The organism is Aquisalinus luteolus, from assembly GCF_009712425.2.
Lineage (GTDB): Bacteria > Pseudomonadota > Alphaproteobacteria > Caulobacterales > Parvularculaceae > Aquisalinus > Aquisalinus luteolus.
This window is the reverse complement of record NZ_VCJR02000004.1, coordinates 115,344-165,143: the sequence shown is the minus strand read 5'-3', so window position 1 is coordinate 165,143 and position 49,800 is coordinate 115,344. Positions and strand designations below refer to the sequence as shown.

Sequence of the window (49,800 nt, the reverse complement as noted above, 5' to 3'; positions counted from 1 at the left end):
CATAAGGGTGCCTCCTGTTGCGTTGACCTTGCGCTCACATCGTCGCGCGATGTGCGGAGGCCATCCACCCCATCAGGGTTGGCCTATGTTTCCAAAGAGCACGGGCAGGCTCTTTGGTCGTGATCAATCGGCGATACGATTGTATGGTGGGAAGTGGGGCTCAATGCCCCTGCCCCGCCAAGGCCGGGAGGGTCCACGGGAGGCGCGCAGCGGGCCTCTCTGGCAAGATAGCCTGTACTACAGGCTACATCTTGCGATCCCTGCAACGTCCAACGTCTGCTTCTGTACTACAAAGCCGTTGCGGGGTGAGAACGAATTCAGCTTCGCTGAATACATGCTTGCGATCAACGAAAACCCGAGTTCTGAGATTAATCGTGTAGTTCGGTTTGCGATAGAGCAGATGCAGGCTGTCCGAAAATGGTTGAAGCGTCAGTATGCTTTGGCGGAAGAGATATGATCGCTAATCAAGGTCGATGGCGCCAAACTCTGCAAGTTTCGCATCACCTCTCGCAGTTCCAAGTCAGTGTGGTGATGCCGCCGATCCATCTCGCTAGGTTATGTTGTCGAAATCAGCGATGGAACAAAAGAGCCCAAGGATTTTCCTTGGGCTCTCTATTCGATACGGTAAGAAAACTAATCGTCATTATCGCCAAGGATATAGACGTTTTCGTCTGGTTCTTTATAGCCCTCATCCGCAATGCGATCACCCCACTTTTGAAGAAAGCTAGGTAGGTCTTTTGTCTCTCCCTTGGCATATGCAACCATGGGAATAATGATAACCGTGCAATTTTTGGTATCGATGAGCATAATTTCACCTCGCTGAAATTGTTGATGGTCTGCAACAATGTCGAGGTGACTGAACCCTAGTACTCCTTGACAGCTTCAGCAATTGGCCTTACTCACGCAACCTGCTGTTTCTTATAAGATTCAGTGCACCCGAAGCTCTTCTGCTCACTGGAAATTTGTAGAAGATGCTTCACCACGACGACGCCACCTTAGCAAACTTTGCTGGTGGCGTCACTTATTTTTAGGATAAAGCTCCACAATAGGATTTTTCCTAACATCTTTAAGCTTAAATCATGCAGTTATTAGATTCCCTTCGCGGTGAGTTGGGGGGCAGCCTGTCAATCCGGATCCAGATTGAAATGCTCTGCCAACACCTCATTGACATATCGATTGATACTCTTGTTTGATTTTTCCGAAGCGTTATCAATGGCTTCCTTTATGTCCGCCCTAAGTCTCACCTGAAGTTTCTTCAAGGTGAATTTTTTATCCCCCTCGTAAAATGCTGTAGAGTTACAGCTACTAGACATCATTTTTCGATTTTTGGGCTCCAACAAATATTCCTAATTATAAGTAGATCAAATAATTTTATAGCTGAGTATGCCACAAGTGTGAGTGCAATACAGCCACATTAGGAATTGCCTACACTTTATCCACAGATTTTCCCCAGCTGGCCGAGTTCCACAGTCGCGGGAGACACCTCGCCTTAAGAAATTCCTAACCCGCATTGGCTAAAAGCTTACCTGTGTGATACTGCTTTTTAATGGTCGGCTATGGCTTCAAATAAATTATCTGAAGACCAAATTTTAGCGCTCAGAACCCTTCTTGAGTTCGCGCGGGCACGCTTTGCATTGAAAAAGAAAGATATTATCAAGCGACTGAGCTTAGGAGAGAAGGATATTTCAAATTTTTATGCGGGCACTGCCGCGCCCCAAATTCACGATAAAATATTTTATTTTGTCGAGGAGTTTTTTATTCAAAAAGAAAGCGAATTACCAAGCTGGATATACTCAAATCTAAAATTCTTGTATCCATATACATTTTCTCAAAATAAAAATATTGAATATAGTGATCTTACATTAGGAGGAATAATATCAAATCGCTTAGGGCTTCCCGAAAAAGAAATACAGGAGTTTTGCATAAAATATGCTGGAAAATACCAGTTTGTCAGATATGCGGCGCAACCTAAGAGTTACGATACAGCAAAAGATAGAGCCTATGGTATCCTTAGAGGACATTTTGAAATTGATGATTATAATATAAACAATCAATATAGGCTCCCGACATATTCATCCTTTTTTCGTAGAAGAGATCAAGATTTCAACACTCCGCCTGTCAAGGAAACAGGCTTTATAGTGCCTATTGGAGACTATTTTGTCTGCATTGGATTTGAAGAACATAATCAGTATCCTAATTTTCTGTATGCAAAGAATCAACCTTTCAAGATTCATGAATACTTCTCTGCGATAACTGTTAGACGCCATGTCTCAGGCGAAGTTTTTTCTTCACGAATTCTTTTTATTCGTCAAGAACAAGAAAACGAAGCATTAGAGAAAATTTCCGGTGTTTCATATTTCGATCCGAAGCAGCTGGAAATCCACTATCCCGATATACTACATATAAACTCATTACTTACGAATGACGTCGCACAAGAAGGCAGAAGTGTTTTATTTTTAAAGAGTCCTCACGATAGTGATTTTGAGTAACGGTTCTACATATTGAGGCGGTGATATCGCGCTGCATTTTCCGAAAGGTACCGATACAAAGTGGATTTGCCGACTCCGATCTGCGTCGCTGTTGCCGGGACCGATAGCCCACGATTGATGAGGAACAGCGCTTCGCGGAATGTCTCGCCGTCCATCGCGGGCGGCCTGCCGATCTGAACGCCACGAGCCTTGGCGGCTGCCATGCCTGCGCGGGTGCGCTCGATAATCAATGCCCGTTCAAAATGGGCCATGGCGCTGAGTATATGCAGCATGAAATCCCCGACTGGAGTGCCAAGGTCGAAATACTCACACAGCGAACGGAAGCCGATGCCGCGATTATGAAGTGTCGTTACGGTATCGGTCAGTTCGAGCATGGAGCGGGCGAGGCGGTCCAGCCGCCAAACGACCAGCGTATCGCCTTCTTTTAATGCCTGCATGGCTTTGCCATAGCCCGGCCTGTCAAACCGCATCCCGCTGATGCCGTGGTCCTGATAAATCCTGTCGCAGCCTGCCTCTTTCAGGGCTTTGAGCTGTAAATCCAGCGATTGGTCGGCTGTCGAAACCCGCGCATAGCCTATTTTCATGTGGCTCCTCCGTTTTAACTTGCCTGCCTCAAAACGGTTCGGTTGCAGGACATAGAAATTCTCCAAAACCCGCCCGCAGAAACCGTGGCTTTGCGGAGGCTGTTAAAGGTTAAATCACTCATTCCTGATACGGAACGTTTTTGGGAATCTTATCCACAGCATTGTTGCTGACAGGCGTGGCCGGAATTGCCCTGGCTTCAACCTCGTCCGCGCAACACCCGGTCATTGGCGACAAACCAGCACGAGAATTGCTGAACTCCGACCTGCTGGCATTGCCTGACCGGGAACGGCAATCGTGGGTCAATGGAGCCGTAAACATGGCGGCTCAAGTCGTCGCCAAGGATAGGCCGGAAACGGCGGGTTGCCTTCTCAATTGGTTTATCAAAGGCGGAGACGGGCAAATCAAGCTGGCTGAGATAATGGAGCAGTACCCATCAAAACAAGCAACCTCAACGGTTTATGCTGTTGCAACGATGGCTTGTGACGATCTTTAGGGTGCTGGTGGAAAGGCCATAGGCGACGATGGTTTTAGGTTATCATCCATCTGTAAACCGCGTTCGCTATCGAGGTCCGGGTTTTCAATGATCGCTATAGCGTCATCGATCTGCGCCTCAATTTCCTTGATATCCTTCAAGGTCGCTTCGCCGCTCTCCAGTTTTTCACGCCCTGAGTTGATGACCTCATCCTGAATGCGGGCGAGCTGTTCGGCGCGGCGGAGGTACGCCTCGTATTCTGCGAGTGTCAGCGCATCTTTCGGGATGTCATCCGGCAAGTGGTCAGCGGGAATAACGCGCTTGTCTGCCGTGCAGAAGCGCCCGTCTTCCATACGATAGATTGCTGTGCCGTCTTCTGAATGGGCTTGTCTGGCTTCGATCTCGACCCGCCATTCTTCCAGTTCATCAAAAGCCACATCAAGCCGTGTTTGAAGGTCATCCAGCTTGACCATGCAAGCGGCGATTTCTTCCGGCGTGGCAAGGCGGCTTAGCAGCATCATGGTTTGCTGAAAGGCGCGGTCTTTCTCTCGCTTTTCCTGTTCCTGCCTGTCTTTCTCATGCTGGGCTGCAGACCCGATGGCCGGGCCTCCGGCTTCCGCAACGGCTTTTCGGGCAAGTTCCACGCGGTCTTTCTCGGTGCCTTTGGCATCATCGGTGAAGATATCGCTCATGCGCCCTCACCAAAACCGTGCCGGGCTACACCCCGGCTGCCAGTTACGCCATCAGCGTAACTGGCACTCATTCCAGCACGCCCCTTTGTAACCCGCCTGACCCGTAAAAGACCTACACTACAAAATTGCAATATTAAATTCATAACAATCATTATACGGATTGATTGTTAAGGGATTATTAACCAGGGCGGCGTCATCGATCTATCCGTACTACCGGATCGCTATCCCAGCTTGGCGGATACATCTTTTCGAATAGTGCCTTTTGGATATCTCTCAGCCCCTGAGCTCTCGCATGGTCAATCGCTAAACGTAGATTGCAATCGCGAATCCAAGGATCGAATTCATACTGTACTGCAGCTTTGAGAAATGTATCACTACGGTGAATGCACGCAATGTGCATCGGTGTAAGCCCTGACTTTACATCCTCTATGTCATTGAGCGATTGCCCGTCCTGAATTGCCGCCGCTAGCTCTTTGATATCATTGTTGCGAGCCGCCTGGAACAAATCAGGTGGCTGTATTTTGTCACCTTTATCTGTATGCACATTGATTTTTACCATAGCAAATACTCATCGTGCAAATTATTTAAATATTCAATTTGCTCTTTGTTTATCGAATATTCAATATATCTCTTATGATTGAACGCCTCACCTGGAAAAATAGTTGCTGACGTAAATATAAGCTGCTTTCTTTTGCCCCCTTTCCCCCATGGTCGCGTAACGCAAGGGATTATATGGAGTACTTATTCCAGATATGAGTATCGAGGTATCCTGCTCACTCAAAAAACCGTGAGCAGCGCTGTGAAAGAAAGCAGGTTTGGTATTGAATTGACTTCTATCGAATAGATTTAATACCCCATAACTCCAAGTCTTTTTGCCATCATGATCATGCAGTGACAAAGGTAGAAAGTAGCCGAAATATTTATATCCGTGGCGCACGCTTGTATCAAAAGAAAACAGATGTGAGTTTCTATAATATATAAATACCACAGAAAAGCATGCATATTCTTGTGGTTTCAAATATATTGCGCTTCCCAGTTTCTCATCTTCATCTGGAGGGCTTTCCAAGATGAAAAGACGTTCGGAAAAATGACTTACATATTGAGAAACGTTTTTGTCTACATGGCGGCGATCCCCCAAATAGAGAACATGAAAACACTCCTGCTGGAGTTTCTCGCGATAGGCGATCACCCGTTCCGCAGCGATGGAAAAATCGCTGGTCGGATCTAGCAGGTTTTCATGGGTGAAGTGATCGAGGAATTTGAACTTGTCGTCGTTCAGCATCTTCCCATGCCTGACGAACGATTCAAGGTTCTGCCGACTGAGGAGCGTGCTTTCTTCAACAATGCGTGTGCCTTCATACACATCGTATTTGCGCATGATCTGGTTGCGGATTCGGGTCCAACTGTACTCGCCGCCCTCCGTCTCGCTCTTGTAGCGCCGGTATTCCTTGAAAATATCGCGGCAGCACTCCTTCCATTCCACCGGATAGCGTGTCCGTTTTCGGTCGTCGGGATCGCAAACAAGATTTGCGCCAATGCCAACGACGTTTGCGGTACGCGGCGTTTCTTTCGGGTCATGGTCCATGGCGGGAGTTTCACCCTCGAAGCTCCGTGATGGCAAGCCGAAAGGAAGAGACCATGCCAAACAAGACCAAATCCGTCGTTACCTATCTGAACACGAAAGGTACATCCCGCCGCCCCGCGAAGCGGACCACCGATAGCCGCATCCGTACGCCTGCCCTCGATGAAAACTTCATCGGCAAGCATCGCAACAATCCGAAGGGAGAAGAAGCTGTACGGGGGTACGGGCAAGGCCAGTGGAACGAGCTGAACGCCGATCTGCTGCGCCAGGCCGAGATGGACTGCGCCGATATCGACAAGCGCGTCGCCCATTCGGAGAAATGCCTCTCCCAAGCCGAGCGGAAGCTGTCCGAGACCAGCCGCTTTATCAAGCGTGTCGCCAATAGCGGCACCGCTTTGTCGAACGGCAATCTCTTCACCGGCACCAAGCTGCGCGACTGGCAGATGCAGGACAAGGTGACGGCAGGCATCTGCGCCGCCATGGCCGTCATCCTGATGATCATGGGCATGGTCAATGCGACCTCGCTGATGCTCAACTCGGCGGTCACCGTCTTCCTCGATCATCCCTGGATGGCCATGGTCATGTCCTTTTTGGTGCCTGCCTCCAGCCTCGCGGTGAAGTTCGTCTATGACTTCTTCGATACCGACCGACTGCGCAAGCTCTATGCCTGGGGCGTTTACGGCATTGCTTTCGCCATGCTGCTCGGCTGGATCATCCTGTTTTCCGGCACTTATGGCGGGCTGACCGGCGATATCGACTGGGGCTCGCTCGGCGAAACCGGCAGAGGTTCCAAAGGTAGCCTGCTGACAGCTGTCCAGCTCTTCGCCGAAGTCATGGCCGGGGCCGCCCTGTTCCTCGTAGTCTCGACCGTGGCGTCGAAATATTCAGCTGATTCCTATTACGCCAATCCGGAATGGGATGATGCCCGCAAAGCCAAGGTCGATTGCGAAGAGACCCACAAGGCGCTGATCGAAGAACAGAAGAAGGCTCACGGTTTCCGGGACGAGCTTCACGCCGCCCGTTTCGTCTTCATCGAACGCTCCGCAGCTGACTGGTTCAGCCTGCAGGGCCGCGAGCACTGATCCGCAATCCCTAATCTCATGGAGATCATCATGACACAGACCAAAACTATCCGCCGCCTTGCTGCTACGCTGCTACTATCCTCGGCCCTTGTCACGGGGCCTGCCGCAGCCAAGAGCTTTCTGATCGCCCTGCCGGAAGGCATGAGCCACGAGCATGCCGCAGAGATCGTGCCGCCGCTGATGCGCTTCGCCATTGAGGAGACCGAGCCGGGCGAGACCTCGGTGTTCCTGAACGGCCAAGACGGCACGCGTCTCTGCGACATCACCGTGCCGGATCGCGAGTCCTACCGCCACATCAAGGCAAAGATCCAGGCCAATGCCGCCTGTCTCAAGCTTCTGACGGACTATGCCGAGGCACAAAACGCGGGGTCCGGGACAGGCGGGATCATCAATCCGCCACTGATCCTGCGCACCATCGCCCGCAATTACGAGGCTGCTGCCTATGACGGCCTCATCCTGGTCGGCCCGCCAGTCTATAGGGATGAAAAGGAACCGGCATTCACCATGGAGTTCGGCCATGTGCCGTCCGACGCCCATATCCATGTCGCCGAACAACTCAGCCCCTATTCCATGGAACTGGGCGGTGCGTCTCTTGCCGATCTGCCCGTCCATATGCTGTTCCCCGGTGCGGGCTGGCAGAACAATGAACGCCATGAGGCCGCGACGCGGCGCTTCTGGACGTTGGAGGTCGAAGCCATCGGCGGTCAGCTCGTCACCTTCGACCGCGATCTTGCGCAAGGGCTAGTCCGTGCCGCAGGCGACGTTCCGACCATCGCCCATAATTATGTGTTCTCGAACTCCCCCAAGCTGGATATGATCCCGGTCTCTGCCTCGCGCACCGAAACCCGCTCGATCTATGAGCGGGAGGTGACGACTGAGCGCCTGGCACAATCCCAGCTCGGCAGCGTGCGAAATATCGAGATCGGTATCCGCTGGGCCTGCGACTGCGATGTCGATCTCTACGCCCAGCCCTATGAGGAGGCGGAAGTCCTCTCTTACCGCAATCCGCGTTCGCGCGAAGGCGAGTTCTTCAAGGATTATACGGCCTCGCCTGATCTCCTCAACGGGTTCGAACTGATCGCGTTTTCGGCTCCCGTCGATCTGTCGCAGCTTCTGGTCGCCGCCAATCTCTATCACGGCTCCGTGCCTGAGACACTGACCGGCGAGGTGCGGATTTCCATCGGCGAGAAGACCTGGGCGGCCCCGTTCGAGATCGCGACGACGCGCGGCAATGCCGGGGCCGGTTATCTCGATCTGGCCGAGACCCGCTCCGCGCCCAATGCCGCGTGGACGGTGATCGATGTCCTCAGCCTCGTCGGCTGGAACTGACACCCATGGCCGAGGCATCGCAAAACTCCCGGCAATCCCTTAAATCCGCGCTGCTTATGGGCGGCGCGGCGATTATCGGGTTTCATTATGCCGAGTACATCCAAGGTTATCAGGAATACCACCTGATCCGGGCGGTGCTCGCACTGATGATCCTTGCCTCGGTCATGAAGCTGAGCGCGGCGGCCCTGCGCTTTGCCGCAAAGATGCTCGCCTGGCACTATGCCAACCAGTCTTCGGGCCTGAAGGGCACCGCCGGATGGGCAGACTGGCGCGAAATCAAACGGCAATGCTCCCGACGCATGAACGGCATGTTCCTGGGCGCAGTCCGTCACCGGGGCCGCTTTCAACCCGTCGTTTCCGACTTCCAGTCCAATGCGCTGTGCATCGCCCCTGCCGGAACCGGCAAGGGCATCTACACGGTCGTCAACACGATCCTGATGATCGGCCATGCCAAGCTTATCATCGACTTCAAGGGCGAACTCTCTTGCCTATGCAAACCGGCACTGGAAGCGCGCGGCGAAGAAGTGGTTGTCATCAACTTTGCCGATCTGTGGACGGATGTTCTAGGGAAAAGCGCCTATTTCAACCCGCTGATGCTGATCGTCAATCTGCTCTGGGCTACTGGCGGGCTGAAGGATGTCTCCGACGACTGCCAGGAACTGGCAATGCAGCTCTACCCGGAACCATCCAAGGGCGGGGACGATAATCTCTACTTCCGCAATGGGTCCAGGAAAGACCTGACCTTCGCCATCATCTTCGTCTGCCTGGTCTATGATCGTGAGGCGACGCTGGGCGAAGTCGCGCAACTTCTGAATGACCGCGAACGGCTGCTGACCTCCCTGCAGATGGTGTGCGGCGAACTGGTATTGCAGGGCGACGGCGATCCAGAGAGCCGCAAGGCTCCGCCGCTCGCCATCGAGGATGCGCCGTGGATTGGCGAGCATGACGCTATAGACGCCGCCAACTTCATCGCCTGGTTCCGTGCGCTGGCGGCGGGCCTCCATAATCTCATGATCTCCGCCGACAGCCGCACCTTCGAATCCTTCCTCGCCGGGGCGCAGCAGGCTGTCGACCGCTTCAATATCACGACGCGCGTCCATGAGATCACCAGCAAGAGCACAGTCGATCTCAACGATCTCAAACGTGCCGATAAAGTCGTGAACATTTTCGTCGTGATCGACGCCAGCCGCCTCGAAGCGCAGAAGCAGGCGCTCGGCCTCATCCAATGGTGTGCAGCTTTGGTCATCAAGCGCCATGAGGCCAAGCACCGGCCCGTCTATCTGATCTCCGACGAGGCAACCAACTTCAAGCTGCAGGAACTCCATTCGTTGCTGACCTGGGGCCGTGGCTATGGCCTGCGCCACTTCCTGTGTTTCCAGGACGGTTCGGCCTTCATCAAGGTCTATGGTGAGGAATGTTTCGAGACGCTCTTGTCAGAAACCGAGATCAAGCAGTTCCTGCCCGGCCAGCGTTCGCAAAAAATCTTGGACCTGATCGTAAAGCTCCTCGGCGAGCAAAGCGTCATGGCGGCGGGCTATAGCGGCAACCAGAAACGCTTCCGCGACATTGGCGGGCACGATCTGCGTGAGGAAGCGCGCGCCCTGATGACACCCGATGAAATACGACGCTGCGAGCACGCGATTAATATCGTCCGGACCGCCCGGCCCTTCCTCACGGAGCCCATCAGCTTTGCCGAGATCGCGCCTTTTAGGCGGCAGGTCGGGATCAACCCCTTCCACGGCAAGCGCTTCCTCAAGCGCATCAGGCTGCGCCTATGGCGCAAGATGAACTGGAGATTCTGGCATGGCCTATAACCGCAAGACCTCGAAACTGGTGCTCGGCCTGAAGGCGCTCGCCTGGACTTGCGATAACTGGTTCTGGCCCGCCCTCGTGCTGATCCTGCTTGCACCCGCCTCCCCGCACATCCTTATCGGCGACGGATATGGCACATGCGCCTATGCCGGAAGGCTGGGCACGGTTACGGCATCGCCCATTAAGGCATCCTGCCCGATGATCCGCATCTTTTCCGTTTACTGACAGCCAACCAGCAAAGGAGATATGTCATGGCTGAACAAAACCAACAAACCGACCAGACGCCGGAAGAAGGCGAACCGCATCGCGGCTATCCGGGCAAGCAGCCGGATTATGACGCTTTCCATGTACGCGATGGTAATAACGGTAAGAGTTACTGGAACCGGGTCGGCATCGCGTACAAACACAAGGACGAGAAGGGCCTGACCATCGATCTCGATTCCGTCCCGGTAGACGGAAAGATCACGCTACGCGAACGGGCCGAGCAGATAATGGACCAGCGGGATAAGTCGCAGCAGACGGCCCCGCAACAGGCGCAGGAACGTAACCATGGACCGCAGCGCTAAATGGCAGGGCCCCGGCCCGATGCCATCCTATTTCGTCAAGGCTCCCGACGTGGGAACGGCGTTCCAGCGCAACCGCGATCCGTCCTTTGCGGCACAGCTCGACGACCTCAAAAAGACCGAGGCCCAGCGGCGGGGCGAACAGGAAGGTAGCGGATCGTCTATGGTCCGGGACGACAAACCCGTACCCTCGCTGAAGCCGCCACCGGAGACACGCCGCGAACAGGATCGCAGTTGTTTCAACGGGGCTTGGGCGAAGGAGCAAATGGACTGGGCGATGCGCCACCGCGACATCGGGCATCAACAGGCGCTGTTGCAGCGCGGTCGAGAACAGACCCGCGCTCATGCGCCGCAGCAGTCACGGTGAAAGGAGATTACAGCGCTAAGACGCCTACCGCATGACACATATAGGAATAAATTCCTTGATTTTTGGATTATTATTCTGTACAAAGAGTGTAATTGCAGGCGGCTTCGCGCGGAACTGATTATCGGTTCTTTCGCGGGCCGCCTTTTTCGTTTGACCAGAAACAAAGGAGAAGAGTCATGAACGAACAAAACACCGCCAACCAGCCCGTCGAGACAATACGGGATGGCAGCCTGAAAGCCACCATCTGGCATAACCAGGGCGAGAACGGCCCGTATTTTACGACCACCCTCGCCAAGACCTACGAGGATCGAGACGGCAAGCTGCGCGACACATACGGCTTCACAGGGTCAGAACTGCTGCGCGTCGCTGAACTGGCAAGGACTGCCTATGCGCAGTCCATCGCCTTGCGCCGGGAGCCAGAACCGCAGGTCGAACAGCAACGCGAAGAACCGCGTCGCCGTGGTGGCAACACCTCCGGCTATGCAAGGCGGCGGGGCCATGAGGGCCTGTCCGAGAGTTTTCCCGGTTACGAGTAAAGAGAGAGATTAAGCCATGCAGCCCCCTGAACCCGCCGACTTTGTGTATTTGTTCGAGGATGATGAGACGATCACCGAGGAAGATGCGCTTGAATATTTTACAAGCCTGATGACGGTGCTGCAGGGCTTTATCGATCTTGGATTCGATATCAATTCTATCCACAGCTATCTGCCGCATAACGCCGTGACGATTACCGGAACGCCCGGAAATGCTGTAAAATCAGGGGATACGAGAAACAGATTTGAGACGGCAGCGATTTCTGCCGAGAGAGGCAAGGAATGATGCAGCCAGCACCGAAAAATGCCGCCGAACAAAAGGCGCTGATTTACTGCCGGGTTAGCCATGTGAAGCAACGCACGCAAGGCCACGGTCTCGACAGTCAGGAACATCGCTGCCGTCTTTATGCAGAGCAGCAGGGCTATGAAGTCGAGGCTGTGTTCCCCGATGATCGCTCCGGCGGCGGGGATTTCATGAAGCGTCCCGGTATGGTCGCACTGCTGAACTATCTCGAAACTCATCCGCAGCATGACTATGTCGTGATCTTCGATGATCTTAAACGCTTCGCCCGCGACACGATCTTCCATTTCATGCTGCGTCATCGTTTGGCCGAATACAACGCTTCGGTCGAATGCCTGAATTTCAAATTCGAGGATACACCGGAAGGCGAGTTCGTAGAGACGGTCTTTGCCGCGCAAGGCCAGCTTGAGCGCAAGCAGAACCAGCGCCAGACGATCCAGAAAATGCGGGCGCGGCTGGAGAACGGATACTGGGTATTCTCCGCGCCTATCGGCTATCGCTACGAGAAGACCGCCGGTCAGGGCAAACTGCTGGTACGGGACGAGCCGCTTGCCTCCATTGTCAAAGAAGGGCTGAAAGGCTTTGGCTCGGGTCGTTTCCAGACGCAGGCCGAGGTCAAGCGCTTCTTCGAGAGCTATGCCGCATTCCCTCGCGACAAATATGGGGAAGTCCGAAACCAGCGCGTAACTGAAATCCTGACCCGCTCAGTCTATGCCGGATATGTGCAATCGACTAAATGGAATATCTCGCTGCGCAAGGGCCACCACGAGCCGCTGATCGACTATGAGACCTTCACTGCGATCCAGTATCGTCTGCAGGAAAAGGCTAAGGTTCCGACGCGTCGTGACCTCAACGAAGACTTTCCGCTGCGTGGCTTTATCCTGTGTGGCGATTGCGAGAGACCGCTGACGGCCAACTGGTCGAAAAGCAAGACCGGCGACCGCCATGCCTATTATCTCTGCTACAACAAGGATTGCGTCAGCCACCGCAAATCGATCCGGCGCGACAAGCTCGAAGGCGACTTCGTCGATGTGCTCCACGCCCTGCAGCCAACCGAACATCATGGCCGGGTGATCCGGACCGTCTTCAAGTCGATGTGGGACTACCAGCTTCACCGCTCTGCGCAGCTCGCCGACTCCATCAAGGCCGAGATCACGAAATTGGATGGCCAAATTGACACCCTGGTGAACAGGATTGTCGAAGCGACAAGCGCTTCCGTGACTGCGGCCTATGAGAAACGCATCGCGGCGATGGAATCACGCAAGACTGAATTGAGTGAAAAAGCTGCCCGAACCGGCCAACCGACACGCCCCTATGAGGAGTTGTTCCAACTCGCGCTCGATTTCCTGTCAAACCCTTGGAATCTCTGGTCTTCAGGCAATCTGAAGGACAGGAGAATGGTCCTCAAGCTGACGTTTTCTGAGCGGTTGGCCTACCACCGCGAATTAGGGTTTTCCAACCCCAAAACATCGTTGCCATTCAGAGTGTTAGAGGAGATTTGCATGGATAGAAGCAAAATGGCGCACCGGGGAGGATTCGAACCCCCGACCCCCAGATTCGTAGTCTGGTGCTCTATCCAGCTGAGCTACCGGTGCGGGCCGGTCGACTGCCCTGAGGACTGCGACCGAGAGCGGGGTTAAAGCCCAATCGCGCGGCAATTGCAAGCCTGTTTTCCCGGAAATTTCCGGACACTGCGCCAGGGTCACTGCGCCAAGGGCCGCTGCGCCTTACAGCTCAAGCCGGTAATAAGCGACTTCCTTCATGCCCGGCTCCACCACCGACTGACCGCAATGAACAAAGCCCAGCGCCTGGTGAAAGGCGATGGAGGCCGGGTTTGCAGGCAGGGTGTTGATCTCGCAGCCTATCACCGGCACGCCCGCGTCCCGCGCCAACCGTGCCAGGTCCTCATAAAATGCCCGGCCATAGCCCTGCCCGCGCACTGCTTGCGATACGACGATGCGGTCGACATACAGGAAACGCTCATGCCTTTCCAGGAACCAGCGATAATGCGGGCTGGCATAATCGGCCCCCTCGCGATAGGCGAGCATCAGCGCGGCGCCATCGCCCAGTTGGCGGGCATAGGCGGTACCGGCAATCATTTCTTCCAGCTCGCCGTCTTCCAGCCATGACAGCTTTTCATGGTCGACATTGTTGATGGCCGTCAGGCCCGCGATATGCCGGGGCTCTATCGCTTGCGGTTTCATGCTCAGGCCCCGTTCGCCGCATGTACGCCGCGGGCTATGGCACGGGCAAGGCAATCGGCGGCATGATTGCCAAGAACCGAGAGCGACAGCGCCCTCGGCTCGGGCAGGTCCCTTGCCCCTGTCGACAGGGCGAAGACCGTGTCGCCATCGACCGGTGCATGGGCTGGCCGGATCGCCCGGGACAGGCCGTCCTGCGCCATGATGGCGAGGCGCTTGCAGTCCGCCGTCGACAGCGCCGCATCGGTCGCGACCGCGCAGATCGTCGTGTTTGCCCCGGGTTTAGCCACGCCCGCACTGTTCTGGGCACCGCCCGCCGCCCTTACAGGGCCGAGCTTGGTATCGTCAGGAAAGCCATGCGCTGTCTCGCCGCCATCAGGGCGCACGCCCCCGAACTCGCCATCCATCTCGAACGGCCACGCCCAGAAGCATTTCGTGCCGGGGATATACGGCGAACCGAAGGCGTTCACGGCCACAATCGCGCCAACGGTGATGCCTTCCGGCGTGACGAAGGACGCGGTGCCAAGCCCCCCGGGCCACGCCCCGGCTTGCGCGCCATACCCCGCGCCGGTGCGCCCGAGGCCGACATCCGTGCCGCCCTCGCCCTTGGCATGGGCAAGCGCCTCGCGTCCCAGCCGGGCATAGGGCGGCGTATCGCCCCAGCCCTTGTTGCCGCCATTGGCAAGGTCATAGAGGATTGCCGAGGGCACGATGGGCGAGACCGGCACGCCCGGTGACGGGATCAGCGCATAGCCCCTGCCCTCCGCCCCCAGCATGCCGGCAACCGCGTCAGCCGCGCCTAGGCCATAGACCGAGCCACCGGAGAGGACGAGCGCGTTCAGTCCGCCAACAAGCCGCTCTGGCTGCAGCGCGTCTGTCTCGCGCGTGCCCGGCCCGCCGCCGCGCACATCGACGGAGGCCGTTACCATCCTGTCGGGCAGGATCACGGTGACGCCGGTCCTGGCATCAGGGTCATGGCTGTGCCCAACGCGCAGGCCGTCTATATCGGTGATCGAGTTACGCGGCCCTGCCATCCCCACACCATTACCTTGATTTGCCATGTAACACGTTCCACCCTGCTGTCTTTGTATCGTTATCAAGCGAAAGCCCGCTCATGTTCAAGCCCCGCCTGTCTCTCGCCCTGCTTCTCGGTCTCGTCTTCCTCGCTGCGTGCGGCCAGCAACAGGCCCGGGATGATACTGGTACCGAGGCGTCCACCGAGATCTATGAAGAGCTAGAGGGAAAATTCGCCATCGCCACGGCCAATCCGCACGCAACGAAGGCCGGGGCAGATGTTCTTGCCCGCGGCGGCACGGCGGTCGATGCGGCGATTGCGGTGCAGGCGGTGCTTTCGCTGGTCGAGCCGCAATCCTCCGGCCTCGGCGGCGGCGCCTTCATGCTGCATTACGATCCGGCGAGCGGGCGCACCATCGCCTATGACGGGCGCGAGACCGCACCGCTCAGCGCCACGCCTGACATGTTCCTGAATGCCGATGGCAGCCCGATGAATTTCTACGACGCGATCACCGGCGGGCGCTCAGTCGGTGTGCCGGGCGTTGTCGCCATGCTGACGCTGGCCCACGAACAGCACGGGACAATGCCTCTCGCCGAGCTTCTCGCCCCGGCGCGGGAGCTCGCCGAGAACGGCTTTGAAATTTCTCCGCGCCTCAACGGCCTGATCGTGCGCATGAGCGAGGCAGGCCGTCTCGGACAGATGACCGGCTCACAGGATTATTTCTTCGATGAGGCCGGAGAGCCCCTGCCCGTCGGCCATGTGCTGAAAAATCCTGCCTATGCGCAAATGCTCCGCACCCTGTCTGAACAGGGCCCGGGCGCGTTCTACGGCGGAGAAATTGCACAGGAAATTGCGACCACCGTCGATTCCATCGCCGGGCCGGGCACGCTGACCGTCGAGGATTTCTTCAACTATTCCCCCGTCGAGCGCCAGCCGGTCTGCGCGCCCTATCGCACCAAGACGATCTGCTCCATGGGCCCGCCCTCTTCCGGCGGCGTCACCGTGCTGCAGATTCTGTCACTGCTGGAACAGACACAGTTCGATCAGTATGCAGCCGAATCACCGGAAGGCTGGCACCTCCTCATGGAGGCAAGCCGCCTCGCCTATGCTGACCGCAATCTCTACCTCGCCGACCCCGCCTTCATGAGCATTGGCGACCATGGCGCGGGCGATATCGTGGACGCCCTTCTTTCGCCCGGCTATGTCGCCGACAGGGCGAGCCTCATCCAGGTCGACCGCTCAGCTGTCGAGGTTGCGCCGGGTGACCCGTTCGAGGATGAAGCCCATCTCGGCCTCGATGCCTCGCCGGAGCCGCCCTCGACCAGCCATTTCTCGATCCGCGACGGGCAAGGCCGCGTCGTCTCCATGACCACCTCTGTCGAGGCACCCTTCGGCTCGCATATCATGGCGGCGGGGATCATCCTCAACAATCAGCTGACGGATTTTTCCTTCATGCCGGAACAGAACGGCCAGCCGGTCGCCAATGCACCGCTGGCAGGAAAGCGGCCACGCTCGTCCATGTCGCCCGTCATCATCTTCAACGAGGACGGCTCATTCTACGCCGCTCTCGGCTCGCCGGGCGGGCCCGCCATCATCGGCTATGTCGCCAAAACCGTTGTCGGGATGCTCGACTGGGACATGAGCATGCAGGAGGCGATCGACCTGCCCAATATCGTCATCCCGCGCGGCGGCGTGATGGTCGAGGAAGACCGCCTCGATGCAGAGCGCCTCGCCGCCCTCGCCGCCTTCGGCCTTGAGCCGCGCGAGACAGCGCTGACCAGCGGCGTCTATGGCGTGATGGTGACGGCTGATGGCGAACTGGTCGGTGGAGCCGACAAGCGCCGCGAAGGTAATTTTGTCATCGGAGATGTCATGGCAGGCGATGCCACGCAATAGCCTCTTTCGATGCGCAACATTTCGGCGGATAATGACTACCGACAAAGGAAAGCGACCCATCCCATGAACAAACTCCTTCTTGCCAGCCTGTCCCTGTCCGCCTTGCTCGCCGCCTGCGGCGAGGATGCGGCGACGCCTGCCACACCGGAGGGTACTGCCCCTGAGGAAATGACGGCTGAGGAAACGGACGAAGCCATCGAAGAACTGGAAGACGATATGGCGAGCCTGCCTGTCCGCGCTGAGGGCGAAGACCTGGCGGGCGCAGACTGTGGTCCAGCGACGGCAGAGGGCTATTGCGGAGTGAGATTCGGTATGAGTGCTGACGAAGCCCGCGCCGCCTATCCAGGCGGCCTCGTCGGCGGGCCGGACGAAGACCCTTACGGCAATCCGGAATGCTTCTATCTCAATGTCGCGCCGGAAAGCTACGAGATCGGCTTCATGGTCGAGGGTGGCAATGTCATGCGTCTCGATGTCCGTGCGCCGGGCGTCGCCACCGAGGCCGGTGCCATGGTCGGCATGACCGTCGATGAAGTCGTCGCGCTTTACCCGGATGCCGAACTGATGCAAAATCCCTATACGGATGAAGACGATATCCATGTCGATTTCGGTGATGGCGCCAAAGTGATCTTCGAACAGGAATTCGGCGAAGGCACGATCGGCCGCTACCGCATCGGACTGACGCCGCCTGTCGATTATATCGAAGGCTGCTCCTGAGCACTTATACGCTTCCCCGTCCTTCGAGGCCTCGCTGACGCGAGGCACCTCAGGATGAGGAAGCTGGCGGAATACAAATCCTCATACTGAGGTGGCTCCGAAGGAGCCCACGAAGTACGAGGATTTGTCAGCACGCCTGACCTAGAGCAGCCCGGCCTCGCCCAGCGCAGCGCGAAAGGTGTTAGCATCGGTAAATCGCACGGCCTTCATGCCGACTGCAATTGCCGCATCGACATTGTCCTGCCGGTCGTCGATGAACAACACGTCCGACGGATCGGGATTGCCCATACGCGCCAGCGATATCTGATAGATACGCGGATCAGGCTTGATCACCTTCTCCTCGGCGGAAATGACCGTGTCGCGGAACTCCTTCAGCACGGGGAATTCTTCCAGCATTTCCGGCCAGACCTCCGCCGGCATGTTGGACAGGGCATAAAGCGGCACGCCCGCCCCCTTCAGCTCACGTACAATATCATCGACACCGTCGACATAACCGTCGAACATGTCGAGCCAGTCGATCCGCCAGGCATGGATCAGCTCGGCATGGTCAGGGTGCTTCTCGATGAGGCGGCGGGCATTCTCCGCCATGGGCACACCGCGATCATGCACGCTATGCCATTCCATCGTGGTAACAGTCGCGCAGAACTCCTCGGCCTTCTCCCGAGAGCCCATCAGCTCCGTGTACAGACGCACGGGGCTCCAGTCGAGCAGCACATTGCCCAAATCAAAAAGAACGATGGATGCCATTACGCCGCTTCCGTCGAGGCGATCCAGCCGCCGCCGAGGACGCGGCTGTTGCCTTCATCGGGCGTATAGAACACGCAGGCCTGACCGGGGGAGACGCCGTCTTCCGGTTCGTCGAGCACGACGGACAGCCTGTCGCCATCGCGGCGCAGGGTCGCGATTTCCGGCGGCCGGGTCGAGCGCACTTTGACGGCGACGCGCATGCCGCCTTCGGGCACGGCCTCGTCACCGATCCAGTTGGCGTCCTTCAGATGGATCACCTTGGTCGTCAGCGCCTCGCGCGGACCGACCACAACCTGTTTCCTGTCAGCATCGAGCTTGACCACGTAGAGCGGATCGCCGGTCGCAATTCCGAGACCCCGGCGCTGGCCGACCGTGTAGTGAATAACGCCCGGATGGGTGCCCATCACCGTGCCGTCGACATGGACGATCTCGCCCGGCTCCGCCGCCCCGGGGCGCAACCGTTCGACCACGGAGGTATATTTGCCCTCCGGCACGAAGCAGATGTCCTGGCTGTCCGGCTTGTCGGCAACGACAAGGCCCAGCTCCGCCGCAATGGCGCGCACGTCCGGCTTCGGCAGGTGCCCTAGCGGAAAGCGCAAAAAGTCCAGCTGCTCTTGCGTGGTCGTGAACAGGAAATAGCTCTGGTCGCGGTCGGCATCGGCGGCCCGGCGCAGTTCCGCCTTGCCGCTCTCGCCGACCTCGCGGGCGATATAATGCCCGGTCGCCATCGCCGCGCCGCCAAGGTCGCGGGCGGTCTCCAGCAAATCCTTGAACTTCACCCGCTCATTGCAGCGCACGCAGGGGATCGGCGTTGCACCGGCCAGATAGGTATCGGCGAAATCTTCCATCACCGCGTCGGAAAAGCGGTTCTCGTAATCGAGCACGTAATGGGGAATGCCCAGCGCCTCGGCCACGCGGCGGGCGTCATGGATATCCTGCCCGGCACAGCACGCGCCTTTCTTCTGGATCGCGACGCCATGGTCGTAAAGCTGCAGCGTCACGCCGACGACGTCATAGCCCGCATAATGGCACAGCGCCGCGGTGACGGAGGAATCAACCCCGCCCGACATGGCAACGATGATGCGCGCGCCCTTGGGCAGGCCGAGGTCGAGCTCGCCCGCCACCCTGCGCGTCAGCGCCAGATTATCCGTCTTGTCCAGAACATTACTCATGGCCGCGCATATAAGGGTTTTGGCGTCATAACGCCAGTGCCGCGCTGGCGGCCAGTCGCGCAATGAAAAACCCGCCGGCCTCTGGCGCGGCGGGTCTTCACCCCTAGACCCGCTTGCACACAGGTCACCCCACTTCCGGCGCTTGTTTTTCGCCGGTCGTTGAGGATGACGCTAGAGGCACATGGTAAATTTTTCGTTTGCCATGAAGGGTTTATCGGCAAGACTTCATTAACCGCGTGGGACCTGAGTTAAAGCTGTGCGTGAACGCGCGCTACGGCAGCCCGCGTCTGCGGGTTCAGCCCCTGCCCCATCTGGCCCGGCAAAAAGCGCCGCTGGAAGGCGAGAACGGCCGCCACCGGATGGCCATCGCGAAAGCCATAGCCGATCTCCCGCAGCATGGTGATCGCCGCGGCATAATCCGGCAGCTCCTCCGGCAAAGGCAGCGCCGGGTCGATGGAGGCAAGCGCCAGACCGGGCCGCGACAGCTTGTGCCAGGGGAACAGCTCGCCCGGGTCTTCCTTGCGCTCAGGCGCGACATCGCTGTGGCCGACAACGCGGGAGGCCGGCACGCCATGGCGCGCGACGATCTCGGTCACCAGCGCTACCACCGCATCGCTCTGCACGCCGGGAAACTTGCGATAACCCCATTCATGGCCGGGATTGACGATCTCGATGCCGACCGAGCAGCCATTCACATTGTCCCGTCCCTGCCAGTGCGACAGGCCGGCATGCCAGGCGCGCCGGCCCTCGTCGACCAGCGCGAACACCGCGCCATCTTCCTCGACCAGGTAATGGGCGCTGACCCTCGCTTCGCTGTCGCACAGCCGCGCCAGCGCCGCCGGTCCGCTTTCCATACCCGTATAATGCAGCACGATCATGTCGATCTTTTCACCGCGCTCATCATGGTTCGGCGAGCGATGGTCTCTATTGATCGTCAGGCTCATGCGGTCATCCTAGTTCTCAATCGGGGCGATGGTCGCCGATGGCGGCCCCTGCTTGTCTTTCGTCCGGATCAGGATAACCCCGACCCCGCCAAGCGTCATCAGCCCGCCGACAATAAACTGCCACGTCACCGGCTCACCGAGAATGAACACGCCGCCCGCCACGGCGATCACCGTCGCCAGCAGCGTCGAGGACGACACCTGGTTCACCGGCAGACGCTGGATCAGCCAGTAATAGGTCGTATGCCCGAACATTGACGCCCCGAACACGGTAAAGGACAGCGCCGCCAGAAACGGCCAGATATTCTCCCCCGTCAGCACGGCCATCTGGTCGCGCTCCAGCGTCAGCGTCGCGGTCCACAGGAAGACCGAGCCGAAGATCGCGAACCAGCCGAGCAGTTCCAGCGGCTTCACCCCTTCGATCTTCTTCACGATGATTGCCCCCGTCGCTTCGGAGGCCATCGCCGCGACAAGCAGCGCGACCCCTAACATGGACGTATCGCCATCGCTTTCCTGCGACAGCGCGATCAGCCCGACCCCGGCAATGGCTATGAGGATACCGGCAATGCGCGGCACGCCGATCCGCTCCTTCAGCACCAGCACGGCCATCAGCACGGTGATGGGTACATACAGCTCCATCACCATCGCCCCGACGGAGGCCGAGGCATGGGCAAAGCCGGTAAACATCAGCGCATAGTTCAGCCCGCCGAGACACAGCCCGGCGATGGCGATGCGCTTCATCTGGCCATGGTGGATGCGCAAGAGCGGCGAGAGGATGATCGCGACCAGCGTCATCCGGCAGGCGGCATAGAAGATCGGATCGACGAACTGGTTTGTCGTCGCGCGAATGACGACCAGATGCAGCCCCCAGACAAGGCACATCGCCACCAGCATGATCAGTTCGCGCGCGGGCATGTCCCCTGCCTTCCCTCATTTATCGGAAGCCGGACCATAGGGTGAGCTGGCACGATCTGCCAGTCACTATTCCTTATGACGATGAGAGAAACTCTGGCTAGCTGGCCTTGACGCGTTTCCAGCTGGATCGCGTGTCGCGATGGCGGCCGATCAGGGCGGAGATGCCGACGGCGAGCGGCGCGACGATGGCAACGGCGATCATGGCGACGCCGGTAAAGCACAACACGACGACGAACAATACGACATCCATAAGACCGCTGGCGGCTTTCTTCGCGAGATCCGTTGCGGAAAGGGACTGACGGGTTACCGGTGCACTGTTCATGGGGTTATTTAATCACTCGCCGTTCGAATTATCCAGCACATTCAACATGGGCCAGAATTAACCATGGGCAAGGATGCATGAAGGACACAAGCGGGTGATCGCCGGACTGATGGCTAGACGGCAGCCTTGCGCTCGGCAACCGCCTTTTCATAGGCGGTATTGATCGCTGCCATCCGGCCTTCGGAAATCTTCACGAGTTCCGCCGGCACGCCGCGGGCAATCAGCGTGTCAGGGTGGGTATCCTTGACCAGCTTGTAATAGGCCTTTTTCAGCTCTGCATCAGATACATCATGAGACAGGCCGAGGACAGCGTAAGGGTCGTCCTTGTCCGCCCCCAGATGCGCGGCGCTGATGCGGCGCCATTGCGCCGGGCTGATCGAAAACGCCTCTGCCGCTTCGCGCAGCAATTCCATTTCGCGCGGATGCATCACACCGTCGGCAAGCGCGATATGGAACAGGCAGTCGAGCACGTCTTCGAGGATCGTCGGTTCGTCGCCGAACAGCTCGCCGACCTGCCTGGCATAGAGATCGAACCCGGCAACGTCTTCCTGTGCGAGGTTATAAACCATACGCACCTTGCTCGCCTCTTCCGGCGGGAAGGCAAAGAAATCACCAAAGGCGACGACCTCCTCGTCGGTCACGAAGCCGTCCGCCTTGGCCATCTTCGCCGACAGCGCGATCAGCGCGATGGAGAACACCGCCGCGTCCCGCCGCGCCTTGCGTGCGCGTATGGCGTCCATCACGGCGCCGAGCGTGCGCTCCCGCGCCTCTTCAAGGAACTGCTGTATGCGTTGCCACAAGGTCATGATTTTTCCATAGCGAAGCCATCCGCTACGGGCCAGAAAAACTTTTCACGCGCGGCGCATCGTGACTTTCTGCGTGCTCATTGCGACGAAGGCGCGACAGGAGTCAGCCCTTGCCCGATCATGCTTTTGATACTTTTTGTGAATCTCGAGTTTTCCACAGTTTTGTGAAATTTTTTCGCCACCTGATAACAATGGCTTATCGACGATAAGCGCAAGGGATGCGCAGGGGTGCCTACACGGCCTATTCTCAAGCCCTTTTTTTTCTGCTCAGCTTCAGACGCAATTGTTGCGTCTCTTTAGTCTAGCCACCAGCAAAGGGTATTGGGGATATGACGGAGATCAGCTGCCTTGTGGGTGGGGCACTTTTCGGCGCGGTCGTCATGATGGCCGCCATCTTTCTGACCGGCGGCTTTTAAGCCACTGGTTCGCTTCAGGGGCCGGGCTCAAGCGGGGGAGCCGGCCACACTTTACCAAATTATCAGGGTTCGTAGCCGAGGATCGGCGAGAGCCATTTTTCCATGTCAGCCACCGGCCTGCCCTTGCGTTTGGCATAGTCCTCGACCTGGTCGCGGGCGACCTTGCCGACGCCGAAATAGACCGACTGCGGGTGGCTGAAATAGATGCCGGAAACGGATGCCCCCGGCATCATCGCGAAACTCTCGGTCAGCTCCATCCCGGCATTCTCTTCCGCATTAAGCAGGCGGAACAGCGTTTCCTTCTCGGTGTGATCGGGCTGGGCCGGATAGCCGGGCGCCGGGCGAATACCCTGATATTTCTCCTCGATCAGCGCCTGGTTATCGAGGCCCTCATCGGCGGCATAGCCCCACAGCTCACGCCGCACCTTCGCATGCATCGCCTCGGCAAAGGCTTCGGCCAGCCGGTCGGCGAGCGCCGATGCCATGATCGAGGAATAATTGTCTCCCGCCTTGGCGAATTTCTGCGAGACCTCGTCTTCATTGTGGCCGGCGGTAACGGCAAACGCGCCGAGATAATCGACCTTGCCGCTGTCCTTCGGCGCGACGAAATCCGACAGGCAATAATTCGGCTGGCCGGAGCGTTTTTCCATCTGCTGGCGCAGGCCGTGGAACGCCGCGATCTGCGTCTCGCAAGATTCATCCTCATAGAGAATGATATCGTCGCCGACCGATTGCGCCGGCCAGAAACCGATCACGCCATGGGCGGTGAACCATTTCTCCTCGATGACCTTTTCCAGCATCTTCTTCGCTTCTTCGAAAAGGTCGCGGGCCGCCTCGCCCACCTTGTCGTCCTCCAGGATCGCCGGATAGCGGCCATGCAAATCCCATGACGCAAAGAAGGGCGACCAGTCGATATACTCGGCCAGCTCTTTGAGGTCATAGTCGCAGAAGGCCTTCACGCCGGTGAAACTCGGCTTGGGCGGCTCATAGCCTGCCCAGTCGATCTCCACGCGGTTGTCCCGCGCCTTGGCGATCGGCACGCGATTATCCGTCTGCTGACGCTTGGAATAGCTGTCGCGCACCTTCTCATATTCATCGCGAATACCGGTCAGATAATCAGGCTTGCGTTCTTCCGACAGCAGAGTGGATACGACACCCACCGCACGGCTGGCATCTGTGACATAGATCACGCCATGCTCGTAATTCGGTTCGATCTTGACCGCCGTATGCGCCTTGGACGTCGTCGCCCCGCCGATCAGCAGCGGGATATCCAGACCGATCCGCTTCATCTCCCTGGCCACATTCACCATCTCGTCCAGCGACGGCGTGATCAGGCCCGACAGGCCGATGATATCGACATCGTGCTTTTTCGCCTCCTCGAGAATCCTGTCCGCCGGCACCATCACGCCGAGGTCGATGACTTCATAGTTGTTACACTGAAGAACGACGCCGACAATGTTCTTGCCGATATCGTGCACATCGCCCTTCACCGTCGCCATCAGCACCTTGCCCTTCGCCTGTGCCTGGGCCAGTCCCTGCTCTTCCTTCTCTTTTTCCATATAGGGTTCGAGATAGGCGACGGCCTGCTTCATGACGCGGGCGGACTTGACCACCTGCGGCAGGAACATCTTGCCCGCACCGAACAGGTCGCCAACGATGTTCATGCCATCCATCAGCGGCCCTTCGATCACATAAAGGGGCCGGTCCAGTTTCTGCCGCGCCTCTTCCGTGTCCTCGATGATGTACTGGGTGATGCCTTTTACCAGCGCATGCTCGATCCGCTTTTCGACCGGCTGCTCGCGCCAGCTCAGGTCTTCCTCGCGCTTCTTGCCGCCTTCGCCCTTGTAGCGGTCGGCTCGCTCCAGCAGCGCATCGGTCGCGCCCTTTCGGCGGTTCAGGATCACATCCTCGACCAGCTCGCGCAGTTCCTTTTCGATATCGTCATAGATCGCCAGCTGCCCGGCATTGACGATCCCCATATCCATGCCCGCCTGAATGGCATGATAGAGAAACACCGAATGCATCGCCTCGCGTACGGCCTCATTGCCACGGAAAGAGAAGGAGATGTTGGACACACCGCCCGATACGCGGGCATGCGGAAGGTTTTCCTTTATCCGCCGTGTCGCCTCGATGAAATCGACAGCGTAATTGTCATGCTCCTCGATGCCGGTCGCCACCGCAAAGATGTTCGGATCGAAGATGATGTCTTCCGCCGGGAAGCCGTTATTGACCAGCAGATCATAGGATCGTTTGCAGATCTCGAACTTCCGGTCCTCGGTGTCGGCCTGCCCGTCCTCGTCGAACGCCATGACAACCGTGGCCGCGCCATATCGCATGATCTTGCGGGCATGGGACAGGAACTCCTCCTCGCCTTCCTTCAGCGAGATGGAGTTGACGATCGCCTTGCCCTGGACGTTTTTCAACCCTTCCTCGATCACTTCCCATTTGGAGCTATCGATCATGATCGGTACACGGCTGATATCGGGTTCCGACGCGATCAGGCGCAGGAAGGTGCGCATCGCCTCGACGCCATCCAGCATCCCCTCATCCATGTTCACGTCGATGATCTGGGCGCCGTTCTCGACCTGCTGGCGTGCAACATCGAGGGCGGCTTCATAATCGCCGTCCTTGATCAGCTTGCGAAAGCGGGCGGACCCGGTGACGTTGGTGCGTTCACCGATATTGACGAAAGTCGGTTGCATTATATCAGTCCTGACTGTTGCCGGAATTGGGGCGCACACCGAGCATATGGCTCAGCGCATAGGCCATCTTGGCGCGATTCAGCGTATAGAAGTGAAAATGCTCGATGCCGTGTTCGGCAAGGTCGAGGCATTGTTCTGCGGCCAGCGTCGCCGCGACCAGCTCGCGCGTTTCAGGGTCGTCATCGAGGTTTTCGAACATCCGCCCGATGCGCCCCGGTATGGTCGCCCCGCAAAGCCCGGCCATGCGGGTCAGCGCGCCGAAATTGTTCACCGGCATGATGCCCGGCACGATCGGAATGGTGATCCCCGCCTTCCTCACCATGTCGACATAGCGGAAATAGCAATCATTATCGAAAAAGAACTGGGTGATTGCCCGCGTCGCCCCGGCATCGACTTTCTGTTTCAGCAATTCGATATCGAGCGCAAAATCCGGGCTTTCCGGGTGCTTCTCGGGGTAACACCCCACGGAGACCTCGAAGCCATGGCGATCCGTCGCCGCCTTGGCAAGCTCTGCGGCATTGTAATAGCCGCCTTCAGTCGCCTCGAATTTCTCGCCGACACCGCCGGGAGGGTCACCGCGCAGGGCAACGATATGGCGTACACCCGCATTCCAGTAATCGTCGAGTACCTGGTTGATCTCGTCTTTCGTGGCATTGACCGTGGTCAGGTGCGCAGCAACGGGCACATGGGTTTCTTCGATAATGCGCGACACCGTCTGGTGCGTCCGGTCACGCGTCGATCCGCCGGCGCCATAGGTCACGGAAACGAAGTCCGGTCCCAGCGGCACCAGCTGCTCGATCGCGCTCCACAATTGCTCGCTCATCTTTTCCGTCTTGGGCGGAAAGAATTCAAAGCTGATTTTCAGCTTGTCAGACATGGATACTCTCTTTCAGATATTTCGCTTGCGCACCGGATTCATGCGGTGCCTTCAACAGCCATAGTTTCACGCTCAGCCTGTCCTGCTCGTCCGCCCCGGGGGCCAGCGTTTCGCTGCCGGAGACAGCCAAACCAGCGGCTTTTGCCCAGTCGGCAGCATCCTCATCGGAAAAGCCGAGACGGCGATGGGCATAGTCCTCACGCAGATGCTCCAGCCCGTGCGGGGCGAAATCGACAACCAGCATGCGCCCGCCGGGGCGCAGCAGCTTGCGCGCCGCCTTCACCGCCGCGACCGGGTCGGAAAGGAAATGCAAAACATGGTGAATACAGACGAAATCTGCACTCCCCTCCTGATCCGCAAGATCGAAGATATCGCCCTGACGCACCTGGGCGTTATCGACACCGGCATCGCCCAGCAATGTGCGGGCAACGGCCAGCATTTCCCGAGAGACGTCATAGCCAACGGCCTGCTCATACAGGTCCCGGAAGACGATCAGCATGCGCCCCGTGCCGGTGCCAAGGTCGATGAACTTTTCAACCGGCGCATCGCCGGCCAGTTCACGCATCTTTTGCTCGATATCAGACTCAGGCGTATGGAGCCTGCGCAGGTTTTCCCAGCTTTCGGCATTTCGCTGGAAGAAGTCGGCCGCCACCGCCGCGCGGGCCGCCATCACCTCCGACAGGCGCACACCGTCCTGTTCCAGTACCTCGTCCCGTCCCTGATGCAGGCCTGGCAGGACTTCCTCCAGCCCTTCCAGCAGCACGGAGGCCGGGTTTAGGCGATAGAACACCCACGCCCCCTCCCGGTGCCCTTCCACCAGCCCGCCATCGGCCAGGATGTTCACATGGCGCGAGACACGCGGCTGGCTCTGCTGCAGGATCTGGGTCAGCTCGGAGACGGTCAGTTCGCCGCGTGACAGCAACAGGACGATTCGCAGCCGGGTTTCTTCCCCCAGGGCGCGAATTTCCGTCAGAAAGCTGTCGAGTCGTGGCTGAGGCATGCAAATCTCTGCAATTCTGCTTTGGCCACGAGACATATAAAGAAATCTTTATATGGTCAAGCTACTTCCCGTAAATGCTCAAGGATCGCGCCTGCGCACTTAGCCTGAAAGTTGTGCACGCACACGATCCCGCCATCGGATGGCGAAAACCGGCGTGAATGTTGCAATGCCATAGTTCAGTCACATATAGGGTGAGAATACGCGAGCGGGCGGGGAGCTTTCCGCACAATTTAGGAACACGCAGTCGGGCAGTGGTGTTTGATTACGACACGGTGTCTGGAGATAAACATGAGACAGTTAAAGACAATCATTCTGGCGACAGCCCTTGGCGGCTTGATGGCGGGCCTCGTGCCGGCCATGGCGCAGACTTCTGTCACCCGCGCTGTCGATCCTGACGTTTACGATCCGAACGGGCTGTTCGACACAGTCGACAATGATGATGACGGCCAGCTGAGCCTGACCGAGTACAGCAGCTATGTCGATCGCTATGCTGCACTTGGCGACGTCACCTCGATCAACATCCGCAACAATGACGGCTATGAAGGCGTTTTCCGCCACTATGACAGCAATCGCGACGGGTATCTCAGCCGCGACGAGCTGGGCAAGGCGAGCCGCATCAACCTGGATTCGACCCTGGCGACGTAGGATTTGGCGCCAACATACTTGCACATGGAAAAGCCCGGGAGTTACCCGGGCTTTTCTTTATCTGCCATTATTTTTTTCGATCAGTACCTTAACGGCTCATCTTGCGATACTGGATGCGCTTCGGGATATCCGCATCCGGGCCGAGGCGGCGTTTCTTGTCCTCGATATAATCCTCGAAATTCCCCTCGAACCATTCGACGTGGGAATCACCCTCGAAGGCGAGGATATGCGTCGCAATCCGGTCGAGGAACCAGCGGTCGTGGGAGATGATCACCGCGCAGCCCGGATAATCGTCCAGCGCCGCTTCCAGCTCGCGAAGCGTATCGACGTCGAGATCGTTGGTCGGCTCGTCGAGCAGCAGCAGGTTGGAGCCTTCGCGCAGCATCTTGGCGAGCTGCACCCGGTTGCGTTCACCGCCGGAAAGATCGCCGACCTTCTTCTGCTGGTCACCGCCCTTGAAGTTGAACCACGAGACATAGGCCCGCGACGGCACCTCGCGCTGGGCACCTGATTCCTTGGCACCAAGGGTCAGAATATCGAGACCGGAGGAGATCTCCTCCCATACGTTCTTCTTGGGGTCGAGGTCTTCGCGCGACTGGTCGACATAGCCGATCTTCACCGTCTCGCCGACACGCAAACTCCCCTCGTCCGGGGTCTCGACACCGGTCAGCATCTTGAACAGGGTCGTCTTGCCGGCACCGTTCGGGCCGATCACGCCGACGATCCCGCCCGGCGGCAGGCGGAAGGACAGCCCGTCGATCAGCAGCTTGTCGCCGAACCCCTTCTTGAGGTTCTCTGCCTCGACCACGACACCGCCAAGGCGCGGGCCCGGCGGGATCTGGATCTGCGCCTGGCCGACATCCTTCTTGGTCGATTTCTGCACCAGCTCGTCAAAGGCGTTGATCCGCGCTTTCGACTTGGCCTGGCGCGCCTTGGGCGAAGCGTTGATCCATTCCAGTTCCTGCGACATGGAGCGCTGGCGCGATTTCTCCTCACGCTGCTCCTGCTCCAGCCGCTTGGCGCGGGCCTGCAGCCAGCTGGAGTAATTGCCCTCGTGCGGAATGCCCTTGGCCCGGTCGAGCTCGAGGATCCAGCCCGTCACCTGGTCGAGGAAATAGCGGTCGTGGGTCACCAGCACGACGGCGCCGTGATAATTATGCAGGTAGTTCTGCAGCCACGCGACAGACTCCGCGTCGAGGTGGTTGGTCGGTTCGTCGAGCAGCATCAGGTCCGGCTGCGACAGCAGAAGCCGCGCAAGCGCGACGCGGCGCGCCTCCCCGCCCGACAGGTCCTTCACCGGCCAGTCGCCCGGCGGGCAGCGCAGCGCTTCCATCGCCATGTTGACCTTGGCGTCGATGTCCCACGCGTCGAGCGCGTCGATCTCTTCCTGCATTGCCGACATCTGCTCCATCAGCTCGTCGGAATAGTCTTCCGCCAGCTTCATGGCGATCTCGTTATAGGCATCGACCTTGGCCTTGATCGGCGCGACGCCCTCGGCCGCGTTCTCGAACACGGTCTTGCTCTCGTCCAGCTTCGGCTCCTGCGGCAGGTAGCCGACCTTGGCGCCGGCGGCGGGCGCGGCCTCGCCGTTGAACTCGGTATCGACCCCGGCCATGATCTTCAGCAGCGTCGACTTACCCGCGCCGTTGACGCCGACAACGCCGATCTTGGCGTCCGGGAAGAACTGCAGGTGCACATTGTCGAGGATCTTCTTGGAGCCATAACTCTTGGAGAGCCCGTGCATGTGATAGATATACTGGTATTTCTTCGACATCGTGTCTCGCGTCCGATCAGAATAAGGTGATTATGATCGGCGTGTTTAGCGGGTGCGAGGGTCTGGGGCAATGGGGAAGGGCTTATTCCACCAAAGTCCGAACAGGCCTCGAATTGCTCAGCTTGTCCCACCAGAACAGCTTCTCTTTGTCTTTCGCCGCACCATACAGGGAAAATGGCCATACGAAGAGCCCCACTATCGCCAGCAATGCCCGTAGCAACGGCTTAGCCTCATTTTCGGTCGGCACAACTCGATACCCGACCACATACTGGCCTGGGGTCGAAACATGAACTCGGTTGTGGACGTAATAGAATACTGGAATGACAAACCATGCAGAGAGAACAGCCAGAGTACCGATCCAGTCAGTGTCTCGTGTAAAATCGCGCTGAAAGCGCCAGTTGAATTCTTGTGTGTACTGAGCTTCCATCCAAATCATGATGAACCCGGCGACATTGGTGAGGATAATTCCTATCACCGCCATATCCAAAAATGTCGCTACCAGCCGCTCCCAGATATAGACGGGATATAGACGAGCATCGCCAGTCTTCCTTTGTCGCGCAACGATAAGGAAGGCAAGCAAGAAGCCCGCAGCAGACAAGCCGTAAAGGCTCAGATTGATTTCGACATCAATGTCTTCGCCTTGGTTGGAATATTGCAGAAGCGTTTCCTGTTGCGCCAATGGCAGCACCAAAAGTGACCCCATGATCGCAAAGAAAAATATCCAACGAGGTGGTCTGATCATTCCGCTCTCAATCCCTTTTCAGCCAATGCCTGTAAGGCAGGTTCTGCCTTACAGGCTTGGGGAGCAATCGTTTTTCCGGTCAGGATTTGTCAAGGACGCGCCGGAGGCGCGCCGGCGGAGCCGGGCTGCGCTCCTTGACTAATCCTGTCCGGTAAAACACCCCCTTACGCCCCCTCACCCAAGCCCCCTGCGCTCTATCTCGGCGCGCACCTGGTCGCGTATTTCCACAACATCTGCCTGATTGCGGCGCAAATGATCTGCCAGAAACCGGTTTTGCAAGGCGGCATAATTGATCCGCCGCAGCAGGGTCTCATTCTGCGCCACGGCCTCGAAATCGAATTGCACGGTACGGGTGGTGTATTCCCTTTTGGATATATCCTCCACGTCCTCCAGCCGGGTTTCGAAGTGCAGTGAAATCTCGGAGGCTATCGGCGACAGCACCAGCGCCATCTGCTCCAGGCCGGAGTCAGACCGCCTCTGCATATTGGGTATCGAAGCCAGCGCGGCCCGCAGCTCGCGATTGCGGATCAGGCTCAGCTCCCCGGCGCTGATCAGCTCGCTCAACGCTGCCGGCTCAAGGTTTACGCTAATCACCTCGGTGATCGCGTTGAGCCCCCAGGATCCTTTCTGCGCTTCTTCCGGATCGCCATTTTCCACGCCGTCGAAAAACAGCATGATCCAGCCGAAATATGCGTCCGCCGCCTCCCTGCCGCTGTCCAGTTCTTCGACGATCGCCGTCAGTTCTCCGTCCAGCTGCAATAGATAGCTCGCTTCGCGCTCGGCTGCCTGATGGTTCTCGTACCAGGCATTGATCTGCAGGCCGATTACCAGGCCGCAGATGACGATGATGAACTCGATGCCAGCGGCGAGCCAGTTCTGGGTGCGCAGCGCGCGAACGATATTATCGAGAATCATTGGCCCTCCCTCCAGTGACACATCACTCCGGTTCGCCAATCGTTATCCTCGCGTGAAACAGCATTGGCCTCTCCTCTTCCCTGTAGCCAGCCTAGCCCGCCATCACCCACCTGGCCACAAACTTATCCCCGCGTCCGGAGGCCCGTTTATGTTCGCGTTGTGGCCGGTGAGGACCGGAAACAGGGTTGGCGCTGCCCTTACCTGCGGGCAGCACCATCCAGCAGGCATACCTGTCGCCTCTCCACAAGAGAGGGAGGAGCGGGCGCGCGTCGGCGTCCGTGACAGGAATCGGCATCCTGTCCAGACGGATAGGCGCGAGAGCTCCCTCAGGGCCGCGCACCAGATTGCCGCCGTGGAGAGTGAAAAGCTTTTCCGAAGCTCAACGCTCTCAAAGCTAAAACACGCTCTGGATAATACTCTCCACGGGCCTTCCTCTTGCTTTACGTTCGCAGCCCTCAGGCTGGCGGCGCTGTTTGTGCAGTTTTAGTCTCGCCAAGTGCATGCAAGGCGGCACCCGCCTTCCCCTCCCCACAAAAAATACCCCGGCTGTTGCGGGCCGGGGCAGAAGTTCAGAGAGGGGCAGGCACCGTACCGCAGGGCAAACGGTACGGTGCCCTGGAGCGGGTCAGTTGCCACAAGGGGCGTATCAGAACCCCTGTGGCGATCGGCCCGAGTCCATTGACCGGGTCCCTGCGCAGAAACCTGGGCAAGGGTTCATCGCAGGGAGGGAACGTGGGTCTGGTTCCGTGGCCAATGATACCTGGTCTGGAGCGGATGCTCTCTCCCACATCCGCACCCTGTATACACCCCACAGACACAACCATCAAGGGCGCAAGATGAGTTTCACCAATATTGTGATTACAGTTTTATTCGACTTGAAAGCATCTATATTTGAATATCATTCATACGGCCATATTCGGATTGATGATAATTTTATGATAATGTGATGTTATAAATAAATATCGATATATAACAGGCATTTGGCGCCTCGTGCCCGTTGGCGGCAGCAGTCAAAATACCCTTTCCCCGCTCTGGTGATTGCCGCTAGACTGCTTATATGAGGGTAGAGCTGTTGGGGAACGGGCAATGAGTTACGTATCGAAGACACTGGCGGATGATGAGGAAATCATCACGCGCGCCAATTTCAACTGGACCTATTCTTTCTGGAATGTCTTCTTTTTCCTGCTCGGCCTGGCACCCCTGATCATCTTCATCATTGGCCAGGCGATCACAGGCAAGAGCTTTGCCGACCTTATGATCGGCTATGTCGCCGCCCTCGTTGCTGCCTTTTTCGGCTCGCTCATCCTGCTGTTTCACATGGTAGAGCTGTGGACAACGGAGATCGTCGTGACGACCTATCGCTTCGTCTACAAGACCGGTCTCGTCTCCCGCGATACAAAGGAAGTCAGCCTCAACAAGATCGAGGAAATCCAGCTGCGCCAGTCGATTTTCGGGCGCCTGTTCGGCTATGGCTCGCTGATCCTGCGCGGCACCGGCGTCGGCATCATCGAGCTGCCGGCGATCGACAACCCGATAGACCTGCGCCGCACCATCGAGTCGGCCAAATCGAACCTGCGCCGCTATTCGCGTGACGAGCTGTCAGGCGACGCGGACTGACCCCTAGCCAATCGTCCAGCCACTGACCGGGTGCCAGTACGGGATATAATCATCCCCGAAAACGATGCCCGTCGTGACGATCGAGCCGACGATCCAGCACAGCAGCCATGTGCGCCAGCCAAACTGCATTCGTCGCGTTGCAAGCACGGCCAGCAGGAAAAGGAAGGCGACAGCCAGCCCCGGCACCAACCAGACAGGCAGGCCCAAGGCCGCGCCGATGGCGGCTTCGTCATTGGGGTTGATGAAGCTGATGCCTGCCGCGAGCAGGCGCATGAAAAAGGCCGCAAAGACGACAAGGAAAGCTAATCGCGAGCGCGCCACCCAGACCAGCGCGAAGCCAATGATCCCCTGCGCCAGCGTCACCAGCGGCCCTCCAGCCTTGATCCACATCGCCTCCATTGCCGATGGCGTATCGCCGACAGCCCCGACGCGATTGATCGAGAGATACATGTCATAGCCCATCGACTGCCCTACCAGCCAGTGCCCGGCCTCGTGAACAATAAAGGTCAGTATGATAATGATGACGAAGACCGGCATGTCCTTGAGCGTCATGAAATACCCCACCCCACAGGATTGTCAGAAAATCTCGTCGACCAGTTCTTCCAGCGCGTCGCGGTCGACTTCATCGAACTGCGCAGGCAGGTCCGAGTCGATATCGAGAACAGCGATGACGCGATCATCGCGCAGCACCGGCACCACGATCTCGCTGACAGAGCGGCTGTCGCAGGCGATATGGCCGGGGAAGTCATGCACATCATCGACGACCTGTGTTTCGCGGGTCGAGGCCGCCGCGCCGCACACGCCCTTGTCGAAAGGAATGCGCAGACAACCGAGCGTGCCCTGATAAGGCCCGACGACCAGCTCTTTGTCCTTGTGCTGATCGGTTATGTAGAAGCCGGTCCAGACACGGTTGTCGAAGGCCTGATGCAGCAGGCAGGAGATCGTCGCCATGCGGGCAATGTCATCGGTCTCATCTTCCAGCACAGAGATGATTTCCTTCGACACGCGTGCGTAGATTTCCTGTTTGGTCTCGCTCATGACATCTCCTCGGGTCGTCTTCAGCGCCTCCCCCAAGGCTTAAGTGAAACACCACACCACGACGGAGAACGAACTTCCAGCCCGTTACGCAAAAATATTCCGCTTGTGAAAACCATGCTGGCATTGCAGGACCACGGGGGCAGCCTTCAGACCATCCTGAGGGTCACCGGCTCCAGCCCGTCAATGCTGATGGAGACTTCGTCGCCAACACCGATCGGCCCGACACCCGCGGGTGTGCCGGTATAGATCAGGTCACCGGGCTTCAGGTCAAAGTAACCTGAAAGTTTGTCGATGATTTCCGCGACCGACCAGATCATCTGCGACAGGCTCCCATCCTGCCGGGCTTCGCCATTCACGCTCAGGCGGATCGCCGCCTCGTTGAGATTACCGCACGCAGCAACCGGCGTGACTGACCCGATGACCGCGCTGTTGTCGAACGCCTTGGCCGTGTCCCATGGCGCACCGGCTTTCTTGGCGACCGCCTGCAGGTCACGCCGTGTCAGGTCGCAGCCAACAGCATAGCCATAGACTGAACGGTCCTCCCCCAACGCGACGACCAGTTCCGCTTCATAATGCAAATTCTCGGTCGCCAGCGGAAACGGAATGTCACCGCCCGGGCAGACCGCATCGGCTGGCTTGGTGAAGAAAACGGGCGGCGTGCCTTTCGCATCGCCCATCTCGGCCTGGTGATCAGCGTAATTCTTCCCGACACAGAATATCCGGCGCACCGGGAACAGCCCATCGCCGGTCACCGGCACGGCTGGCTGTTTCATCAGCGGGAAGATGAAGTCGCTCACCCCTCGAGAACCTGACGGACGGATTTCTCGAAAATGTCGAGGCCCTCGTCGATCAGCTCGTCACTTGCCACCAGCGGTACGTGGGTGCGGATCACTTGAGCCTTCTTGCCCGCGGTCAGGAAGATCAGGCCGTTGTCGCGGCACTTGCCCTGGATCGCGGCAGCCATCTCGGCGTTCGGCTGGTTCGGGTCGCCATCGACGACGCATTCGACCGCCGCCATGGCCCCGACCCGGCGCACATCGCCGAACAGGCCCTTGGCGATGCCGGCCTGCATGTCCTTCCACCGCGCTTCGAGTTTCGCGCCGATTTCCTCGGCCCGGGCAATCAGCCCCTCCTCCTCGATCACGTCAAGCACGGCGAGCGCAGCGGCGCAGGCGACCGGGTTACCGCCATAGGTCGAGCCCATGCCACCCGGCTCGATCTTGTCGAACAGCTCCTGCTTGCCAATGACAGCCGACAGCGGCAGGCCGCCCGCAATGGACTTGGCGCAGACGAGGAAATCCGGCTCGACGCCCGAGTTTTCGATTGCGAACATCTTGCCGGTCCGGGCAAAGCCGGTCTGGACTTCGTCGGCGATGAACAGGATGCCGTGTTCATCGCACAGCTTCCTGAGGCCCTGCAGGAACTCCTTCGGCGCGGGCACGAAACCGCCCTCGCCCTGCACCGGCTCGATGATGATCGCGGCAACGTCTTCTGGCCTGATCGACGTCTGCATGATGTGTTTCAGGCAGTTCAGCGCGCCCTCGCTCGACATGCCCTTGTAGGGGTCCGGATATGGCGCGTGGAAGACATCGCCCGGCAGAGGCCCGAAACCAACCTTGTAGGGCACGGCCTTGCCGGTCAGGGCCGTCGCCAGCAGCGTGCGGCCATGGAACGAGCCTTCAAAGGAGATCAGCCCGGTACGCCCGGTAATGCGGCGGGCGAACTTGCACACATGCTCGGTCGCTTCCGAGCCGGTGTTCATGAACATCGTCTTGTAGGGCGTCGAACGGCCATTGGCGACCAGCTTGTTCAGGCGCTCTGCCAGCTCGATATAGCTCTCATACTGGGCAACCCCGAAACAGGTGTGCACCACCTTGTCGAGTTGCGCCTTGATCGCTTCCTGCACCTTCGGGTGCCGGTGGCCGACATTCAGGACGCCGATCCCGGCAATGAAATCGATATAGCGGTTGCCCTCGACATCCCAGATCTCGGCGCCCTGTGCCCGCTCGGCATAGATGCCGGACTTGGACGGCAGGCCTTTCGGGCACGCATCGTTGCGGCGCGCGACAAGCACTTCGTTGGACTGGAATTCGTTCTGGCCATGATTGCTCATGCATGTCTCCCGGAAGTTTTGGAGTTTCGGACGTTTGATTGAGGATTAGACCCCGCCGATGGGAAGAACAAGCCCGGCTCGACAGACTGTGCGCCCGGGCCGACGCGCGGAACAGTCTACAGGGGCCAGGTGTTGATCCCATCGAACACGAAAAATCTGCCCATCAGTCTTTTCAGGAGTATCAGCGATGAAAAACTTTTCCCATGGCGACCTCGTCATCCCCCGTCTCGGCTTCGGCACGTGGAAACTGAAGGGCGATGACGCCATCGACGCGGTGAAGATCGCCCTCGACACCGGCTATCGCCATATCGACACAGCCGCGATTTATGAAAACGAGAAAGAAGTCGGCCTTGCCCTGAAAGAAGGTGGCGTAGCGCGCGAGGACATCTTCCTGACGACGAAGATCTGGAATGATGATATCGAGCGTTCCCGCATCGCAGACGCCGCAGACAGGAGCCTCGATCACCTCGGCACCGATTATGTCGACCTCCTGCTGCTGCACTGGCCGATGACGAGCCGTCCCATCGCCGATCAGGTGCAGGAACTCGCTGAAGTGAAGAAAGCCGGCAAGGCCCGTGCGATCGGTATTTCCAACTACAATGCCAGCCAGCTGACGGAGGCGCTCGACGCCTGTCCGGACCTTGCCTGCCTGCAGGCCGAATATCACCCGGAACTCGACCAGGACCCGATCCTGAATGTGGTGCGCAATGCCGATATGCTGTTCACCGCCTACAGCCCTCTTGGCCGGGGCGACAGCCTGAAACATCAGGTCGTCAAGGATATCGCCGAGGCTCATGGCAAGGCACCGGGACAGGTTGTCCTGCGCTGGATGATCCAGCAGCCCAATGTCGCCGCCATCCCCAAGGCGACGAGCCGCGAGCATATCGAGGAGAATTTCGATATTTTCGATTTCGAGCTGACGGACGAGGAGATGAAGAAAATCTTTGCCCTCGTCGAGCCGGACGGTCGTATCATCGACCCCGATTGGGCCCCGCAATGGGATACCGGCGTCGCGGCTTGAAGCCAGCAAAAGGACAGAATGTCCCGGATACACCCCGGGACTAGTCAAGCTGCATGGCGTGGGATAGGAAAAACGCCATGCAGACATTCACCGAAGTACCCGAGCTTTCCTTGCGCGATTTCACCCATGGTGATGCCGCCGCGCGTGCCGATTTCGTTGCGGCCCTGTATGAGGGCTTCCGCTATTTCGGCTTCATCATCCTGCGCGATCACGGCATTTCCGAGGATTTGCTCGACCGCGCCTATATCGCCAGCGCCGAATTCTTCAGCCAGCCGATGGAAGAGAAGATGCGCTGTGACTCAGGTCTCGGCGGCCAGCGCGGCTACACCAGGACCGGTCGCGAGCAGGCCGTCGGCGGCAAGGCGCCCGACCTGAAGGAATTCTGGCATATCGGCCAGGAACCGGCAGAGTACAGCGACATGCGCGGCGTCTACCAGCCCAATTTCTGGCCGGATCATCCGGAGAATTTCAAAGAGGTCTTCCTCACCCTCTACAAGGCACTGGAAGAAGCCGGCCAGGTCATGCTGGAGGCGCTCGCGCCATCCCTTGAGGTGGACACGGAGTATTTCCGCGCCATGACCTTCGAGGGCAACTCGATCCTCCGCCTACTTCATTACCCGCCGGTGCCGGACGATGCCGACCCGGATGCCGTCCGTGCCGCCGCCCATGAGGACATCAATCTGATCACGATCCTCGTGGCGGCCTCCTCCTCCGGTCTCGAACTGCTCGACCGCAATGGCGAATGGCTGCCCGTGGAAGGCTCGAAAAACGCGCTGATTGTCGATGCCGGCGATATGCTTGCCCGCATCACCAACAACCATATCCCGGCGACGACGCACCGCGTCGTCAATCCGGACGGTCCGAACGTGTCGCGGTACTCCATGCCATTCTTCCTGCATCCTCGCCCGGAAGCACAGCTCTCCTGCCTGCCGCAATTCCGCGACGGCAATGAAATGCCGGACATCACTGCAGACGAGTTCCTCCAGCAAAGGCTGGAAGCGATTGGCCTGAAGAAATAGGTATGGACCTTACGTCCGTAGCGTCTTGTCGAGCTGCGGCTGGCCGAGGAAGATACGACGTTCGCCCTGGCGGCGTTTGACGAGGCTGCGCAGTTCACGCTTTTCCTCGCCGATCTGCGCCTTGGTATACAGCATCAACGCATCGGCGGCCTTGTCCATGTCGCCATTATTGATATGGCGCAGGATGGAGGAGCGCGCGAAGGTGCCCTCGCCGCAATTATAGACGAAGGAAACGAGCGCCGAGAACTGATTTTCCGTCAACGGCACTTTCACCAGCCGGCGAACATCATCCTCGAATGCGCGAAGGTCTTCACGCAGCAAGGTCAGCGCATCCTCCGGCGTGATCTGCATGCCCGGTTTCGCGGTACGGCCATGGCCATAGCCGATATACCAGGCGCCATTGAACTTGTAGGGCTCAAGCTCGAGACCTTCATTGGTCATGATCAGCTCGATAGCCGCCTCATTGACCTCCAGCGACGCCACATCGCGCGGGATGAGCGAGGGGTCTGGCTTGACCGCCGGGGTCGGAACATCAGCGAGCGCGATAGGGCTCATCTGGTTCTTGTGGTACGGTACGCCATTGGCGAATGACACGGCAACAGCACAAAGAAGGCCAGCGGCCGCCAGTGTCGAGAAAGTCCTGGTTTTCATTACTCTGCCCAAGATGGTTTCTGTTCGAAGCGCGGATATACGCCCCTTTTTTACCATGTAAAGTTCCCCGATAAGATGTTACGAACTATTAAAGGACACTCCGCAGGCGCATTTTTCTGCTGAAAACCAGTTACAATACTGATTTTAATGGACAATTTTTTCGATACCGCAGACCATTTTTTCGGGGTTCCATCATCTGCCAAACTCGATTTCTGACAGTTTCGCAATGAAAATATCAGGTTTTTCGATGGGTTGATTCCCCTTTCACACCACTCAAACCCGGCACCTGCCCCTCGCGAAACCCGCCGCTCTTCATGTCGGGCACGCGACCCTCCCGGTACTGAGTGACGCTCTGTCTCCAGCCACTGCAGGCCTGCCTTGTCCTGATGGTCAGCCCTGCTATCTTCGCCATGAAACAGACACCTGAATGGACGACGCATGAAATTCGAAGGCACGAAAGACTATATCGCAACGGATGACCTGAAGGTCGCGGTCAATGCCGCTGTCACCCTGGAGCGGCCTCTACTGATCAAGGGCGAGCCAGGCACGGGCAAGACCGTGCTGGCACAGGAGATGGCCGACGCGATGGATGCGCCGCTGATCGAATGGCATATCAAGTCGACGACGAAAGCGCGTCAGGGCCTCTATGAATATGACGCCGTCGCACGCCTGCGCGATTCGCAGCTTGGCGACGAGCGTGCAACGGACGTAGCCAACTACATCAAGCGCGGCAAGCTGTGGGAGGCGTTCACGTCGGAGAAACGCCCGATCCTGCTGATCGACGAGATCGACAAGGCAGACATCGAGTTTCCCAACGATTTGTTGCAGGAACTCGACCGCATGGAGTTCTTCGTCTACGAGACCGGCGAAACCGTCCGTGCACGCCAGCGCCCGATCATCGTCATCACATCGAACAATGAGAAGGAACTGCCGGACGCCTTCCTGCGACGCTGTTTCTTCCACTATATCAAGTTCCCTGATACCGACACGATGAACGAGATCGTCGAGGTCCATTTCCCGGGCATCAAGAAATCCCTCGTCGCGGAAGCGCTGAAAGTCTTCTACGCCCTGCGCGAGACGCCTGGACTGAAGAAGAAACCGTCCACGTCGGAACTGCTCGACTGGCTGAAGCTGCTGATGTCCGATGATGTCGATGAAAGCGTGCTGCGCGAACGCGATCCGCGCAAGGCAATTCCGCCGCTGCATGGTGCGCTCCTGAAAAACGAGCAGGACGTGCACCTCTTCGAGCGGCTCGCTTTCCTCGCCCGGCGCGAAAGCTAACGCAGCTTGCGCGATAGCACTCGTCCGGCGCTTGAACTGCTGCCTGTCCGGCATAGGTCATATGGATGACACATGTCTGCAAACCCTTTAGCCACCACGGCTTGGCCCTGTCCGCGAGCGCGCTCTGCCTGCTAATCGGCACCGCCGCATGCGATAACGCGACCGGGACGGCAAGGGCAGATGCACAAGTACGGGATGAGGCCGCCTCACAACTGGCCGAAGACCTGCCCCCGCCTGTCACCAGCCCCGAAGATACAGAGCTTGCCCGTCAGGAAAAGGATGTTTTCGAGGCCTTGGCAGACCAGCCGGTGCGCCTCTCCTTTACCGTGCAGGTGCAAGACCAGCCGGTGAACTATCAGCGCTTCTTCGCCCTCGCCCTGCCAGGCGAACTTGTCGAGTTCGATATAGAGGTCCCGCCGGATACGGAACAGCCCTTCACCTTCGAACTGCCGGATGCAGGCGAATCCCTCACCGGGGAGGCCGCCATCGCATGGAAAGCACCAGATGAACCGGGTCACTACCGACTTACCATCAAAGATCCAAACACGGGCGAGCAGATGGAAATCACCCTGTTCGTACTTCGCCCGCTGGATGAAAAAGAGGATGGCGTTCTGAACGGCTATCGCATTGGCGAGTATGAAGATGTCCCCCTCGCCGGAAACCCGGTTTATAACAAGCCTGCCGGCCTGGTTGAGTACACGGAGGATATGGAAGGGCTACCCATCTCGCCGCATTTCACCATCGACCAGTTCTTGTGCAAGCAGGCTACCTCGTCGGACGTGAAATATTTGCTGGTGCAGCCGGCCCTGATCCTTAAGCTGGAGCAACTGCTGGAGAACGTGAATGCGCGCCGGGGCGTCGAAGCCGACACCATCTTCATCATGAGTGGTTACCGCACGCCTTATTACAATAAGTCTATCGGCAACGTGCCTTACAGCCGTCATGTCTATGGAGATGCCTCGGACATCTATATCGACGAAATCGGCAATGACGGCGTCATCGATGACCTCAATGATGACGGCGAGATCACCCGCGCCGATGCTGCCTGGCTCTATGACATGGCCGAGGAACTGGACAATACGGCGCTTGATATCGGCTTGCGCCAAGGTGGCATCGGCGAATATGGCGCAAACGCCGCCCACGGACCATTTGTCCATGTCGACACGCGCGGCGCACCGGCCCGTTGGGGCCGGTAGCCGGACCCTGCCTAGATGCGGGTCTGTAGCGCGCTGGCGATCCGCCCATCACGTTCATAGACATCGCGGGCGAAGCTGACATTGCCTTCAGGACCGGCCCATGCCGTGAAATAGGTGATATAGACTGGGAACTGCTCGTCGAGTTGAAATTCGACCCGTTCCTTGGACGCAACTGCCTGCTCGACCTTGGCACGGTCCCAGCCGCTGGCACTTTCCGTGACGAACGCCGCAAAACGCATCGGGTCCTGCAGACGGATGCAACCATGAGAGAAGGTACGCAGATCCTGCGAGAAAAGCTGTTCCGCCGGACTGTCGTGCAGATAGACAGCATACTGATTGGGAAACAGAAACTTGATCTGACCAAGGGCGTTATTATCGCCCGGGCGCTGGCGAACGCGGAAATTCAAGTCGCCATTGGCGGCAGCCGACCAGTCAACGCTCGATGGTGAGACGATGTCACCACCAATCAGCACTTCCATGTTCTGGCTGGCGATGTAATTCGCATTGCTCAGCTGCTTTGGCGCAATCTCGCCAATGGTGATGCTGCTCGGCACATTCCAGTATGGGTTGATGACGACCGTCTCCATCTTGTCGGCAAAGACAGGCGTCTGGTTGTTCACCTCCCCAACGATCACATCCATCTCGTCGACGATACGATCGCCTTTCAGCATACGCACCTTGTAGTCGGCGATATTGACGAAGGCGGCTTTCTCGCCAAGGCTTTCCGGCAACCAGCGCGCCCGCTCGATATTGATCTCCAGCTTGGCAATCAGGTCATCGACGCTCTCGTTCAGCGCGTCGATCGTGCTCGGCCCAATGATGCCGTCTTCCATCATGCTGCGCGTGCGCTGGAAGTCCATCAACGCCTGCTCAAGGTTTTCATCGAACAGGTTGGGATCTTCCGGCGTTGCTCCCGTCTCGAAACCTTCTGCCTCGAGACGCGCGCGCACCAGCGGGATGGATTCGTCCGTCGCACCGACCTCGATCTTGCGCTCATCGAAGCTGATTTGCGCCCAGCCTCCCTGCTCCTTGTAGCCACGATATTCCTCAAGGGCGTCGAGCAGGTTGGCGACGATGAAATTGTCTTCCAGCGCCATGTTGATCAGCTCGGCGGGGTTCTCGCGTGTATAGGCCTGCTGCAGGATCGCATCATAGCTCTCCTGGCGGTCGGTCAGCTCCTCCACATCGGGGATTTCGAACAGCGGTGTCGTCACCCCATTTCGTAGCTCTTCAACCGTTTCGGCGAAGACGCGGGCAGCGATGATCTCCCGTTCCACCGGCGTCGCATTGCGGGCATCCTCCAGTTGCTGCACGCGACGGCTGGTGACCATCACGCCATTTTCCTCGGCCTCGCGCAGATAGGTGGTCAATTGGTCGTAGTTGCGGGTCGGACGGTCAAACATACCCGTCCAGATCATGCGATAGTCCGTATCGCTATAGGCAACCTGCATCCATTCAGGCTGGTCCTGCAGGGCAGCAGTCAGACGTGCTTTTTCATCCTCTTGCGCCTGTTCGCCGACTGGCTGCACACCGGCGCTGCTCGTTTCTTCCGAACAGGCCGGGATCAGCAGGCACGTCGCGGAAAGAAGGGCGATCGTCAGTTTACGTCTATGCGTCATATGTTTCATCAGTCCTGAAAATTTCTCTGTAAATCTTTGGAGTGATGAAATAACAAATGCCCGGCACGGATGGTTCCGCACCGGGCATCTCACAAAACGTTCCACGGATGACGCAAGCTTTACAAGCCTAGTTGACGGCTTTTTCCCGCATGAGCACCAGCTCCTCTGCCGCGGTCGGGTGCAGGGCCACAGTGTTATCGAACTGGGCCTTGGTAAGCCCGGCCTTTACCGCAATCGCAACAGCCTGGATTATCTCGGCCGCATCATCACCAATGATGTGACAGCCCAGAACACGGTCTGTTTCCGGATGAACAACCAGCTTGATCAGCATGCGCTCCGGATTGTTGGCAAGGACATGCTTCATCGGCCGGAAATCGGATTTGTAGATATCGACCTCGCCAAATTCCTTGCGCGCCTCGGCCTCCGTCATGCCGACCGTGCCGATGGGCGGCTGGGAAAAGACAGCCTTCGGAATGCAGTCATAATCCATCTTCGTCGGATTGTTCTTGAACTGCGTCTCGGCAAAGGCGACACCCTCGCGGATCGCGACCGGCGTCAGGTTCACCTTGTCGGTCACATCGCCCAGCGCAAAGATATTCTCCTGGCTGGTCCGGTGCTCGTCATCGGTGATGACCGCGCCGCTCGGGCGTGTCTGAACGCCCGCCTCTTTCAGGCCCAGCCCGTCGACCTTGGGCGAGCGCCCAATGGCCCAGAAGACGACATCCGTGTGCAACGTATCGCCATTGGCAAGATGCACGATCTTCTCGCCTTCCCTCTCTTCGATCTTCGTAAAGATTGTCTCGGTGATCAGCCGTATACCCTTGTGCTCCATTTCGACATGCAGCTGCTTCGACAGGTCCTCATCGAAATATTTCAGCAGCCTCGGCCCGCGATAGACCAGTGTGGTCTCCACGCCGAGCCCGGCAAAGATGAACGCAAACTCTATGGCGATATACCCGCCCCCGGCGATAACCATACGCTTGGGCAGCTCCGGCAGGTGGAAAGCCTCAGCCGATGTAATGCCCAGTTCATTGCCCTCGATCGACGTGTCGCGCACAGGCGTGCCGCCGACGGCGATCAGGATCTTGTCCGCTGTCACATCGCGATCTTCACCAACAAGATGCACCGTATGGGCGTCTTTCAGGACGGCGCGGGTGTGCAGCACTTCCACCCCTGCCTTTTCAAGATTGGTCAGGTAGATCCCGTTCAGCCGGTCGATCTCCCGGTCCTTGTTGTCGACCAGCAGCTGCCAGTTGAAGTCGCGCTCGCCATGCTGCACCCAGCCATAGCCCTGCGCATCGTCAAAGGCACGGCCGAATTCGCTGGCATAGACGAACATCTTCTTGGGCACGCAGCCACGGATGACGCAGGTGCCGCCGACGCGGCTTTCCTCGGCAAGGCCGACCTTCGCCCCGGTCTGGGACACCAGGCGAGAGGCCCGCACACCGCCGGACCCCGCGCCTATCACAAACAGATCATAGTCGTATTTCATGGTGCTGGTTGTGGGGGCTTTGCCGCCGGAAAACAAGCTCTCCGATCAGGCGCTCCACAGGAATGTGACTGGAACCGGCTGAGATCAGTCGGCGATAAAGCCAATGCCGCCCTTGAAACGGTCATCGCGAAATTCCTGCAATTCCTGCGAGAACACCGCCAGCATCTCTGCATGGATGGCCCTGAAGACCGGGTCGAGTTGGCCGGTGAACTCCACCGGCACGTTCACCATCGGCTGGGTGCCGACAAAGACGTCCAGCCCCTGCCCGGCCATATCGACCCGCACCGCCGTGCGTAGCCAGAGCGAGCCGGAATCTTCGACATTGTCGATCGTCACGCAGACGCCGAAGGCCACCGGTTCCAGCCGGATCACCGGGCTCTGATAGAAGCTGAAGGCCGCATCGCCATAATCGTGATGCGGATCGAACTGGCCTTTCGCCGGCACGCCGACAACACGCTCCGGCTCGCACCCCAGCCACCCGGCATAGCCGTCCATCACGGCGCGACCGAAAGCCTTGCAGTGGAGCAGGTTATCCATCGCCGCCTTGCCGTAATCGCTGACGGCGCGTTTCAGCTCATCATAGGGGCTGTCGCCTGAAGTCTGGGTGGAAGTCGTGTTGTCGGTCATGCGCAAAATGTCTTTCGGGCCTGCTCGCGGGGCTATTCGCCCAATGTCTCGACACCCCGGTCGGTTCCGAAGATGGCAAGGCTGGCGATGCCGATGAACAGGCCGGTCTCGATCACGCCCGGGATGGCCCGCAGCGATGCATCGAGGGCTGCCGCATCATCGATGCGCGTACACTGAATATCGACGATATAGTTGTTGCTGTCGGTCAGGTAGACGCCGCCACCAGCCTCACGAGAGCCGGGCCGCAGTTTCAGGCTGGCGGATTTCAACCCGTTCGCAGCAAGCGCCTTGCGGATCGCCTGAACCGTCAGCGGCCATGAGAACCGCTCGATCTCGACGGGCAGCGGGAATTTGCCAAGCTGGGCGACCTTCTTGGACTTGTCGGCGATCACGATCATTCGCGCACCAGCCGCCGCGATGATCTTCTCGCGCAGATGCGCGCCACCGCCGCCCTTGATCAGGTTAAGGTCCGGATCGACCTCATCGGCCCCATCGATGACGAGGTCGATGCGGGTCATCTCGTCCGGCTCGACCAGCTCGATCCCGGCCTCCGTCGCCAGGCGCCTGGTTTCCTCGGAAGTCGGGATACCCCGCACGGTGAGCCCGGCCCTGACCTTCTCGCCCAGCAAATCGACGAGATGTTTCGCCGTAGAGCCGGAGCCGATGCCGAGGGTCATCCCGTTCGATACATGGTCCAGCGCCGCAGCGGCTGCGCGTCTTTTCTGGGCGTCGGCGGACATAGAATTTTCCTCATACCTGTTTGTGCCAAGCTAAAGCAAAATCCAGGGCGAACCGCAAGGGCGCTCACCACAGTCCGTACATGCAGAACCCCGCCGCTGACGAAGCAGGGCGGGGTTGCACAGAATACTGATTATCGGCGTAAGGCTCAGACAGTCGTGCTGTCGTCGCCCATCGGCATTGCGCCGCCGCCTTCAGCCGGCGGACCATACTGGTTCGGGCCTGCGCTCGGCTTGATATAGGAAATGAAGAGCAACACGAAGAACGCGATGATGTTCACCAGCGGGATGATCAACAGCAGGACCAGCCAGCCCGTGTGGCCGGTATCGTGCAGGCGGCGAACCGTAACGCCGAGTGACGGCAGGAAAGAGCCGAGTACGAAGATGAAATACAGGAAATCGTTGATCAGATACAGAATAGTACCGACAACGAGATAGAACAGGAAATACCACCAGAATTCGGCGCGACCTGAACGGCCCTGCAAATTCACGTAATTTGTATAAACCGTCTTTACGGCGTCAACGAAACCCATGTCTCTCTCCTCGGGTTGTGTCCTCTACTGACCCTAGGAATATAGCAGTTCGAGGATTATTCAACCGTTACCGATTTGGCGAGATTGCGCGGCTGGTCGACATCCGTGCCCTTCGCAACGGCTGTATGATAGGCGAGAAGCTGGATCGGGATCGCATAGAGCAGCGGCGCCAGCAGCGGATCGCACTCCGGCACGGCAAGCGAGGCCCACAGGTCGCTGGAACGACCGGCGGCAGCGATGCCCTTTTCAGACGATATCAGCATGCACTTGCCCCCGCGGGCCATAACCTCGTGCATATTGGAGATGGTCTTGTCGAACAGCGCATCTTCCGGCGCAACGACGATGACCGGCACCTTCTCATCGATCAGCGCGATGGGCCCGTGTTTCAGCTCGCCGGCGGCATAGCCCTCGGCATGTATATAGGAGATTTCCTTCAGCTTCAGCGCCCCTTCCAGTGCCATGGGGAAGGAAATGCCGCGCCCCAGATAAAGTACGTCCCGCGCCTTTGCGAGGTCTCCGGCAATACTCTCGATCGCCTTCGCCGCGCCCAGCGCCTCTGACATATGACGCGGCATGCCGAGCAGGCTTTCGACCAGGTGCTTTTCCTGTTGCTCGTCCAGATGCCCGCGCTGGACACCGGCAGCGATGGCAACGGCTGCGAGCGAGGCAAGCTGGCAGGTAAAGGCTTTCGTCGAGGCAACGCCGATCTCCGGCCCGGCATGGGTCGGGAACAGGGCATCGGCCTCGCGGGCAATCGTGGACTCCGGCACGTTGACGAGCGCGGCGATGGTCTGGCCATGCTCACGCGCATCGCGCAGCGCTGCGAGCGTGTCTGCCGTCTCGCCGGACTGGGAGATGAACAGGGCGACGCCTTTTTCCGGATACGGAACGTGGCGGTAGCGCAGCTCGGACGCGATATCGATTTCCACGGGCAGGCGGGCCCATTCCTCGAACCAGTATTTGGCGATCAGCCCGGCGAAATAGGCCGTGCCGCAGGCGGAGATCGTCAGTCGGTCGATCCCCTTGAAGTCAATCCCGTCCCCCGGCAGGCGCACCTTGCTGGCGATCGGATCGATGAAGGATGAAAGCGTATGGCCGATGACTTCCGGCTGTTCATAGATTTCCTTGGCCATGAAATGGCGGTGGCCGCCCTTGTCGACCAGCGCGGCGGAGGCATCGGAAATCCTCTCCTCCCGCGCGACCGGCTTGCCCGACATGTCGCGCACATCGATGGCATTGCGGGTGATGATCGCCCAGTCGCCATCCTTCAGATAGGTGACGCGGTTGGTGAACGGCGCCAGTGCATAGGCGTCGGAGCCGAGATACATCTCCCCCTCGCCGCGACCGATGGCAAGCGGCGAGCCCTTGCGCGCACCGAGCATCAGGTCATCCTCGCCACGGATCAGCACGGCAATGGCGAATGCGCCCTCCAGCCGCTGCAGTGCCTTGTGAAAGGCCGTAACCGGATCATTATCCTCTTCCAGATAAAATGTAACCAGATGGGCAATGACTTCCGTGTCCGTCTGCGTCGCAAAACGGTGACCCTCTTGCTGCAACTCGTCTTTCAAGTCGGCGAAATTCTCGATGATACCATTATGCACCACCGCCACCCGTTCGGTCGCATGCGGGTGGGCATTACCCTCCGTCGGCGCACCATGGGTTGCCCAGCGCGTATGGCCAATGCCGATGACACCCGGCAGCGCGTTACCCGCCAGTGTCTCGCGCAGGGCCTGCAGCTTGCCGACGGCGCGGCGGCGCTCGATGGCACCATCGTTCAGCGTCGCAATACCGGCACTGTCATAGCCGCGATATTCAAGCCGGGCGAGCCCCTCGACCAGCCTGTCGGAAACTTCCCGTGTGCCGATGATACCGATAATGCCGCACATGCGTCTTTACTCCGTTTCCGTCATTTTCTTGCGAAAGGCGATCGCCCAGCCCGGCTTCTCGACCTGGCGCCCGCGCCCGAGCGCCAGGGCGTCCCCCGGCACATCGTCGGTAACGACAGAGCCGGACCCGACAAAGGCGCCATCGCCCACCGTCACCGGGGCGACCAGCGCCGTGTTCGAGCCGATAAAGACGTTCTCGCCGATCGTGGTCTTGTATTTTCTGTAACCGTCATAATTGCAGGTGATCGTGCCTGCGCCGATATTGCAGCCCGCGCCGATTTCCGCATCGCCGATATAACTGAGATGGCTTACGGCTGTGCCCTCATGGATCACCGCCTTCTTGATCTCGACGAAATTGCCGATCTTGGCTTTTTTGCCGATCTCCGCGCCCGGGCGCAGGCGGGCATAGGGTCCGATGGAGGCAGCGGATTTCACCACCGCCCCTTCCAGATGGCTGAACGGCTTGATCTGCGCGCCGCTCTCCACACTGACGCCGGGTCCGAACACGACGTTCTGGCCGACCATCACATCGTTTCCGATTTGTGTGTCATAGGAAAAGTATACCGTGGACGGATCGGCGAGGGTTACCCCCTCCTCCATCATCCGCTGGCGTGTGCGTTTCTGGAACACGGCCTCGGCCTCGGCGAGTTCGACACGAGAATTGACGCCCAGCACTTCTTCCGCATCGCCTTCGACAACGGCGCAGGTGCCGCCAGCCTCACGCGCAAGCCCGACGATATCGGTCAGGTAATACTCGCCCTTGGCATTGTCATTGCCGATCTTCGGCAATTGCCCGAACAACACGTCGGAACGGATCGCCATGACGCCGGAATTGCACAGGCGTACGGATAGTTCCTCTTCGCTCGCGTCCTTTGCCTCGACGATGCGGGCCAGAGCGCCGGAGCCCTCGACGATCAACCGGCCATAGGCACCGGGGTCAGGCGGGGTAAAGCCGAGCACGCTGACGGCGGTGCCATCTGCCATCCCGTCAGCCATGCGCTGCAGCGTCTGCGGCGTGATCAGCGGCGTATCGGCATAGAGCACGAAGACAGAGCCTTGAAAGCCCTCAAGTCCTGGCAGGGCGCAACTGACGGCATCGCCCGTGCCGCGCGGCGGCGACTGGACGAAAATCTGTGCTTCGGGCGCAAAGGCGGTCGCCGCCTCCCCCACCTGCGGGGCATGGTCGCCGATGACGACACACAGCCGTTCCGGCGACAGGCTTTTCGCCGTCTTGATCACATGACCCAGCATCGGCAGGCCGGCGACCGGGTGCAGCACCTTTGGCAGGGATGATTTCATCCTGGTGCCATGGCCTGCGGCCAGTATCACGATCGCGGTGCCGCTCATGTGGGTGCCTGCCATA

At 58.6% G+C, this 49,800-nt stretch carries 48 protein-coding genes, 1 tRNA gene and 1 pseudogene; 18 read left to right on the top strand and 32 right to left on the bottom strand.

All coding sequences use genetic code 11. From position 1 onward, the window contains the following. Positions 1-633: 633 nt before the first annotated feature. Positions 634-807 carry a hypothetical protein gene (locus FF098_RS15890; RefSeq protein ID WP_155142378.1) on the bottom strand — a complete coding sequence of 58 codons (174 nt, stop codon included), beginning with the start codon at positions 805-807 and terminating at the stop codon, positions 634-636. A gap of 749 nt (positions 808-1,556) precedes the next feature. Between FF098_RS15890 and FF098_RS15880 the strand changes: the two genes are divergently transcribed. After that, positions 1,557-2,489: a hypothetical protein gene (locus FF098_RS15880; RefSeq protein WP_155142374.1), complete on the top strand. Its 933-nt coding sequence runs from the start codon at positions 1,557-1,559 to the stop codon at positions 2,487-2,489. A gap of 5 nt (positions 2,490-2,494) precedes the next feature. Here FF098_RS15880 and FF098_RS15875 read toward each other — a convergent pair whose 3' ends face one another. Beyond that, entirely contained in the window at positions 2,495-3,073 is a 579-nt protein-coding gene (locus FF098_RS15875; protein ID WP_155142372.1) for a recombinase family protein, read from the bottom strand. Between the two features lie 140 nt (positions 3,074-3,213). Between FF098_RS15875 and FF098_RS15870 the strand changes: the two genes are divergently transcribed. Further along, positions 3,214-3,567, top strand: coding sequence for a hypothetical protein (locus FF098_RS15870; protein WP_155142370.1), 354 nt, complete (start codon positions 3,214-3,216; stop codon positions 3,565-3,567). On the opposite strand, the gene FF098_RS15865 is transcribed toward FF098_RS15870, so the two are convergent. The 3 genes from FF098_RS15865 to FF098_RS15855 all read right to left on the bottom strand — a co-directional run bounded on the left by FF098_RS15865 (position 3,564) and on the right by FF098_RS15855 (position 5,823). Then, positions 3,564-4,238, bottom strand: coding sequence for a hypothetical protein (locus FF098_RS15865; RefSeq protein WP_155142369.1), 675 nt, complete (start codon positions 4,236-4,238; stop codon positions 3,564-3,566). The two genes, FF098_RS15870 and FF098_RS15865, sit on opposite strands and share 4 nt — an antisense overlap. 193 nt (positions 4,239-4,431) lie before the next feature. Then, entirely contained in the window at positions 4,432-4,797 is a 366-nt protein-coding gene (locus FF098_RS15860; protein ID WP_155142367.1) for an ankyrin repeat domain-containing protein, read from the bottom strand. A gap of 87 nt (positions 4,798-4,884) precedes the next feature. Continuing rightward, positions 4,885-5,823: a hypothetical protein gene (locus FF098_RS15855; protein WP_155142365.1), complete on the bottom strand. Its 939-nt coding sequence runs from the start codon at positions 5,821-5,823 to the stop codon at positions 4,885-4,887. Between the two features lie 53 nt (positions 5,824-5,876). Between FF098_RS15855 and FF098_RS15850 the strand changes: the two genes are divergently transcribed. The 8 genes and pseudogenes from FF098_RS15850 to FF098_RS18055 form a co-directional block, all read left to right on the top strand. Further along, positions 5,877-6,902, top strand: coding sequence for a hypothetical protein (locus tag FF098_RS15850; protein ID WP_155142363.1), 1,026 nt, complete (start codon positions 5,877-5,879; stop codon positions 6,900-6,902). A 30-nt stretch (positions 6,903-6,932) separates the two neighbouring features. Beyond that, positions 6,933-8,231, top strand: coding sequence for a hypothetical protein (locus FF098_RS15845; protein WP_155142361.1), 1,299 nt, complete (start codon positions 6,933-6,935; stop codon positions 8,229-8,231). Between the two features lie 5 nt (positions 8,232-8,236). Then, positions 8,237-10,045, top strand: a complete 1,809-nt coding sequence (locus FF098_RS15840) for a type IV secretory system conjugative DNA transfer family protein (protein WP_155142359.1) — start codon at positions 8,237-8,239, stop codon at positions 10,043-10,045. After that, positions 10,035-10,268 carry a hypothetical protein gene (locus FF098_RS15835; RefSeq protein WP_155142358.1) on the top strand — a complete coding sequence of 78 codons (234 nt, stop codon included), beginning with the start codon at positions 10,035-10,037 and terminating at the stop codon, positions 10,266-10,268. The genes FF098_RS15840 and FF098_RS15835 overlap by 11 nt, the downstream gene beginning before the upstream one ends. Before the next feature lie 26 nt (positions 10,269-10,294). After that, positions 10,295-10,609, top strand: a complete 315-nt coding sequence (locus FF098_RS15830) for a hypothetical protein (RefSeq protein ID WP_188544146.1) — start codon at positions 10,295-10,297, stop codon at positions 10,607-10,609. Beyond that, positions 10,593-10,973, top strand: a complete 381-nt coding sequence (locus FF098_RS15825) for a hypothetical protein (protein ID WP_155142356.1) — start codon at positions 10,593-10,595, stop codon at positions 10,971-10,973. The genes FF098_RS15830 and FF098_RS15825 overlap by 17 nt, the downstream gene beginning before the upstream one ends. Positions 10,974-11,149: 176 nt before the next feature. Beyond that, the gene (locus tag FF098_RS15820; protein WP_155142354.1) at positions 11,150-11,509 is read left to right on the top strand and encodes a hypothetical protein; all 360 of its coding nucleotides are present in this window, start codon (positions 11,150-11,152) and stop codon (positions 11,507-11,509) included. 279 nt (positions 11,510-11,788) lie between these two features. Beyond that, a pseudogene (locus FF098_RS18055) lies at positions 11,789-12,784 on the top strand (recombinase family protein); the annotation flags it as partial. A 541-nt stretch (positions 12,785-13,325) separates the two neighbouring features. Here the strand turns inward: FF098_RS18055 and FF098_RS15805 are convergent. From FF098_RS15805 to FF098_RS15795, 3 genes are all read right to left on the bottom strand, one after another. After that, positions 13,326-13,402 (bottom strand) — tRNA-Arg (locus FF098_RS15805). 132 nt (positions 13,403-13,534) lie between these two features. After that, positions 13,535-14,011 (bottom strand): GNAT family N-acetyltransferase, encoded by a 477-nt coding sequence (locus FF098_RS15800; RefSeq protein WP_155142350.1) that lies wholly within the window; start codon positions 14,009-14,011, stop codon positions 13,535-13,537. A 2-nt stretch (positions 14,012-14,013) separates the two neighbouring features. Next, on the bottom strand, positions 14,014-15,069 hold the full coding sequence (locus tag FF098_RS15795; RefSeq protein ID WP_205967538.1) for a P1 family peptidase: 1,056 nt from the start codon (positions 15,067-15,069) through the stop codon (positions 14,014-14,016). Positions 15,070-15,122: 53 nt separating this feature from the next. On the opposite strand from FF098_RS15795, the gene ggt reads away from it, so the two are divergent. Both ggt and FF098_RS15785 read left to right on the top strand, forming a co-directional pair. Further along, a complete protein-coding gene (gene ggt / locus FF098_RS15790) occupies positions 15,123-16,919 on the top strand; it encodes a gamma-glutamyltransferase (protein ID WP_155142348.1) in 1,797 nt (598 codons plus the stop codon). Between the two features lie 63 nt (positions 16,920-16,982). Next, positions 16,983-17,633, top strand: a complete 651-nt coding sequence (locus FF098_RS15785; protein ID WP_155142345.1) for a hypothetical protein — start codon at positions 16,983-16,985, stop codon at positions 17,631-17,633. A 141-nt stretch (positions 17,634-17,774) separates the two neighbouring features. On the opposite strand, the gene FF098_RS15780 is transcribed toward FF098_RS15785, so the two are convergent. The 9 genes from FF098_RS15780 to FF098_RS15740 form a co-directional block, all read right to left on the bottom strand. Next, complete coding sequence (locus FF098_RS15780) at positions 17,775-18,380, bottom strand: HAD family hydrolase (RefSeq protein ID WP_155142343.1); 606 nt, start codon at positions 18,378-18,380, stop codon at positions 17,775-17,777. Next, positions 18,380-19,552, bottom strand: coding sequence for a tRNA 2-thiouridine(34) synthase MnmA (gene mnmA / locus FF098_RS15775; protein ID WP_155142341.1), 1,173 nt, complete (start codon positions 19,550-19,552; stop codon positions 18,380-18,382). Before mnmA ends, FF098_RS15780 begins: the two co-directional genes overlap by 1 nt. A gap of 248 nt (positions 19,553-19,800) precedes the next feature. Continuing rightward, positions 19,801-20,496 (bottom strand): N-acetylmuramoyl-L-alanine amidase, encoded by a 696-nt coding sequence (locus FF098_RS15770; RefSeq protein WP_155142339.1) that lies wholly within the window; start codon positions 20,494-20,496, stop codon positions 19,801-19,803. A gap of 9 nt (positions 20,497-20,505) precedes the next feature. Next, positions 20,506-21,408: a DMT family transporter gene (locus FF098_RS15765; protein WP_155142337.1), complete on the bottom strand. Its 903-nt coding sequence runs from the start codon at positions 21,406-21,408 to the stop codon at positions 20,506-20,508. A gap of 97 nt (positions 21,409-21,505) precedes the next feature. After that, positions 21,506-21,730 carry a hypothetical protein gene (locus tag FF098_RS15760; protein ID WP_155142335.1) on the bottom strand — a complete coding sequence of 75 codons (225 nt, stop codon included), beginning with the start codon at positions 21,728-21,730 and terminating at the stop codon, positions 21,506-21,508. A 113-nt stretch (positions 21,731-21,843) separates the two neighbouring features. Further along, the gene (locus FF098_RS15755) at positions 21,844-22,536 is read right to left on the bottom strand and encodes a molecular chaperone DjiA (protein WP_155142333.1); all 693 of its coding nucleotides are present in this window, start codon (positions 22,534-22,536) and stop codon (positions 21,844-21,846) included. A gap of 478 nt (positions 22,537-23,014) precedes the next feature. After that, the gene (gene metH, locus FF098_RS15750) at positions 23,015-25,654 is read right to left on the bottom strand and encodes a methionine synthase (RefSeq protein ID WP_155142331.1); all 2,640 of its coding nucleotides are present in this window, start codon (positions 25,652-25,654) and stop codon (positions 23,015-23,017) included. A 4-nt stretch (positions 25,655-25,658) separates the two neighbouring features. Further along, complete coding sequence (gene metF, locus FF098_RS15745; RefSeq protein WP_155142328.1) at positions 25,659-26,531, bottom strand: methylenetetrahydrofolate reductase [NAD(P)H]; 873 nt, start codon at positions 26,529-26,531, stop codon at positions 25,659-25,661. Then, positions 26,524-27,531 carry an ArsR/SmtB family transcription factor gene (locus tag FF098_RS15740; protein ID WP_166426588.1) on the bottom strand — a complete coding sequence of 336 codons (1,008 nt, stop codon included), beginning with the start codon at positions 27,529-27,531 and terminating at the stop codon, positions 26,524-26,526. The genes metF and FF098_RS15740 overlap by 8 nt, the downstream gene beginning before the upstream one ends. A 288-nt stretch (positions 27,532-27,819) precedes the next feature. On the opposite strand from FF098_RS15740, the gene FF098_RS15735 reads away from it, so the two are divergent. Next, positions 27,820-28,176: an EF-hand domain-containing protein gene (locus FF098_RS15735; RefSeq protein WP_155142325.1), complete on the top strand. Its 357-nt coding sequence runs from the start codon at positions 27,820-27,822 to the stop codon at positions 28,174-28,176. A gap of 88 nt (positions 28,177-28,264) precedes the next feature. Here FF098_RS15735 and ettA read toward each other — a convergent pair whose 3' ends face one another. The 3 genes from ettA to FF098_RS15720 all read right to left on the bottom strand — a co-directional run bounded on the left by ettA (position 28,265) and on the right by FF098_RS15720 (position 31,607). Beyond that, positions 28,265-29,950, bottom strand: coding sequence for an energy-dependent translational throttle protein EttA (gene ettA, locus FF098_RS15730; protein WP_155142323.1), 1,686 nt, complete (start codon positions 29,948-29,950; stop codon positions 28,265-28,267). A gap of 82 nt (positions 29,951-30,032) precedes the next feature. Next, positions 30,033-30,692 (bottom strand): RDD family protein, encoded by a 660-nt coding sequence (locus FF098_RS15725; protein ID WP_155142321.1) that lies wholly within the window; start codon positions 30,690-30,692, stop codon positions 30,033-30,035. Positions 30,693-30,866: 174 nt separating this feature from the next. Next, a complete protein-coding gene (locus FF098_RS15720) occupies positions 30,867-31,607 on the bottom strand; it encodes a hypothetical protein (protein WP_155142319.1) in 741 nt (246 codons plus the stop codon). 1,086 nt (positions 31,608-32,693) lie between these two features. On the opposite strand from FF098_RS15720, the gene FF098_RS15715 reads away from it, so the two are divergent. Next, positions 32,694-33,224, top strand: a complete 531-nt coding sequence (locus tag FF098_RS15715) for a PH domain-containing protein (RefSeq protein ID WP_155142317.1) — start codon at positions 32,694-32,696, stop codon at positions 33,222-33,224. A gap of 3 nt (positions 33,225-33,227) precedes the next feature. Here FF098_RS15715 and FF098_RS15710 read toward each other — a convergent pair whose 3' ends face one another. The 4 genes from FF098_RS15710 to gabT all read right to left on the bottom strand — a co-directional run bounded on the left by FF098_RS15710 (position 33,228) and on the right by gabT (position 36,375). Beyond that, on the bottom strand, positions 33,228-33,776 hold the full coding sequence (locus tag FF098_RS15710; protein WP_155142315.1) for a hypothetical protein: 549 nt from the start codon (positions 33,774-33,776) through the stop codon (positions 33,228-33,230). Between the two features lie 24 nt (positions 33,777-33,800). After that, positions 33,801-34,262 (bottom strand): GAF domain-containing protein, encoded by a 462-nt coding sequence (locus FF098_RS15705; RefSeq protein WP_155142313.1) that lies wholly within the window; start codon positions 34,260-34,262, stop codon positions 33,801-33,803. A 146-nt stretch (positions 34,263-34,408) separates the two neighbouring features. Beyond that, the gene (locus FF098_RS15700; protein WP_205967537.1) at positions 34,409-35,059 is read right to left on the bottom strand and encodes a fumarylacetoacetate hydrolase family protein; all 651 of its coding nucleotides are present in this window, start codon (positions 35,057-35,059) and stop codon (positions 34,409-34,411) included. Next, positions 35,056-36,375, bottom strand: coding sequence for a 4-aminobutyrate--2-oxoglutarate transaminase (gene gabT / locus FF098_RS15695; RefSeq protein ID WP_155142311.1), 1,320 nt, complete (start codon positions 36,373-36,375; stop codon positions 35,056-35,058). The genes FF098_RS15700 and gabT overlap by 4 nt, the downstream gene beginning before the upstream one ends. Before the next feature lie 187 nt (positions 36,376-36,562). Between gabT and FF098_RS15690 the strand changes: the two genes are divergently transcribed. After that, complete coding sequence (locus FF098_RS15690; RefSeq protein ID WP_155142309.1) at positions 36,563-37,396, top strand: aldo/keto reductase; 834 nt, start codon at positions 36,563-36,565, stop codon at positions 37,394-37,396. 77 nt (positions 37,397-37,473) lie between these two features. Continuing rightward, positions 37,474-38,415: an isopenicillin N synthase family dioxygenase gene (locus FF098_RS15685; protein ID WP_205967536.1), complete on the top strand. Its 942-nt coding sequence runs from the start codon at positions 37,474-37,476 to the stop codon at positions 38,413-38,415. A 9-nt stretch (positions 38,416-38,424) separates the two neighbouring features. Here the strand turns inward: FF098_RS15685 and FF098_RS15680 are convergent, their stop codons facing one another. Then, entirely contained in the window at positions 38,425-39,066 is a 642-nt protein-coding gene (locus tag FF098_RS15680) for a lysozyme (RefSeq protein WP_166426587.1), read from the bottom strand. 438 nt (positions 39,067-39,504) lie between these two features. Between FF098_RS15680 and FF098_RS15675 the strand changes: the two genes are divergently transcribed. Both FF098_RS15675 and FF098_RS15670 read left to right on the top strand, forming a co-directional pair. Next, the gene (locus FF098_RS15675) at positions 39,505-40,347 is read left to right on the top strand and encodes an AAA family ATPase (protein ID WP_155142303.1); all 843 of its coding nucleotides are present in this window, start codon (positions 39,505-39,507) and stop codon (positions 40,345-40,347) included. Between the two features lie 65 nt (positions 40,348-40,412). Further along, complete coding sequence (locus tag FF098_RS15670; protein ID WP_155142301.1) at positions 40,413-41,543, top strand: D-Ala-D-Ala carboxypeptidase family metallohydrolase; 1,131 nt, start codon at positions 40,413-40,415, stop codon at positions 41,541-41,543. Between the two features lie 11 nt (positions 41,544-41,554). Here the strand turns inward: FF098_RS15670 and FF098_RS15665 are convergent, their stop codons facing one another. From FF098_RS15665 to glmU, 7 genes are all read right to left on the bottom strand, one after another. Then, the gene (locus FF098_RS15665; protein WP_166426586.1) at positions 41,555-43,162 is read right to left on the bottom strand and encodes a L,D-transpeptidase family protein; all 1,608 of its coding nucleotides are present in this window, start codon (positions 43,160-43,162) and stop codon (positions 41,555-41,557) included. 127 nt (positions 43,163-43,289) lie between these two features. Continuing rightward, positions 43,290-44,654, bottom strand: coding sequence for a glutathione-disulfide reductase (gene gor, locus FF098_RS15660; protein WP_155142296.1), 1,365 nt, complete (start codon positions 44,652-44,654; stop codon positions 43,290-43,292). Between the two features lie 84 nt (positions 44,655-44,738). Next, the gene (locus FF098_RS15655; RefSeq protein ID WP_155142294.1) at positions 44,739-45,281 is read right to left on the bottom strand and encodes a hypothetical protein; all 543 of its coding nucleotides are present in this window, start codon (positions 45,279-45,281) and stop codon (positions 44,739-44,741) included. A gap of 32 nt (positions 45,282-45,313) precedes the next feature. After that, a complete protein-coding gene (gene rpiA / locus FF098_RS15650; RefSeq protein ID WP_155142292.1) occupies positions 45,314-46,021 on the bottom strand; it encodes a ribose-5-phosphate isomerase RpiA in 708 nt (235 codons plus the stop codon). 146 nt (positions 46,022-46,167) lie between these two features. After that, a complete protein-coding gene (locus FF098_RS15645) occupies positions 46,168-46,551 on the bottom strand; it encodes a DUF805 domain-containing protein (RefSeq protein WP_155142290.1) in 384 nt (127 codons plus the stop codon). 56 nt (positions 46,552-46,607) lie between these two features. Beyond that, a complete protein-coding gene (glmS, locus tag FF098_RS15640) occupies positions 46,608-48,437 on the bottom strand; it encodes a glutamine--fructose-6-phosphate transaminase (isomerizing) (RefSeq protein WP_155142288.1) in 1,830 nt (609 codons plus the stop codon). A gap of 6 nt (positions 48,438-48,443) precedes the next feature. Further along, on the bottom strand, positions 48,444-49,799 hold the full coding sequence (glmU, locus tag FF098_RS15635) for a bifunctional UDP-N-acetylglucosamine diphosphorylase/glucosamine-1-phosphate N-acetyltransferase GlmU (RefSeq protein ID WP_205967535.1): 1,356 nt from the start codon (positions 49,797-49,799) through the stop codon (positions 48,444-48,446). Position 49,800 lies beyond the last annotated feature (1 nt).

What these genes read in the sequence shown, in the direction of transcription:
- FF098_RS15890 (WP_155142378.1), bottom strand. Translation starts at nt 807, where the DNA reads ATGCTCATCGATACCAAAAATTGCACGGTTATCATTATTCCCATGGTT.
- FF098_RS15880 (WP_155142374.1), top strand. Translation starts at nt 1,557, where the DNA reads ATGGCTTCAAATAAATTATCTGAAGACCAAATTTTAGCGCTCAGAACC.
- FF098_RS15875 (WP_155142372.1), bottom strand. Translation starts at nt 3,073, where the DNA reads ATGAAAATAGGCTATGCGCGGGTTTCGACAGCCGACCAATCGCTGGAT.
- FF098_RS15865 (WP_155142369.1), bottom strand. Translation starts at nt 4,238, where the DNA reads ATGAGCGATATCTTCACCGATGATGCCAAAGGCACCGAGAAAGACCGC.
- FF098_RS15860 (WP_155142367.1), bottom strand. Translation starts at nt 4,797, where the DNA reads ATGGTAAAAATCAATGTGCATACAGATAAAGGTGACAAAATACAGCCA.
- FF098_RS15855 (WP_155142365.1), bottom strand. Translation starts at nt 5,823, where the DNA reads ATGGACCATGACCCGAAAGAAACGCCGCGTACCGCAAACGTCGTTGGC.
- FF098_RS15850 (WP_155142363.1), top strand. Translation starts at nt 5,877, where the DNA reads ATGCCAAACAAGACCAAATCCGTCGTTACCTATCTGAACACGAAAGGT.
- FF098_RS15845 (WP_155142361.1), top strand. Translation starts at nt 6,933, where the DNA reads ATGACACAGACCAAAACTATCCGCCGCCTTGCTGCTACGCTGCTACTA.
- FF098_RS15840 (WP_155142359.1), top strand. Translation starts at nt 8,237, where the DNA reads ATGGCCGAGGCATCGCAAAACTCCCGGCAATCCCTTAAATCCGCGCTG.
- FF098_RS15835 (WP_155142358.1), top strand. Translation starts at nt 10,035, where the DNA reads ATGGCCTATAACCGCAAGACCTCGAAACTGGTGCTCGGCCTGAAGGCG.
- FF098_RS15830 (WP_188544146.1), top strand. Translation starts at nt 10,295, where the DNA reads ATGGCTGAACAAAACCAACAAACCGACCAGACGCCGGAAGAAGGCGAA.
- FF098_RS15825 (WP_155142356.1), top strand. Translation starts at nt 10,593, where the DNA reads ATGGACCGCAGCGCTAAATGGCAGGGCCCCGGCCCGATGCCATCCTAT.
- FF098_RS15820 (WP_155142354.1), top strand. Translation starts at nt 11,150, where the DNA reads ATGAACGAACAAAACACCGCCAACCAGCCCGTCGAGACAATACGGGAT.
- FF098_RS15800 (WP_155142350.1), bottom strand. Translation starts at nt 14,011, where the DNA reads ATGAAACCGCAAGCGATAGAGCCCCGGCATATCGCGGGCCTGACGGCC.
- FF098_RS15795 (WP_205967538.1), bottom strand. Translation starts at nt 15,069, where the DNA reads ATGGCAAATCAAGGTAATGGTGTGGGGATGGCAGGGCCGCGTAACTCG.
- ggt (WP_155142348.1), top strand. Translation starts at nt 15,123, where the DNA reads ATGTTCAAGCCCCGCCTGTCTCTCGCCCTGCTTCTCGGTCTCGTCTTC.
- FF098_RS15785 (WP_155142345.1), top strand. Translation starts at nt 16,983, where the DNA reads ATGAACAAACTCCTTCTTGCCAGCCTGTCCCTGTCCGCCTTGCTCGCC.
- FF098_RS15780 (WP_155142343.1), bottom strand. Translation starts at nt 18,380, where the DNA reads ATGGCATCCATCGTTCTTTTTGATTTGGGCAATGTGCTGCTCGACTGG.
- mnmA (WP_155142341.1), bottom strand. Translation starts at nt 19,552, where the DNA reads ATGAGTAATGTTCTGGACAAGACGGATAATCTGGCGCTGACGCGCAGG.
- FF098_RS15770 (WP_155142339.1), bottom strand. Translation starts at nt 20,496, where the DNA reads ATGAGCCTGACGATCAATAGAGACCATCGCTCGCCGAACCATGATGAG.
- FF098_RS15765 (WP_155142337.1), bottom strand. Translation starts at nt 21,408, where the DNA reads ATGCCCGCGCGCGAACTGATCATGCTGGTGGCGATGTGCCTTGTCTGG.
- FF098_RS15760 (WP_155142335.1), bottom strand. Translation starts at nt 21,730, where the DNA reads ATGAACAGTGCACCGGTAACCCGTCAGTCCCTTTCCGCAACGGATCTC.
- FF098_RS15755 (WP_155142333.1), bottom strand. Translation starts at nt 22,536, where the DNA reads ATGACCTTGTGGCAACGCATACAGCAGTTCCTTGAAGAGGCGCGGGAG.
- metH (WP_155142331.1), bottom strand. Translation starts at nt 25,654, where the DNA reads ATGCAACCGACTTTCGTCAATATCGGTGAACGCACCAACGTCACCGGG.
- metF (WP_155142328.1), bottom strand. Translation starts at nt 26,531, where the DNA reads ATGTCTGACAAGCTGAAAATCAGCTTTGAATTCTTTCCGCCCAAGACG.
- FF098_RS15740 (WP_166426588.1), bottom strand. Translation starts at nt 27,531, where the DNA reads ATGCCTCAGCCACGACTCGACAGCTTTCTGACGGAAATTCGCGCCCTG.
- FF098_RS15735 (WP_155142325.1), top strand. Translation starts at nt 27,820, where the DNA reads ATGAGACAGTTAAAGACAATCATTCTGGCGACAGCCCTTGGCGGCTTG.
- ettA (WP_155142323.1), bottom strand. Translation starts at nt 29,950, where the DNA reads ATGTCGAAGAAATACCAGTATATCTATCACATGCACGGGCTCTCCAAG.
- FF098_RS15725 (WP_155142321.1), bottom strand. Translation starts at nt 30,692, where the DNA reads ATGATCAGACCACCTCGTTGGATATTTTTCTTTGCGATCATGGGGTCA.
- FF098_RS15720 (WP_155142319.1), bottom strand. Translation starts at nt 31,607, where the DNA reads ATGATTCTCGATAATATCGTTCGCGCGCTGCGCACCCAGAACTGGCTC.
- FF098_RS15715 (WP_155142317.1), top strand. Translation starts at nt 32,694, where the DNA reads ATGAGTTACGTATCGAAGACACTGGCGGATGATGAGGAAATCATCACG.
- FF098_RS15710 (WP_155142315.1), bottom strand. Translation starts at nt 33,776, where the DNA reads ATGACGCTCAAGGACATGCCGGTCTTCGTCATCATTATCATACTGACC.
- FF098_RS15705 (WP_155142313.1), bottom strand. Translation starts at nt 34,262, where the DNA reads ATGAGCGAGACCAAACAGGAAATCTACGCACGCGTGTCGAAGGAAATC.
- gabT (WP_155142311.1), bottom strand. Translation starts at nt 36,375, where the DNA reads ATGAGCAATCATGGCCAGAACGAATTCCAGTCCAACGAAGTGCTTGTC.
- FF098_RS15690 (WP_155142309.1), top strand. Translation starts at nt 36,563, where the DNA reads ATGAAAAACTTTTCCCATGGCGACCTCGTCATCCCCCGTCTCGGCTTC.
- FF098_RS15685 (WP_205967536.1), top strand. Translation starts at nt 37,474, where the DNA reads ATGCAGACATTCACCGAAGTACCCGAGCTTTCCTTGCGCGATTTCACC.
- FF098_RS15680 (WP_166426587.1), bottom strand. Translation starts at nt 39,066, where the DNA reads ATGAAAACCAGGACTTTCTCGACACTGGCGGCCGCTGGCCTTCTTTGT.
- FF098_RS15675 (WP_155142303.1), top strand. Translation starts at nt 39,505, where the DNA reads ATGAAATTCGAAGGCACGAAAGACTATATCGCAACGGATGACCTGAAG.
- FF098_RS15670 (WP_155142301.1), top strand. Translation starts at nt 40,413, where the DNA reads ATGACACATGTCTGCAAACCCTTTAGCCACCACGGCTTGGCCCTGTCC.
- FF098_RS15665 (WP_166426586.1), bottom strand. Translation starts at nt 43,162, where the DNA reads ATGACGCATAGACGTAAACTGACGATCGCCCTTCTTTCCGCGACGTGC.
- gor (WP_155142296.1), bottom strand. Translation starts at nt 44,654, where the DNA reads ATGAAATACGACTATGATCTGTTTGTGATAGGCGCGGGGTCCGGCGGT.
- FF098_RS15655 (WP_155142294.1), bottom strand. Translation starts at nt 45,281, where the DNA reads ATGACCGACAACACGACTTCCACCCAGACTTCAGGCGACAGCCCCTAT.
- rpiA (WP_155142292.1), bottom strand. Translation starts at nt 46,021, where the DNA reads ATGTCCGCCGACGCCCAGAAAAGACGCGCAGCCGCTGCGGCGCTGGAC.
- FF098_RS15645 (WP_155142290.1), bottom strand. Translation starts at nt 46,551, where the DNA reads ATGGGTTTCGTTGACGCCGTAAAGACGGTTTATACAAATTACGTGAAT.
- glmS (WP_155142288.1), bottom strand. Translation starts at nt 48,437, where the DNA reads ATGTGCGGCATTATCGGTATCATCGGCACACGGGAAGTTTCCGACAGG.
- glmU (WP_205967535.1), bottom strand. Translation starts at nt 49,799, where the DNA reads ATGGCAGGCACCCACATGAGCGGCACCGCGATCGTGATACTGGCCGCA.